At 43.0% G+C, this 57,671-nt stretch carries 43 protein-coding genes and 1 pseudogene (2 of these 44 running past the window's edge); 21 read left to right on the top strand and 23 right to left on the bottom strand.

The genetic code is table 11. The features are described 5' to 3' along the window. The 4 genes in view from HMPREF9009_RS23070 to HMPREF9009_RS23055 are tightly spaced (at most 31 nt apart) and all read left to right on the top strand, a layout consistent with a single transcriptional unit that may run on beyond the window. Window positions 1-200, top strand: the 3' portion of a protein-coding gene (locus HMPREF9009_RS23070; protein ID WP_004300890.1) for an acyl-CoA carboxylase subunit beta. 1,354 nt of this gene lie to the left of the window's left edge; the window shows 200 of its 1,554 coding nt (coding positions 1,355-1,554); its start codon lies off the left edge, out of view; the stop codon is at window positions 198-200. 31 nt (window positions 201-231) lie between these two features. Beyond that, a complete protein-coding gene (locus HMPREF9009_RS23065) occupies window positions 232-1,152 on the top strand; it encodes an OadG family transporter subunit (RefSeq protein ID WP_004314216.1) in 921 nt (306 codons plus the stop codon). A gap of 24 nt (window positions 1,153-1,176) precedes the next feature. After that, entirely contained in the window at window positions 1,177-1,608 is a 432-nt protein-coding gene (locus HMPREF9009_RS23060) for an acetyl-CoA carboxylase biotin carboxyl carrier protein (protein ID WP_004300895.1), read from the top strand. Window position 1,609: 1 nt separating this feature from the next. After that, a complete protein-coding gene (locus HMPREF9009_RS23055; RefSeq protein WP_049703493.1) occupies window positions 1,610-2,770 on the top strand; it encodes a sodium ion-translocating decarboxylase subunit beta in 1,161 nt (386 codons plus the stop codon). A gap of 186 nt (window positions 2,771-2,956) precedes the next feature. On the opposite strand, the gene HMPREF9009_RS23050 is transcribed toward HMPREF9009_RS23055, so the two are convergent. Then, complete coding sequence (locus HMPREF9009_RS23050; protein WP_004311395.1) at window positions 2,957-3,961, bottom strand: class II fructose-bisphosphate aldolase; 1,005 nt, start codon at window positions 3,959-3,961, stop codon at window positions 2,957-2,959. Window positions 3,962-4,394: 433 nt separating this feature from the next. On the opposite strand from HMPREF9009_RS23050, the gene HMPREF9009_RS23045 reads away from it, so the two are divergent. Further along, the gene (locus tag HMPREF9009_RS23045; protein ID WP_004300906.1) at window positions 4,395-4,649 is read left to right on the top strand and encodes a type B 50S ribosomal protein L31; all 255 of its coding nucleotides are present in this window, start codon (window positions 4,395-4,397) and stop codon (window positions 4,647-4,649) included. Between the two features lie 80 nt (window positions 4,650-4,729). On the opposite strand, the gene HMPREF9009_RS23040 is transcribed toward HMPREF9009_RS23045, so the two are convergent. Beyond that, window positions 4,730-5,944 carry an ATP-binding protein gene (locus HMPREF9009_RS23040; protein ID WP_004300908.1) on the bottom strand — a complete coding sequence of 405 codons (1,215 nt, stop codon included), beginning with the start codon at window positions 5,942-5,944 and terminating at the stop codon, window positions 4,730-4,732. 193 nt (window positions 5,945-6,137) lie between these two features. Between HMPREF9009_RS23040 and HMPREF9009_RS23035 the strand changes: the two genes are divergently transcribed. From HMPREF9009_RS23035 to HMPREF9009_RS23010, 6 genes are all read left to right on the top strand, one after another. Further along, window positions 6,138-6,545, top strand: coding sequence for a hypothetical protein (locus tag HMPREF9009_RS23035; RefSeq protein ID WP_004300910.1), 408 nt, complete (start codon window positions 6,138-6,140; stop codon window positions 6,543-6,545). 731 nt (window positions 6,546-7,276) lie between these two features. After that, window positions 7,277-7,708 carry a hypothetical protein gene (locus HMPREF9009_RS23030; RefSeq protein WP_049703492.1) on the top strand — a complete coding sequence of 144 codons (432 nt, stop codon included), beginning with the start codon at window positions 7,277-7,279 and terminating at the stop codon, window positions 7,706-7,708. A gap of 1,003 nt (window positions 7,709-8,711) precedes the next feature. Continuing rightward, window positions 8,712-9,767 carry an efflux RND transporter periplasmic adaptor subunit gene (locus tag HMPREF9009_RS23025; protein WP_004304417.1) on the top strand — a complete coding sequence of 352 codons (1,056 nt, stop codon included), beginning with the start codon at window positions 8,712-8,714 and terminating at the stop codon, window positions 9,765-9,767. A 44-nt stretch (window positions 9,768-9,811) separates the two neighbouring features. Next, window positions 9,812-10,792 (top strand): IS982-like element IS1187 family transposase, encoded by a 981-nt coding sequence (locus HMPREF9009_RS23020; protein ID WP_032536584.1) that lies wholly within the window; start codon window positions 9,812-9,814, stop codon window positions 10,790-10,792. Window positions 10,793-10,868: 76 nt separating this feature from the next. Beyond that, window positions 10,869-13,901 (top strand): efflux RND transporter permease subunit, encoded by a 3,033-nt coding sequence (locus HMPREF9009_RS23015; protein WP_008644861.1) that lies wholly within the window; start codon window positions 10,869-10,871, stop codon window positions 13,899-13,901. 48 nt (window positions 13,902-13,949) lie between these two features. Then, window positions 13,950-15,221, top strand: coding sequence for a TolC family protein (locus HMPREF9009_RS23010; RefSeq protein ID WP_049703491.1), 1,272 nt, complete (start codon window positions 13,950-13,952; stop codon window positions 15,219-15,221). Between the two features lie 107 nt (window positions 15,222-15,328). On the opposite strand, the gene HMPREF9009_RS23005 is transcribed toward HMPREF9009_RS23010, so the two are convergent. The 13 genes from HMPREF9009_RS23005 to HMPREF9009_RS22945 all read right to left on the bottom strand — a co-directional run bounded on the left by HMPREF9009_RS23005 (window position 15,329) and on the right by HMPREF9009_RS22945 (window position 27,099). After that, window positions 15,329-15,670 (bottom strand): hypothetical protein, encoded by a 342-nt coding sequence (locus tag HMPREF9009_RS23005; RefSeq protein ID WP_008025994.1) that lies wholly within the window; start codon window positions 15,668-15,670, stop codon window positions 15,329-15,331. Further along, window positions 15,660-15,923, bottom strand: coding sequence for a hypothetical protein (locus HMPREF9009_RS23000; RefSeq protein ID WP_049703533.1), 264 nt, complete (start codon window positions 15,921-15,923; stop codon window positions 15,660-15,662). The genes HMPREF9009_RS23005 and HMPREF9009_RS23000 overlap by 11 nt, the downstream gene beginning before the upstream one ends. 131 nt (window positions 15,924-16,054) lie before the next feature. Then, window positions 16,055-17,290, bottom strand: coding sequence for a sodium ion-translocating decarboxylase subunit beta (locus HMPREF9009_RS22995; RefSeq protein ID WP_004300937.1), 1,236 nt, complete (start codon window positions 17,288-17,290; stop codon window positions 16,055-16,057). Beyond that, on the bottom strand, window positions 17,290-19,125 hold the full coding sequence (locus HMPREF9009_RS22990) for a biotin/lipoyl-containing protein (RefSeq protein ID WP_004314195.1): 1,836 nt from the start codon (window positions 19,123-19,125) through the stop codon (window positions 17,290-17,292). The genes HMPREF9009_RS22995 and HMPREF9009_RS22990 overlap by 1 nt, the downstream gene beginning before the upstream one ends. Before the next feature lie 26 nt (window positions 19,126-19,151). Further along, window positions 19,152-19,412, bottom strand: coding sequence for an OadG family protein (locus tag HMPREF9009_RS22985; RefSeq protein ID WP_004300941.1), 261 nt, complete (start codon window positions 19,410-19,412; stop codon window positions 19,152-19,154). 237 nt (window positions 19,413-19,649) lie between these two features. Next, window positions 19,650-20,585 (bottom strand): ISAon1 family transposase, encoded by a 936-nt coding sequence (locus tag HMPREF9009_RS22980; protein WP_008025715.1) that lies wholly within the window; start codon window positions 20,583-20,585, stop codon window positions 19,650-19,652. Between the two features lie 40 nt (window positions 20,586-20,625). Then, window positions 20,626-20,997, bottom strand: a complete 372-nt coding sequence (locus tag HMPREF9009_RS22975; RefSeq protein ID WP_008640050.1) for an ISAon1 family transposase N-terminal region protein — start codon at window positions 20,995-20,997, stop codon at window positions 20,626-20,628. Window positions 20,998-21,847: 850 nt separating this feature from the next. Further along, entirely contained in the window at window positions 21,848-22,687 is an 840-nt protein-coding gene (locus HMPREF9009_RS22970) for a FecR family protein (RefSeq protein ID WP_049703490.1), read from the bottom strand. A gap of 8 nt (window positions 22,688-22,695) precedes the next feature. Beyond that, window positions 22,696-23,286, bottom strand: a complete 591-nt coding sequence (locus HMPREF9009_RS22965; protein WP_008651842.1) for an RNA polymerase sigma factor — start codon at window positions 23,284-23,286, stop codon at window positions 22,696-22,698. A 77-nt stretch (window positions 23,287-23,363) separates the two neighbouring features. Beyond that, a complete protein-coding gene (locus HMPREF9009_RS22960) occupies window positions 23,364-24,938 on the bottom strand; it encodes a peptide chain release factor 3 (protein ID WP_008651843.1) in 1,575 nt (524 codons plus the stop codon). 83 nt (window positions 24,939-25,021) lie between these two features. Next, complete coding sequence (rfbD, locus tag HMPREF9009_RS22955; protein ID WP_049703489.1) at window positions 25,022-25,888, bottom strand: dTDP-4-dehydrorhamnose reductase; 867 nt, start codon at window positions 25,886-25,888, stop codon at window positions 25,022-25,024. Next, complete coding sequence (locus HMPREF9009_RS22950) at window positions 25,889-26,434, bottom strand: DUF4924 family protein (protein ID WP_004314187.1); 546 nt, start codon at window positions 26,432-26,434, stop codon at window positions 25,889-25,891. It abuts the gene before it with no gap. 11 nt (window positions 26,435-26,445) lie between these two features. After that, the gene (locus tag HMPREF9009_RS22945; protein ID WP_004314184.1) at window positions 26,446-27,099 is read right to left on the bottom strand and encodes a LysE family translocator; all 654 of its coding nucleotides are present in this window, start codon (window positions 27,097-27,099) and stop codon (window positions 26,446-26,448) included. Between the two features lie 258 nt (window positions 27,100-27,357). On the opposite strand from HMPREF9009_RS22945, the gene purL reads away from it, so the two are divergent. From purL to HMPREF9009_RS22925, 4 genes and pseudogenes are all read left to right on the top strand, one after another. Then, window positions 27,358-31,062, top strand: coding sequence for a phosphoribosylformylglycinamidine synthase (gene purL, locus HMPREF9009_RS22940; RefSeq protein WP_049703488.1), 3,705 nt, complete (start codon window positions 27,358-27,360; stop codon window positions 31,060-31,062). Window positions 31,063-31,330: 268 nt separating this feature from the next. Beyond that, window positions 31,331-35,346: pseudogene (locus HMPREF9009_RS22935) on the top strand (two-component regulator propeller domain-containing protein). Then, entirely contained in the window at window positions 35,343-35,885 is a 543-nt protein-coding gene (locus HMPREF9009_RS22930; protein WP_004327029.1) for a chromate transporter, read from the top strand. The pseudogene HMPREF9009_RS22935 and the gene HMPREF9009_RS22930 overlap by 4 nt, the downstream one beginning before the upstream one ends. Window positions 35,886-36,003: 118 nt before the next feature. Then, window positions 36,004-36,552 (top strand): chromate transporter, encoded by a 549-nt coding sequence (locus HMPREF9009_RS22925; protein ID WP_022200064.1) that lies wholly within the window; start codon window positions 36,004-36,006, stop codon window positions 36,550-36,552. Between the two features lie 110 nt (window positions 36,553-36,662). On the opposite strand, the gene HMPREF9009_RS22920 is transcribed toward HMPREF9009_RS22925, so the two are convergent. Further along, a complete protein-coding gene (locus HMPREF9009_RS22920) occupies window positions 36,663-38,249 on the bottom strand; it encodes a glycoside hydrolase family 10-like protein (protein ID WP_198154763.1) in 1,587 nt (528 codons plus the stop codon). A gap of 16 nt (window positions 38,250-38,265) precedes the next feature. Here HMPREF9009_RS22920 and uvrA point away from each other — a divergent pair, with 16 nt between their 5' ends. Then, complete coding sequence (gene uvrA, locus HMPREF9009_RS22915) at window positions 38,266-41,037, top strand: excinuclease ABC subunit UvrA (protein WP_049703486.1); 2,772 nt, start codon at window positions 38,266-38,268, stop codon at window positions 41,035-41,037. A gap of 97 nt (window positions 41,038-41,134) precedes the next feature. On the opposite strand, the gene HMPREF9009_RS22910 is transcribed toward uvrA, so the two are convergent. From HMPREF9009_RS22910 to HMPREF9009_RS22900, 3 genes are read right to left on the bottom strand one after another with little or no spacing between them, the layout of a single operon-like run. Beyond that, entirely contained in the window at window positions 41,135-41,620 is a 486-nt protein-coding gene (locus tag HMPREF9009_RS22910) for an outer membrane beta-barrel protein (protein WP_004300961.1), read from the bottom strand. A gap of 4 nt (window positions 41,621-41,624) precedes the next feature. Further along, complete coding sequence (locus HMPREF9009_RS22905) at window positions 41,625-41,855, bottom strand: hypothetical protein (RefSeq protein ID WP_004300962.1); 231 nt, start codon at window positions 41,853-41,855, stop codon at window positions 41,625-41,627. Beyond that, window positions 41,852-43,282 carry a carbon starvation CstA family protein gene (locus HMPREF9009_RS22900; RefSeq protein WP_049703485.1) on the bottom strand — a complete coding sequence of 477 codons (1,431 nt, stop codon included), beginning with the start codon at window positions 43,280-43,282 and terminating at the stop codon, window positions 41,852-41,854. Before HMPREF9009_RS22900 ends, HMPREF9009_RS22905 begins: the two co-directional genes overlap by 4 nt. 108 nt (window positions 43,283-43,390) lie before the next feature. Here HMPREF9009_RS22900 and HMPREF9009_RS22895 point away from each other — a divergent pair, with 108 nt between their 5' ends. From HMPREF9009_RS22895 to HMPREF9009_RS22885, 3 genes are all read left to right on the top strand, one after another. After that, window positions 43,391-44,857 (top strand): glycoside hydrolase family 10-like protein, encoded by a 1,467-nt coding sequence (locus tag HMPREF9009_RS22895; RefSeq protein WP_049703484.1) that lies wholly within the window; start codon window positions 43,391-43,393, stop codon window positions 44,855-44,857. A gap of 915 nt (window positions 44,858-45,772) precedes the next feature. Further along, window positions 45,773-46,774 (top strand): IS110 family transposase, encoded by a 1,002-nt coding sequence (locus HMPREF9009_RS22890; RefSeq protein ID WP_004297445.1) that lies wholly within the window; start codon window positions 45,773-45,775, stop codon window positions 46,772-46,774. 222 nt (window positions 46,775-46,996) lie between these two features. After that, a complete protein-coding gene (locus HMPREF9009_RS22885) occupies window positions 46,997-48,553 on the top strand; it encodes an ATP-binding protein (RefSeq protein ID WP_004300977.1) in 1,557 nt (518 codons plus the stop codon). Between the two features lie 10 nt (window positions 48,554-48,563). Here HMPREF9009_RS22885 and HMPREF9009_RS22880 read toward each other — a convergent pair whose 3' ends face one another. After that, window positions 48,564-49,766: a hypothetical protein gene (locus tag HMPREF9009_RS22880; protein ID WP_049703483.1), complete on the bottom strand. Its 1,203-nt coding sequence runs from the start codon at window positions 49,764-49,766 to the stop codon at window positions 48,564-48,566. Between the two features lie 162 nt (window positions 49,767-49,928). On the opposite strand from HMPREF9009_RS22880, the gene HMPREF9009_RS22875 reads away from it, so the two are divergent. Continuing rightward, window positions 49,929-51,107: an ATP-binding protein gene (locus tag HMPREF9009_RS22875; protein WP_004311727.1), complete on the top strand. Its 1,179-nt coding sequence runs from the start codon at window positions 49,929-49,931 to the stop codon at window positions 51,105-51,107. A 32-nt stretch (window positions 51,108-51,139) separates the two neighbouring features. Beyond that, window positions 51,140-54,688 carry a pyruvate:ferredoxin (flavodoxin) oxidoreductase gene (nifJ, locus tag HMPREF9009_RS22870; protein ID WP_049703482.1) on the top strand — a complete coding sequence of 1,183 codons (3,549 nt, stop codon included), beginning with the start codon at window positions 51,140-51,142 and terminating at the stop codon, window positions 54,686-54,688. Between the two features lie 152 nt (window positions 54,689-54,840). Here nifJ and HMPREF9009_RS22865 read toward each other — a convergent pair whose 3' ends face one another. The 3 genes in view from HMPREF9009_RS22865 to HMPREF9009_RS22855 are tightly spaced (at most 20 nt apart) and all read right to left on the bottom strand, a layout consistent with a single transcriptional unit that may run on beyond the window. Then, window positions 54,841-55,707, bottom strand: a complete 867-nt coding sequence (locus HMPREF9009_RS22865; RefSeq protein ID WP_049703481.1) for a glycine betaine ABC transporter substrate-binding protein — start codon at window positions 55,705-55,707, stop codon at window positions 54,841-54,843. Between the two features lie 20 nt (window positions 55,708-55,727). Next, window positions 55,728-56,552, bottom strand: a complete 825-nt coding sequence (locus HMPREF9009_RS22860; protein ID WP_008025959.1) for an ABC transporter permease — start codon at window positions 56,550-56,552, stop codon at window positions 55,728-55,730. Further along, a protein-coding gene (locus HMPREF9009_RS22855) for a quaternary amine ABC transporter ATP-binding protein (protein ID WP_049703480.1) crosses the window boundary here: on the bottom strand, window positions 56,549-57,671 show its 3' portion. The gene runs 104 nt beyond the window's last position; the window shows 1,123 of its 1,227 coding nt (coding positions 105-1,227); the start codon falls outside the window, past its right edge; it ends in the stop codon at window positions 56,549-56,551. Before HMPREF9009_RS22855 ends, HMPREF9009_RS22860 begins: the two co-directional genes overlap by 4 nt.

The raw sequence follows: 57,671 nt of genomic DNA, 5'->3' as shown, positions 1-57,671 counted from the left end.
ACCCTGCTCAATTCCTTGCAGAGAAAGAAGCAGAATACACGAAACTGTTCGCCAATCCTTACAATGCAGCTAAATATGGCTACATCGACGATGTAATTGAACCGCGCAACACACGTTTCCGTGTTATCCGTGCTTTGCAGCAGTTGCAGACTAAGAAATTGAGCAATCCGGCTAAGAAGCATGGTAATATTCCGTTGTAATCCTACTTTTCACATTAAAACAAGAACGATTATGAACAAAACCAAAATCGGAATATTCCTTTCTTTGCTGTTGCTGATTGGTCTGACTTCTTGTGGAGAGCAAAAGTCGAACAATAAGCTGGTGCTAAACGAAATCCTGATAGACAATCAGAGTAATTTTCAGGACGATTACGGATTGCACAGCGCATGGATTGAAATATTCAATAAATCATTCGGTAGCGCCGACCTGGCAGCTTGCTTGCTGAAAGTAAGCAGCCAACCGGGCGATACAGTTACTTATTTTATCCCGAAAGGTGATATACTTACCTTAGTGAAACCACGCCAACATGCACTATTCTGGGCAGATGGCGAACCTAACCGTGGTACTTTCCATACCAGCTTCAAGCTGAATCCGGAAACAGCTAACTGGGTGGGTCTGTTCGACTCCGGCAAAAAGTTGCTCGACCAGATTGTAGTGCCTGCAGGCGCTCTCGGTCCCAACCAATCATACGCTCGTGTAAGCGACGGGGCAGCTGAATGGGAAGTAAAAAGTGGAAGCGGTGACAAATACGTGACTCCGAGCACCAACAACAAGACTCTTGACAGCAATTCCAAGATGGAAAAGTTTGAAGAACACGATGCTGATGGCGTTGGAATGTCCATTTCTGCCATGAGCGTAGTATTCTGCGGATTGATTCTTCTCTTTATTGCTTTTAAGATTGTAGGAAAAGTAGCTGTTAATTTGAGCAAGCGCAACGCTATGAAATCTAAAGGCATTGACAAGCATGAAGCTAAGGAACTGTCACAGGCTCCGGGCGAAGTATACGCTGCTATTTCTATGGCATTACACGAAATGCAGGATGAGGTGCACGACGTAGAAGAAACGGTACTGACCATCACCCGCGTAAAACGCAGCTACTCACCATGGAGTTCGAAGATTTACACTTTGCGTGAAACTCCTCCCAGAAAGTAAGTCACCTTTTAAAAAGTAAAAACGATGAAAGAATATAAATATAAAATCAACGGTAACTCATATAAAGTAACCATCGGAGATATTGAAGACAACATCGCTCATGTAGAAGTGAACGGTACACACTATAAAGTAGAAATGGAGAAACAGCCGAAGCCTGTTGCGAAACCCGTGACAGTACGCCCGATGCCTAATGCTCCTGCTGCTCCTACTCAAGTAGTGAAACCGACCGCTCCGTCTACCGGAAAATCAGGAGTAAAATCTCCGCTGCCGGGTGTGATCCTCGACATCAAAGTGAATGTAGGCGATACTGTAAAGAAAGGACAGACCATTATCATATTGGAAGCCATGAAGATGGAAAACAATATCAATGCGGATAAGGACGGTAAGATTACTGCCATCAACGTCAACAAGGGAGACTCTGTTCTTGAAGGTAATGACCTCGTAATTATTGAATAATATGGGAGACTTTATAAACTTTTTAGGAAATAACCTGGCCGACTTCTGGACATACACAGGCTTTGCCAATGCTACGGTAGGGCATGTAGTCATGATTCTCGTTGGCTTGGTATTCATCTATTTGGCAATAGCCAAAGAGTTCGAACCGATGCTGCTGATTCCTATCGGTTTCGGTATATTGATCGGTAATATACCTTTTAATATGGATGCCGGGCTGAAAGTCGGTATTTATGAAGAAGGTTCTGTATTGAATATATTGTATCAGGGAGTGACCTCCGGCTGGTATCCGCCGCTCATCTTTTTGGGCATCGGTGCCATGACGGACTTCTCGGCACTTATCTCTAATCCAAAATTGATGCTGATTGGTGCAGCTGCACAGTTCGGTATCTTCGGTGCATATATGATCGCATTGGAAATGGGTTTCGACCCGATGCAAGCCGGTGCTATCGGTATCATTGGTGGAGCAGACGGCCCGACGGCCATCTTCCTTTCTTCCAAGCTAGCACCTAACCTGATGGGAGCCATTGCGGTGTCCGCCTACTCCTATATGGCGTTGGTTCCGGTGATACAGCCGCCTATCATGCGTCTGCTCACCACCAAGCACGAACGTGTCATCCGCATGAAACCGCCGCGTGCCGTTTCTCACACGGAGAAGGTGATTTTCCCGATCATCGGTTTGTTGCTGACTTGTTTCCTGGTTCCTTCCGGTCTGCCTTTGTTGGGTATGCTGTTCTTCGGTAACCTGTTGAAAGAAAGTGGTGTAACCCGCCGTTTGGCTAATACTGCCAGTGGTCCGTTGATTGATACAATCACTATCCTGTTGGGTCTGACAGTAGGTGCTTCTACGCAAGCTTCCGAATTCCTGACGCTTGACTCTATCAAGATCTTTGCTCTCGGTGCATTGTCATTTGTTATTGCAACTGCCTCCGGTGTCATCTTCGTTAAGATCTTCAATATCTTCCTGAAGAAGGGTAATAAGATCAATCCGTTGATCGGTAATGCAGGTGTTTCTGCTGTTCCCGACTCTGCACGTATCTCGCAAGTGATTGGTTTGGAATACGATTCGACCAACTATTTGCTGATGCACGCTATGGGTCCGAACGTTGCCGGAGTGATCGGTTCAGCTGTTGCTGCCGGTATCCTGCTTGGATTCTTGATGTAAGAAACATTATTATAATAGATAAGAACACCCGTGTTACATTCAGTTGTGACACGGGTGTTCTTTAATTACAGCCATAGTGTTATCTTCCCTCCGTTCAGAAACGATTAAACGTCATAAAAAAGGCTGCTACCAGTGTTCAAACCGGAGCAGCCTCTTTCTTTTATTTATGGAATAATCCGGAGATTATTACTGTGCCAATTTATTGTCAGAACCGAGCACGTTGATGATTTTGTGCTTGTACAGTTTTTCCATATTGTCACGAGCCGGGCCAAGATACTTACGTGGGTCGAATTCAGCCGGTTTTTCAGCGAATACCTTACGTACAGCAGCAGTCATAGCCAGACGAGAGTCAGAGTCGATGTTGATTTTGCAAACAGCAGACTTAGCAGCTTTACGCAATTCTTCTTCCGGAATGCCGATAGCAGCTTTCAGTGCACCACCATATTTGTTGATAGTTTCCACTTCTTCTTCCGGAACTGAAGATGATCCGTGAAGAACGATAGGGAATCCCGGAAGTTTTTCCATTACAGCGTCCAATACTTCGAAAGCCAATGGAGGAGGAACCATACGGCCAGTCTTCGGGTCGATGTGGCATTGTTCCGGAGTAAACTTGTAAGCACCGTGAGAAGTACCGATTGAGATAGCCAAAGAGTCGCAACCAGTGCGAGTAGCGAAGTCGATTACTTCTTCAGGGTCAGTATATGTGTGATGGTCGGAAGAAACTTCATCTTCTACACCAGCCAATACGCCAAGTTCACCTTCTACAGTTACGTCAAACTGGTGAGCGTATTCAACAACTTTCTTAGTCAATGCTACGTTTTCTTCGTAAGGAAGATGAGAACCGTCAATCATCACTGAAGAGAAACCTGAATCGATACAAGATTTGCAAGTTTCGAATGTATCTCCGTGGTCAAGATGAAGAACGATTTCCGGATGTGCGCAGCCTAATTCTTTAGCATATTCTACAGCACCCTGTGCCATGTAACGCAACAAAGTAGCGTTAGCATACTGACGAGCACCTTTAGAAACCTGAAGAATCACAGGAGATTTAGTTTCAACAGCAGCCTTGATGATAGCCTGCATTTGTTCCATATTGTTGAAGTTGAATGCTGGGATAGCATATCCACCTTTGATAGCCTTAGCAAACATTTCTCTTGTGTTTACCAATCCTAAATCTTTGTAATTTACCATTTTGTTTAAAGTTTATTGTTAGTGAATAAAAATTCTACGCAAAAGTAAGCATTATCCATCGAATAACGAACATCGGAAAGAAAAATATAGTAGAAAAAGGTTTAAATCAGACTGCAAAATTTAGCAGGAATACGAGTGTGACATTAGATTGTAATGTCCACCTTGCAAACTTTGGGATTTATGATTTCTGAATTCTGATTGATGCCTTCGGATTTATATCTCCTTATTTATACCTTATTTATACCTCATTTTTCATTCATTTAATCACCAAAATCTGCATAGCAAATCAGAAATCATAAATTAGAAATCAGAAATTTTAGAAAACCTTTTTCTATTTCACAGAAAAGCATTATCTTTGCGCTCTGAAAATGACCATTACACTATTTCTTACCAAAATAGTAACAGAATATAAATTAAAAAAACAGATACTGAAATGAAAAAAGGCCTTCATCCAGAATCATACCGTCCGGTAGTATTTAAAGATATGTCAAATGGTGACATGTTTTTGTCTAGATCAACTGTAGCAACTAAAGAAACCATCGAATTCGAAGGTGAAACTTATCCGTTGCTGAAGATTGAAATCTCAAACACTTCTCACCCGTTCTATACAGGTAAATCTACATTGGTAGATACTGCAGGTCGTGTTGACAAGTTCATGAGCCGTTACGGTGACCGTAAGAAGAAATAATTCGATCTTTCGTGAAAGATGAAAAAAGAGGAGATTCTCGCAGAGAATTTCCTCTTTTTCGTTTTCTATATTCCTTAACGTCAAGCATCATCCAACAAGAAATCGGCTATATGACGATGCCTGACACCCTCCACATTATCCTGCCACAAGCTGTCCATGCTAACTACATATTTAGGATAATGGTCGTTAATGGCGAGCAAAGGAGCAAACTCCCTCTCAACAGTGGCCTGTGAAGCTAACTGATACGTTACTTGCACATAAATCTTTTCTTCCCGACGGATGGCTACAAAATCCACTTCTTTATCATCCTGTTTGCCTACATACACTTCATAACCCCTTCTTTTCAACTCCAGACAGACCAGATTCTCCAACATACCTGCAATCAACCGGTCACGATAGCCCATCACGGAATAAATCAAAGAAAGGTCACTTACAAAATACTTTTCATTCGTCTGCAGAATTTCCTTTCCTTTAATATCATACCGGGGAATACGTTGAATGATAAAAGCACTTTCCAATGCATTCAGATAATTATAGATGGTATTCATATCCACCTTCCGTTGCTGACTTTTGAAGTAATCAGCTATATTTTTAGCGTTCAGCTTATTGCCTATATTATCGAAAACAAACTTCACTACCCGTTCGAGCAGCTCCACATTCCGGATATTGTGACGCTGCACCGTGTCACGAAGAATGACAGAAGAATAGATGTCGTAGACAATTTTATAGATAGCCTCATATCCATAATCGGCAGTATGTATGGCCGGAAATCCTCCCATACGGAGATATTTCTGAAATTCCTCCTTCCGGTTGAGCGTCGGATCATTGGCTTGCAAGTCATGGAAAGTCAGATATTCTCTAAAAGACAAGGTCATGACATGGAAAGCGACATACCGTCCCGTTAAATAAGTTGCCAGTTCGGACGATAACATACGTGAGTTGGAGCCGGTCACATAAATATCCGTATCCAAATCTACCAGAAGTGAGTTGACCACTTTTTCCCAACCGTCCACTTCCTGAATTTCATCCAAGAGAATATAATATTTACCCGCATCTCCCGCCTGCCCCCGAATATAAGCATACAAAGCCTTCGCCTCTTTCAGATCTATCCACTGAAAACTTTCAAAATTCAGATAGATGATACGTTCTTCACGAACTCCCCTCCTCAACAGTTCGTCACGAATCAGACGCAGCACTACCGACTTTCCACTGCGACGAATACCCGTTATCACTTTTACAAACGGCTTATCTATAAAAGGAACAATTTGTTCCATATACTGTTCACGATTAATCATATTCAAAAGTTTTTAGGGTTATAAGCACAAAGATATACTATTTTCGGAAAGTTTTTAGGGTTATAACCCTAAATAAATCCATAAATTCAGATTCTTTTAGGGTTATAAGCCGAAAAATAAATAAAAGAAATATGACTAAATCCGATTTATTACCAAATAAAGAAAGTACCTTTACCCGACTAATTAATAAAAAATGGAAATAACCGATTTAAAACAAATGACAAAGGAAGAAGTTTTCAATTTCATCAGACAACGCCTTTCTTTCAGTAAAGAGCTGCAAGAACAATTCAGGCATGTGAATAAAGACGATCTCGCAAAAGAACATCGCAGATTCGAAATGTCCGGAAATGAATCAAAGACAGGCCAATGCACGATTTTCAACACAGCGATTCTGAACGAGTTTGCCGATCTTGGCATCTATGATTATACTTCTTACCTTTTTCTCGACTTCCACAATGGCACTCCAACCGTTTATCTCAAATACTTCTCCGAAAATGAAAATTTAGAATATTCATTTACCGGATATACCACAACGGAAATCATCTTTGCAATTCTTGAACTGACTATCTTCTCCGGAAAGCCCAAAAGAAATCGCAGCTAAAAAAAGAATTGCACGGAAAGACAATGCGAGGTCAGAAGACTTTTATGGCTTTCATTTAGGCACGGATTACACGGATTTCGCGGCTTTTAGTCTAATGGAACCGTGAAATCCGTGTAATCCGTGCCTAAATAATATCAATCTTGGAGATGGTTTTACTTTTGACTCCCTCCTTTTTATCATTACATTATATTTGCCACCCACATAGCCTATTTACCATCTTTATACCATACTCTCTATTCTCATACCATATTTCCTGCATTTATTTCCTCTTTTCCATCCTATTCCGAAAAAAACATATATCTTTGTCATACGCTTTCTGCCCATCAGCGTGATGAAACAGGCAAAAGCGGTTTTTATTCCTTAATGGAGTAAATAACGTATTGTCTCTCAAACTTGAAAATTAGCAGTTCTTTGTAGAGAGAGATGATACAGCAGATACTCCACGTAGATGGTCGTATATCAACATATCGATTAGAGATGTGTTATATATAAACGTTTGGCGTGGGTGTCTGTTGTTATCATTGTCTTCTACAAGGGTGTTGCTAAGCCTCAAGTTTAGATAATGGTACAACAGCACTCACGCTTTATTGTATCCGGTCGGTTTCAACAATCCTTATACCCCAACCAATTCCCCAGCCGACCGAAATTACAAAAATCGTGGGTGTTCGTTGCACCTCTCCGGACAATACGTTATTTACTCCTTTTTTATAACACATTAAAACAAAAGCGATATGCCAAAATGGATTAGTGTAGAAAAAGCAGTGATTAAGTATCACATCGAAAAAGAAGCGATCCTGCTTTGGGTGGAAATGGGACAATTCCCTATGTTATACATAGACAATGTTCCGAACGTTGACGAAGAATGTATTCTGGAACTCTTTCGCCGAAGTAAAGCCGGCATTACAGCAGAATATATTGATACGCTGGAACAACTGTGCATAGACAAAACAATGGTCTGCGAGAAATACGCCCACATTATTCAATTGAAAGAAGAGGAAATTCAGCTGCAGAAGGAAATAAATACGTTGATAAACGAAATACAGGCAGCAATGAAGAGACAAAACGAACGAATCCGGGATTTGAAAAAAGCGATTGGAGAGAATAATAATGTTATACGTAGCGACAGTTGGATAAAAAGGCTGCGCAAAAGGTTTCAATGGTGAATAATTATCAGTGTACCAATTACCATGTGGGACATTATTGCACGGTTTTCACCACAGAGGATAAGGAGAACCCAGAGGCTATAATTATCTCTGAATTAGGACTCTGAAAACTCTATGTCCTGTGGTGAAATAGTCCATTTATATACTGATTTAAATTAAATGCTACATAGGGAAAAAATATCTATCATAAGTATCATTCATTTTAATAATCATTTCATTATCAAAAGAATAACTATGATAGATAGCTTTTTAAAAAGGTATCTATCATGCTTTTACCAGCAAAAACAGGTTATCTATCATCAACAAAATAGCCGAATAAAGGCCCTATATGCATAAGATAGCTTGTTTTTGTTGCAATGAACCTGTATAAATCCGATAATCATGGCTTGATAATCCAACTTTAACGGTGATAAGTTTATAGCCCACGCATGAAGGCTGTACAGCCCACGCTTGTAAACCATACAGCCTACAGATGCGGGCTGTACAGCCTACATACGTGGGCTATAGAAACATTACCGCTCCCAATAGATTATTAAGCTATCAAATACAGGTTGTCATCCTATAAAACGTGCATTCTTATGCCTTTAAATGGGTAATCTCACCTAATACTACACTAAAATAGACAAAGTATAGGCATGATAGATAGCTGTTTTTTGCAATAAAACTATGATAGATACCTTTTTTAAAAGTTATCCATCATAGTTATTCTTTTGATAATGAAATGATTATTAAAATGAATGATACTTATGATAGATATTTTTTCACTATGTAGTATTTAATTCAAATCCGTACGGTTTAGTTATGAATAATGCAATAACCTTCAAAAGAGTTGGACGGGAATTTTACCTTAGAAACGGTAAAGTTCCCGTTTTTTTGTGTTCCATATAAAGGTTAAGAGGCAGGATATGAAAAGATAGGAATATTGAACATAAATAAACAAGAGTTGTTTTAGTATATTATTCGCTATTTATCAACGCAAAACCTCTAAACATCAACGTGGTATATGAAAAAGAAATTTGGATTCGTCCTGGCGGCTGCAATCTTGCTGGCTGGCTGCGGACAGAAAAAAGAAACGACAACGACAACTGCACGTCCCGTAAAGACTACGATTGTCGAGTCAAGATCGATTATCAGAAAAGATTTCTCGGGAATCGTGGAAGCGGTGGAATATGTGAAGCTGGCTTTCCGGGTCAACGGACAAATCATCCAGCTTCCTGTCATCGAAGGACAGAAAGTGAAAAAAGGACAGCTCATCGCGGCTATCGACCCCAGAGACATCGCGTTGCAATATGCCGCCACGAAATCGGCATACGAAACGGCTTCGGCACAAGTGGAACGTAACAAACGGCTCCTCTCCCGGCAAGCGATCTCCGTACAGGAATATGAAATCAGCCTCGCCAACTTCCAGAAGGCGAAATCTGAATACGAACTGTCTGCCAACAATATGCGCGACACCAAGCTAACAGCTCCTTTCGACGGTTCTATCGAAAAACGACTGGTGGAAAACTATCAGCGTGTCAACTCCGGTGAGGGGATCGTGCAGCTTGTCAATACACACAATCTGCGTATCAAATTCACCATTCCGGATGCGTATCTTTATTTGTTGCGCGCCAAAGACCCGCGTTTCCTTGTAGAGTTCGACACATTTAAAGGACACGTGTTTCAAGCGAAACTGGAAGAGTATCTTGATATTTCTACAGATGGCACAGGAATTCCGGTCAGCATCACGATTGACGATCCGTCATTCGACCGCGATCTGTATGCTGTGAAACCCGGTTTCACGTGCAGCATCCGTTTCACGGCAGATGTAGGCCCGTTGGTGCAGGATAGCTGGACGATTGTACCGCTTAGTGCCGTATTCGGCGAAAGCGAAGGGAATAAAATGTATGTCTGGGTGGTAGAAGACAACAAAGTCCACAAACGGGAAGTAACCGTCAACGCCCCGACCGGAGAAGCACAAGCGCTCATCTCGGAAGGTTTGAAACCCGGTGAAAAAATCGTCATAGCAGGCGTATACCAACTAGTAGAAGGAGAATCTATCACAACTGTTGACAGGTGATAGTTGATAAAACCCGTTGGCGGAATTAATTTAAGTTGATAAATATGAGTAAAAAGTTGTACATGTCGCTGATTTTTAGTAACTTAGTGGTGATTAAAACATTAAGTTCAAACCATCGTATGTACAACCTTTATGCAAAATTCGTCAAAATACTTGAGATATGCAAGCAATTCTCTGAAAATCTCGTCAATGATTCGGGTAATGTTCCACGTCGTGGTCCTGTTCCCAAGTTTTCGGATTTGGAAGTGGTGGCGCTATCCCTGACGGCAGAGACCGAGAGCATTGATAGTGAGAAGTGGTTGTTCGACTATAAATTGCAAGAATACAAGGACAGCATTCCCAATCTCATATCAAGGAGACAGTTCAATGACCGCAGGAAGAAAACGTCAGGCCTGTGTGAGGAACTGCGCAAGCGGATTGCCATGGAAATGGATGGCGGAGAGGAACAATTCTTTGTTGACTCCAAGCCGATAGAGGTCTGTAGGGTTGCAAGAGGAAAACGTTGCAAGATGGGGCGTGCCGGCAATTTCTCGCAAGCTCCCGACTTCGGCTTCTGTGCTTCGCAGAACACGTATTATTTTGGTTATAAGTTACACGCTCTCTGTGGGTTAAGTGGAGTTATCCATTCCTATGATCTGTCAAAGGCAAGTGTGGCTGACCTCCATTATATGAAGGATGTAAAACATACTTATCACGACTGTAGCATCTATGGTGACAAAGGGTATATTGGAGCTGACGTACAGCTTGACTTGTTCGAAACCGCACACATAAGACTGGAGTGTCCGTATCGGCTCAACCAAAAGGATTGGAAACCGACATTCATTCCGTTTGCAAAGGCAAGAAAGAGGATTGAGACAATATTCTCACAACTTACAGACCAGTTCTTGGTCATCAGGAACTACGCGAAAATAACGAATGGTTTGTTTGCCAGAATCATTGGCAAAATTAGTGCACTTACCATTCTGCAATACGTAAACTTCATTAACGACAAGCCCATTGGCAGAATTAAGTATGCACTAAATTAATTCCGCCAACAGGTTTGATAAATGATTAAGTATCATTTATCCGCTGTCATTCATCAATTATCAACGATCATTTATTATGAGTTTAGCCAAATATTCATTAGATAATACGAAAATCATCTATTTCTTTCTTGCTGTATTGCTGATTGGGGGAATCACTTCCTTCGGCAAGCTGGGTAAGAAAGAGGATGCTCCTTTCGTCATAAAGTCGGCGGTTATTATGACCCGCTATCCGGGTGCCGAACCGGCAGAAGTGGAGCGGTTGATTACCGAGCCTATCTCTCGTGAGATTCAAAGTATGAGCGGTGTGTACAAGATAAAATCGGAATCGATGTACGGGCTCTCAAAAATCACATTCGAGTTGCAACCTTCCTTGTCGGCAAGCTCCATTCCGCAGAAGTGGGATGAGTTGCGACGGAAGGTGCTAAATATACAGCCACAGTTGCCGAGCGGTGCTTCCGCACCGACGGTTTCCGATGATTTCGGCGACGTGTTCGGTATCTATTACGGTCTGACGGCGGACGACGGTTACACATACGAAGAGATGCGCAACTGGGCGGAACGGATCAAGACGCAGGTAGTGACGGCGGACGGGGTGATGAAAGTCGCCCTATTCGGGACGCAGACGGAGGTGGTCAATATTTTTATTTCCACCAATAAGCTCGTAGGTATGGGCATCGACCCGAAACAACTTGCCAGTCTGTTGCAATCGCAGAACCAGATTATCAATACCGGAGAAATCCGTGCCGGCGAGCAACAGCTACGGGTGACTGCCAACGGTATGTATACCACCGTAGACGATATCCGCAACCAAGTGATTACCACCAAAGCCGGACAGGTGAAACTGGGCGATATCGCCGTCATCGAAAAAGGGTACATGGACCCTCCATCCAACATCATGCACGTGAACGGCAAACGTGCCATCGGCATCGGCGTCTCCACCGACCCGCAACGGGACGTGGTGCAGACGGGCAAGAACGTGAAAGCCAAACTGGACGAATTGTTGCCACTGATGCCTGTGGGACTGGAACTGCAAAGCCTGTATCTGGAGAACGAAATTGCCAACGAAGCCAACAACGGATTTATCATCAATCTGATCGAATCGATTCTGATTGTTATTGTGATTATCATGTTGGTGATGGGTTTGCGCGCAGGTGTACTGATCGGCTCATCACTGATTTTCTCTATTGGCGGCACATTGCTTATCATGTCTTTCTTCGGTGTCGGACTGAACCGTACTTCATTGGCGGGATTTATCATCGCCATGGGGATGCTGGTGGATAACGCCATCGTAGTAACGGACAACGCACAGATTGCCATCGCCCGCGGAGTAGACCGGCGGAAAGCGCTGATAGACGGCGCAACCGGTCCGCAATGGGGATTGCTTGGGGCTACGTTCATCGCTATCTGTTCGTTCCTCCCGCTCTACCTTGCTCCTTCTGCCGTGGCGGAAATCGTGAAACCGCTTTTTGTGGTGCTTGCCATCTCACTGGGATTGAGCTGGGTGCTTGCGCTGACGCAGACTACTGTTTTCGGTAATTTCATCCTGAAAGCGAAAGCAAAGGACGGCACGAAAGACCCGTATGACAAACCGTTCTATCACAAATTCGCCTCCATCCTCCGCACGCTGATTCGCAGGAAAACATTGACACTGGGTTCGATGGTAGTGCTTTTTATTGCTTCGCTGGTTATCATGGGGACGATGCCGCAAAACTTCTTCCCTTCTCTCGATAAGCCTTATTTCCGGGCGGACGTGTTTTATCCCGACGGGTATAGCATCAATGATGTAGTGAAAGAGATGAAATCCGTGGAAGAGCATCTGGCAAAGCAGCCGGAAGTGAAGAAAGTATCGATCACCTTCGGCAGCACGCCGTTAAGGTATTACCTGGCTTCTACTTCGGTAGGTCCGAAACCGAATTTTGCCAATGTATTGGTTGAATTGACGGACAGTAAATATACGAAAGAGTATGAAGAAGATTTCGACGCGTACATGAAGGCGAATTATCCGAATGCGATTACCCGTACCAGTCTGTTCAAACTGTCGCCTGCGGTGGATGCCGCTATCGAAATCGGGTTTATCGGTCCGAATGTAGACACGCTTGTGGCGCTCACCAACCAGGCTTTGGAGATTATGCACCGGAATCCGGATTTAATCAATGTGCGCAATTCGTGGGGAAATAAAGTTCCTGTATGGAAGCCTGTATATAGTCCCGAACGGGCGCAACCGTTAGGGGTATCGCGTCAGGGAATGGCACAAAGTATCCAGATCGGAACCACAGGTATGACGCTTGGAGAGTACCGGCAGGGCGATCAGGTGCTTCCTATCTTATTGAAGGATAACACGGTGGATTCGTTCCGCATCAACGACCTGCGCACGTTGCCCGTGTTCGGCACGGGGAATGAGACGACCAGTCTGGAACAGGTGGTATCGGAATTTGATTTCCAATATCGTTTCTCGAATGTGAAGGATTACAACCGGCAAATGGTGATGATGGCGCAATGCGATCCGCGTCGCGGAGTGAATGCGATTGCTGCTTTCAATGAGGTTTGGCCGCTGGTGCAGAAAGAGATTAAAGTGCCGGAGGGGTATACGATGAAGTATTTCGGGGAACAGGAAAGTCAGGTGGAGTCTAACGAGGCGTTAGCCAAGAATTTACCGTTGACGTTCTTCCTGATGTTCGTCACGCTGTTGTTCCTGTTCAGGACGTATCGTAAGCCGACAGTGATCTTGTTGATGTTACCGCTTATTTTTATCGGTATCGTTTTGGGATTGGTATTGCTAGGCAAGTCGTTCGACTTCTTCTCCATCCTTGGTTTGCTCGGACTGATTGGGATGAATATCAAAAATGCGATTGTACTGGTGGAACAGATTGATCTGGAGGCAAAGACGGGCAAAAAGCCGTTGGATGCTGTTGTCAGTGCTACAACGAGTCGTATTGTCCCCGTAGCAATGGCGTCCGGCACGACCATTCTGGGTATGTTGCCATTGTTGTTCGACGCGATGTTCGGCGGTATGGCGGCTACGATTATGGGAGGTCTGTTGGTGGCTTCGGCACTGACATTGTTTGTTCTTCCGGTAGCTTATTGCGCCATTCAGAGAATCAAAGGCTAATTGCCTTCTCTTATATGAAACTTGAATTTATTGTATAGATTGAATAAAATGAAAACTCAACTTATAACTCTGTCTCTGCTGCTCCTTGGCCTCACAGCCGGAGCACAGCAGCCCTATCTTAGCCGGGAAGCTTACCGGGATAAAGTGGAAGCTTACAGTCAAATTCTGAAGCAACAGAAACTAAAGACGATGGCAAGTACGGAAGCACGGAAGATTGCTCACACGGGATTCTTGCCAAAAATTGATGTCAATGCGGACGGGACCCTCAACATGAGCGACCTTAATGCATGGAACGAACCGGTAGGCGAATACCGCAACCACACCTATCAAGGTGTATTTATCGTCTCGCAACCGTTGTACACGGGCGGGGCACTCAACGCCCAGCACAAGATTGCCAAAGCGGACGAAAGGCTGAATCAACTAAATGAGGAGCTTACCATCGACCAGATTCATTATCAGAGCGATGCAGTTTACTGGAATGCTTCTGCTTCACAGGCTATGTTGCAGGCGGCGGACAAGTATCAAAGTATTGTGAAGCAACAGTATGACATCATTCAGGATCGTTTTAACGACGGGATGATTAGTCGCACGGACTTATTAATGATTTCCACCCGGCTGAAAGAAGCGGAATTGCAATATATCAAGGCGCGTCAGAATTATACCCTGGCGCTGCAAAAGCTGAATATCCTGATGGGAGAAGAGCCGAACAATCCCGTAGACAGTCTGTACACGATTGACACGGCTTCCGCTCCGGTGCAGATCCTTTCTCTGGAGAATGTACTGCAACGTCGCGCGGATTACGAAAGTACGGAGGTGAATATCATGAAAAGTCAGGCGCAACGCAAAGCGGCTCTTAGCCAGTTCAACCCGCAATTGAATATGTATTTCAGCGGTGGATGGGCTACAGCTACACCTAACCTCGGTTATGATGTTTCTTTCAATCCCATCGTCGGCATTAACCTGAATATACCGATCTTCCGTTGGGGAGCCCGGTTTAAAACAAACCGTCAGCAGAAAGCGTATATCGGCATACAGAAACTGCAACAAAGTTATGTGACGGATAATATCAACGAGGAACTTTCTGCCGCCCTGACCAAACTGACGGAAACGGAATATCAAGTGAAAACCGCCAAAGAGACTATGAGTCTGGCTAATGAAAATCTTGATTTGGTTTCTTTCTCGTATAATGAGGGAAAGGCAAATATGGTGGATGTACTCTCCGCACAATTGTCATGGACACAGGCGCACACCAATCTGATTAATGCGTATCTGTCGGAAAAGATGGCGGTAGCGGAATACAGAAAGGTTATCAGTGAATAAATTTAGAAACAAAAGAAACTTGTTCACAAAGTCTTAGTCTTATAAAAGAAATCGTCCTGTTATCACGTAACCGTGAAACAGGACGATTTCTTTTTATATCATAAGGACTACAAAATACCGTTTTGCTTCAGGATATCTTCTATTTCCTTATCTGTCAAACTTTCACATTCGGACTTGTCGTAGATAGTAAGCAACTTTATTTCCGAATCTATCTCTGTCAGAATCACCGTATAGGTTATCACTCGCGCACCTCCGCTCTTTCCTTTATTCTTCGAAGTAATGGCCATGCGAACCTTACGAAGATTATTACCCAAGCTGACTCCTTGTTCAGGATTCGCTTTCAGAGATTCCAATAAATTGGCATAATCCAACTTCAGAGATTTGTAATGTTTGCTCAATTTCTTCAATTCTCTCGCAAAACGAGGAGAATACGTTATATCACAACTCATCCAGCAAATCCTCCGCTGGCTTAAAATCCAGCTTACCTTCCAGATTCAACTTCAATTCCTTGCACGCCTCATCAAGGCTTTCCAGAATTTCGGTCTTTGTCCGATAAGGAGTTGCCTCTTCAGCAACCACCCTCACCTGTTCTTCTTCATGATTCAACATTGATCTTATCTTTTTCAGGATAGCTATATCATCCACATCCAGAATCTGACGAATCAGTGCATTCTTTTCCGCCTCTAATGACATTGTGCTCATACGCTTTCCGTTTTTACTGTTATACATTACTCACAAAGGTAGCGTTATCAAATGAGTCTGCCAAACTTGAATGTATAAAAAGTATTTCTCCATGAAGAAATAAGATCTTCAATGATGAAGATTCTCCTCGCTTACGCAAGGAAGGAAATCAGCACACCCGCAGCTACGGCAGAACCGATTACTCCGGAGATGTTGCTTGCCATGCAATACTGCAATACGTGATTCTTCGGATCGTATTTCAAAGCAATCTCATTGGCTACACGGCTCGCCATCGGAACGGCACTCAAACCAGTGGCGCCGATAAGCGGATTGATTTTCTTCTTCGAGAAGAGATTTACCAGTTTCACAAAGAAAATACCACCGGTTATAGAAAGTGCAAATGCAAGGAATCCACCGATCACAATACCGATTGTTGTCCAGTTGAGGAATGCTTCGGCTGTCATCGTTGCTCCTACGGACAGTCCGAGGAAGATGGTGGCAGCATTCATGATGCTATTGGAAGCGGCATCGAACAAGCGGAATGTGTTGGTTCCGATTTCTTTCACCAGGTTACCAAACATCAACATACCCACCAAAGGCACTGCACTTGGCACGAAGAGGGCAACAATAGTAGTTACCACGATCGGGAAGATAATCTTCAATACACGCAGGTTCTTGATTTCAGTCTTCGAAGGGTACTTCTTTTCCTGTTCTTTCATGTTGATGCTCAACTCTTTCTTCGTACAGAACAGCTTCACTACCAGCGGAATAATCACCGGAACGAGCGCCATGTACGAATAAGCGGCAATGGCAATCGGGCCCAGCAAATGCGGCGCCAGTTTGATGGTGGTAAAGATGGCTGTCGGACCATCCGCGCCACCGATAATGCCCAGAGAAGCGGCTTCCTGTGGGGTGAATCCCATCAGGATGGCTACCAGCAATACGGTAAAGATACCCAACTGTGCAGCTGCACCGAATATAGAAAGATGCAGGTTACGCAACATCGGCCCGAAGTCCGTCAGCGCACCGACACCCATAAAGATGATCGGAGGCAGGAAACCTGTTTTAATCAACATATAGTAGATGAAGTTCATGATTCCCAGTTCGTGGGCAATGTCATGCAAAGGCATTTCCCAGATGTTCTTCAACACTCCGTTTACCATCACCATACCATTTTCGTCGGCCTGAATCACGCCCATATCTCCTCCGGGGAAGTTGGCTAGCAACACACCGAAAGCGATGGGGACAAGCAGCAACGGCTCGTACTGTTTCTTAATACCCAAATAGAGCAGAACGAACGCGATGGCATACATTATCAGGAACTGCGGTTCGGCAATGATATTGCTGAACGCAGTCATGTCATATAAGTTCTCAAATATTTCGTTCATTATCCTATCTTCATTAATACGTCATCTTCTGAAACAGCATCTCCCGGGTTGACACAGATAGCAGTCACTGTACCGCCAAACTCTGCACGGATGGCATTGTAGGTCTTCATCGCTTCTACATAGCAGATTACATCACCTTCTTTCACAGTGTCACCTACTTGCAAAGGAGTTTCTTGCGCACCTTTCACTAAGAAGAACTTGCCTTCCAACGGAGAAAGTACTTCTTTACCCTCTCCTGCCGGAGCAGCGGCAGCACCCGCAGGAGCAGCAGGTAGTTCGGTATCACCGTATGCTACCGTCACACGATAGGCCTGTCCGTCCACTTGTACGGTCAGTGTCTTCGGTTTGGCATCTTCTTCCGGAGATTTATCTTTTTCGGCACGACGTTTGGCCACGTCTTCCAGGAAGTCTTCTTTTGCTTTGCCACTCTTGTAAGCCTCATATTGAGCCGGGTGCATAGCATATTCGAAGAGTTCTTCGTCGTCCTGTCCCACTTCCCATTTGTTCTCTTTCATCAGTTTGCGATATTTGTCGAGGGCATCAGGATAGTTATTCTGCGGATCACCTTCAAAGAACTTACGGCCTTCACGCTCTGCCTTTTCAATGATTTCGGGAGCAAGTTTGCCCGGCAGACGTCCGGCTTTACCCAGAATCATATCCCAGATATCATCGGCAATCATTCCCCAACGTTCTTTTCCTTTTTCCATAGCCATCACATTCATCATGGCGAGGTTCTTCACGTATTGACTGAACGGAGTCACCAATGGAGGATAACCGACACGAGGCCATACGTAAGCTACTTCATCAAAGAGCTTGATGAGCAACTGGTCTTGTGTCATAAACGGCAGATTGTGTTTTGCCTTATATTTATTGATTGATTCCAGATTGGATTCGAGGTCGGCCATCAAACTACCCATCATACCGCCGGGAAGTCCGGGAGCAATCAGCAAGGAGTTCATCAGACGGTTTTTCGGGCTGATATACAAGCCGAGGAAGTCGTCCATAAATTCCTGAATCATGCCGCGCACTTTCATGTAGGCTTCCATATTGATTTCGGGCACTTGATATCCGGCGTCTTTCAGCATCGCCTGCACACTAAGCAAGTCAGCGTGGCCTGTTCCCCAAGATAGCGGTTCCATGCCTACGTCGATGTAGTCGCAACCGGCTTCGCATACTTCGAGGATGCTTGCCATATTGAATCCGGGACCTGCATGACTGTGATACTGAACGGGGATTTCGGGATGTGCCGCCTTGATATTTGCTACGATCTTACCTAACGATACGGGACGACCGATACCTGCCATGTCTTTGATACAGATTTCGTCTGCTCCCAGTTTGATAAGTTCCAGCGCCATATTGGTGTAGTACTCTACGGTATGGATAGGCGAATGAGTGATGCAAAGCGAACATTGCGAAATCATGCCTGCTTCCTTTGCGTATGTGATGGAAGGAGCGATGTTACGCACGTCGTTCAATCCGCAGAACGTACGGGTAATGTCTGTTCCTTGTGCTTTCTTTACTTTGTAGAATAATTTGCGGACGTCTGCCGGAACGGGGCTCATACGGAGTCCGTTCAGTGCGCGGTCGAGCATGTGGGTTTGAATACCGGCTTCGTGGAACGGTTTTGTCCATTCGCGTACCGCTTTATTCGGGTTTTCACCAAACAATAAATTTACCTGTTCAAAACCTCCGCCGTTTGTTTCTACGCGGGCAAAACAGCCCATTTCAATGATGGCAGGAGCTACCTTTACGAGTTGGTCTACACGAGGTACGTATTTTCCGGCAGATTGCCACATATCTCGGAAAACCAAACTAAACTTTACTTCTCTTTTCATGTCTTTCAGTGATATTCTTTATAGATTTATAATTTTTCTACTTTTGTGATTTTTCCTTTACCTTGTGTCACCACATTTACAGCAGCTGTAATGGCGGCTAAGATGTTTCCCGGAACAGGGGCAGGACCTTGCGATGCTTCCCGCTTCACAGGAACCACTTCTTCAGGAGCATACTTGTTGACTAATGTAATCAACAACTTACCTAAATAAATCACAATCAGCAGAATAACAAACACGGTAGCCATTCCGACCACCATCAGCAGGATCGCTGTTTCGATATTTTCCATATAATAAACTATTAGTATTTTAAGTTGTTCGTCTAAAAAGCGTCCGAAAATACCAAATTTTTATTATAAAATAAATTAAGAAAGGAATATAATGTATAAAAACGTCATTTCTCTGATTGGAAAACTGGGGAAGTTTATGATTTATGATTTATAATTTATGATTTATGATTTAGCGTGCCATCCACATCTAAACGGCTCAGTTGTAATTCTTGGGGGATTAAGTTTAGTCAATTCCCTTCATGCATATACCTTTGCTAGCCTAAAAAGGAAGAAGCTCATATCCACTACTCCTCTAAATGATGCCCTAAATGCTTTGATTTTAGCATTAAATGCTTCCGCTGCTGCATTTGTACTCCTGTTCACAAAGAAGTTCAGAATCCTTTCATAATGATTCTCAATAGAGTTTGCTACTGTTGTGAATGTATCGTATCCATATTCTTCAATCTTATTATACCATAGTGCCAGCTTTGCTCTTGCTACATCCTTGTCATAGTTTGTGGAAAAGATCTTTCCCAACTCCAATGAGTAGTAATATACGTGCTTAATATCTTCAAACTGCTTGAAAAGTAATTCTGCCCTGATTTTCTGACTCTTGGTCCATTTATCAGGTGATTTAAATAATAAATATCTGCTTCTGGCCAATAATTGCCTGAGTGTATCTCCGTTTTCGAGTTCTTCTGCTTTATATACTTCCCCCTTCTCTTTTGCCGCTTTCATAGCTTTATTCTCCTCTTTTATCACTTGCCATCTATATGTAATGCGCAACTCTTGTACAGCTTCGTATACAAGTTTTTGTACATGAAACCTATCAATCACCTGCATGGCACGTGGAAAGCACGTTTTGGCAATCTTTTGCATGCTCCCTGCCATATCCAGTGTAATTTCTTTGACCTGATTACGCAGCTCCTGTGGCATCTTTGTAAGTACCGCAATGATATCATCGGTTTTAGTGCCCTGAATTACAGCTATAATAGAACCTTTCCTACCTCGCTTATCTCTATTTATTAAGATGGTATAAAGATCTCCCTTACTTAAAGCCGTTTCGTCAATACATAGGTGATAACCCATATTCTTTGGATAAAGGATATACTCTTGGGCATGTGCTCTCTGATCCCAATTCTGGAAGTCACTCAGGTGGTCTTTATATTGGCTTTGAAGCTGTTTGCCATCCATACAGTAATGCTCAGCTACACTTTGGCAGCTAACGGCGTGATTATCTAAGTAATTCTTTTAAAAAAGCACCGAACTCAGCGGTTATGCGAGTACCGGTGGCTACCAAACTCCAGTCACGACTATATGTCTGCCCAGTGGATGGATCTTCCCAGCGACGACGCTTGATACGTAAATAAACGGCTTTACCACGGATAGGGAAGTCCTGAACTTCAATCTCAGGGAGGAAACCTTTTGAGTGAAGATGGAGATCAGAGTACTCAGCAGGAATAGTGGCTTTCTCCTCTAAATAAAGAATAAAGCAAGTATCCTGAGAAACATGATTGACTAGGGTAAAGTAATCAAGGATTCCTGAAGGCAAGAACAAGCTTAAAGAAGCAACAGGATCAATCGTTTGGGAAGAGGATGTTTTCATGATGCAAAAATAAGAATTTTAACGCAATCCCCCAAGGTTTCAGACTGAGCCATCTAAACTAAATTCCCATTTATCTTATTTACTATCTGCTTCTATTGCACAACCCAAATAGTAAATGGTAAATAGTCCAATAGTAAATCGTCCTATCTATCGTTCCTACAAAAAAAATGTGAGAGAAAGCCCCTCAACTTTCTCTCACATTCTGATAAAACAATTATTAAATAAAAATACTCAATGATAGACCGGTTCAGCCCTTTTCTGGTTTCATACCCTCTTAACCTACTATTAAACTACCAGATAAAAAACCGGTCTTGTTAAACCTCTCATGGGCCATCACGGCTTTCATTCTTTTAATTAGCGTAGCAGTCTAGTTGAAAAACCCTTTTTTTAAGCCTACTAAATCTGTTTAATCGGAAAAAACAAGCCTCTAAAGCTCATATCACGTCCGATGAGGGAATCTTTCCGGCTTACATTTGTGGCAGGAATAATTCATCTGCCGCTGTCTATTGTTTGCTTTGAGCCCTAGTTTGCATTTCTTTTAAAACATTGTTTGTTTTGGGTTAAATTTAAATTTTATAAAAAGCATCTATTGTTTGTTTTGAGTTTAGTTTGTAATTCTCTATAAAACATCTATTGTTTGTTCTGAATCCCGGCCTTATTTCTGCCGGATAATTTCTAATTTCTTCTACAACATTTAATCTTCTAATCAATTCTACCGTTTTCTTCAAATATCATTAAATAGCTCTTATATTAGAAAGAGAAGCATCCGTTGTTTTTTTACCAAGAAAAAATGAAGAAAATTTGAAGAAAAACAAAAAAGCCTCTTCTGACTATTCAGAAGAGGCTTTTTTTATTTTAAAATAATTTCTTTCCCTCGAATTTGATAACTGATTCCACACGATCCAAAGACTTTTTCCAGTGTGGCGTTCAGGTCTTTCGTTAAGACCGTCCCGTTATAGGTCAGCCCCTCGCATTTCTCATGTCCGACGACTGTTACCTCAAATATATGCTCAATATCTGCCACTACATTTATCAGCGGGTCATCTTCATATCCCAACACTTCAGGGAACTCCGATTCTTCCGCCTTTTTTTCTACTGGCACAATCTTGGTTTCATCGCAACGCACACTTTCACCGGCAAGCAATGTACGCTTACCTACGGCAGTCTCAACTTTCACGCTTCCTTCCTCACAGTTTACGAACATCTTCTTTCCCTGCTGATCGACCAAGAATTTAGTACCGAGTACCGTCACGTCGCCGGCTTCAGTGCTGACGGTGAATGTCTTGCCTTTGGTTACATTGAAAGAGGCTTTGCCCAACAATTGCAACTTACGCTCCCAAAGCCATGTGATATGATTGTAAGTCAGACGTGAGTTTTCCATCACCTGCACACTACTGCCATCGGGCAATTCATAATTCATTGCAGTGTTATCCGTCACCACCTTTTCCTCTGCCAGGAAGTAACTGCCTACTCCCAAAAGAAGAACGACCGCAGCTGCCACTCCCCAAGAGAAGGAGAAGCTTTTTCCGACACTTTGTTTTCTTTTCCGGCTTAAGGTAATCTTATGGCTTTCTTCGCGCTGCAACTTTAATTTATCGCCTATTTCTTTCTTACGGGAAAATATTTCGCCCACTAGAGGAAGCTTACCTTCCTCCAGGTATTGTTCTAAAGATTCTGTCCACTTTTCCATATCTCACCTCAATTAAAAATCCACAAATTAGCTGCCACCAGTAACAAGAAAGATTTGCTCATGCGCTCCCGTAGACTGGATATAGCCATATGAGTAGTATTATAAACTGTACGCGAAGTGAGTCCCATCACCTGGGCTATTTCTTCCGGACTCATTTTCTTATAGTACTTAAGATACAATACCTCCCGCTGTTGCTTTGTCAAATTGTTCAGCTCTTTCTGCAAAACTTCCAGCTGTTCTTTTTCCAACTCTGAATGGATAATAGCAGTTTCAATATCGATCTCCAGATCAAACTGATATTCGTTTGTGCCTACTTCATCCAGTGATTTGAATGATCCACTATTCTCTTTTTTCAGCTCGTTCACTATCATGTGTCTCAACGAAACACATAAGTAAGCGGGTATGGATTGAGGGGCCGCGCAAGTTTCTCTTTTCTCAAAGATGTAAACAAACAACGACTGTATCGCCTCGGTTACCAAAGTCTCATCACCGGCTATCTTCATGCCATATCCATACAGTAAATCTGCATATTGCTCATAAAGCTGCCGGAATGCCTCTTCATCCCCTTGCTGAATTTTATCCCAGGATAGTGTCTTCATTTCTCTTCACTCATTTATATGAGATATGTTTTTCCTTTTTTTACCTGATTTTTTAGTTAAAATCGTACGAATATGTTCTAAAACTCACTTGTAAAGTGGAATTTGATGTGTTTAAAGTCTATTTGAGCCATCTGAAGTACATAACTGGAGTCCGCCAAAAACACATCGCGTCCTTCTCTATCCTTTGCCATGTACTGGTATTTACGTTTCTTGAAGGCTTCCAGCTCCGCCGGATCATCGCTTTCTACCCAGCAGGCCTTATAAAGGCTTACCGGTTCCCAGCGACAGGATGCATTGTATTCATTCAACAAACGATACTGAATGACCTCAAATTGCAACTGTCCTACCGTACCAATAATCTTACGGCCATTGAATTGATTGACAAACAGCTGTGCCACACCTTCATCCATCAACTGGTCAATACCTTTTGCCAATTGTTTCTGTTTCATCGGATCGGCATTCTCGATATACTTGAACATCTCCGGCGAGAAGCTCGGCAATCCGCGGAAATGAAGCAGTTCACCCTCTGTCAATGTATCGCCAATCTTAAAGGTACCATTATCCGGCAGACCGATAATATCTCCTGCATAGGCTTCGTCAATCGTCGTTTTGCGCTGTGCCATAAACTGGGTAGGCGATGAAAAACGCACTGTTTTTCCATGACGGACGTGTGTATATGGAGCATTGCGGACAAACTTACCGGAGCAAATCTTACAGAATGCCACACAAGAACGATGGTTGGGATCAATGTTGGCGGTTATCTTAAAGATGAATCCGGAAAATTTCGGTTCGTCAGGTTTCACTTCACGCTCTTCTGCCTGTACAGGACGAGGGCTGGGAGCTATCTCTACGAAACAGTTCAGCAACTCTTGCACACCGAAGTTGTTCAGCGCTGATCCAAAGAATACAGGCGCACAGTCTCCTGCCAAATAGGATTCAGAATCAAATTCCGGATAAACACCCTCAATCAGTTCCAAATCGCCACGCAGTTTGTCTGCCAACGACTTGCCAATCTGCTGATCCAGTTCTTCCGAATGAATATCGACTGCCACTTTCTCTGTTACCATCTGTTTGGATGGCTGATACAAGTCCAGTTTCTGTTCATAGATATTGTATACCCCTTTAAAACGTGCTCCCTGCTCTATCGGCCAGGACAAGGGACGAACCTGAATCATCAGTTCTTCTTCAAGTTCATCAAGCAAATCGAACGGATCTTTTCCTTCACGGTCCATTTTGTTGACGAAGATTATTACCGGAGTCTTTCTCATACGGCACACCTCCATCAGTTTACGTGTCTGCGTTTCCACACCTTTCGCACCGTCTACAACGATGATAACACTGTCTACAGCTGTCAGTGTGCGGTATGTATCTTCGGCAAAGTCCTGGTGACCGGGAGTATCGAGAATGTTAATCTTATAGTCCCGATAGTCGAATTCCATCACGGAAGTCGTTACCGAAATACCACGTTGTTTCTCGATTTCCATCCAGTCGGACGTAGCCGTCTTTTTAATCTTATTACTCTTTACTGCGCCAGCTACCTGTATCTGACCTCCGAAAAGCAATAACTTTTCCGTCAAAGATGTCTTACCAGCATCCGGATGTGCAATAATGGCGAACGTCCGCCGTCTCAAAATTTCTGTATTATCTGCCATATATTAATATGAATGAAGAATGATGAATGATGAATGATGAAAGAAGAATTGTTACGCTATCTATAAAGCCGCATCGAAATTCTTCATTCTTCATTTTTCATTCCTAATTTTATCAAGCATTGTTTGAGCCTCTCCTCCCAATGAGGAATCTCTATATCGAACGTTGTTTTTATTTTTGTTTTATCAAGCACGGAATATGCCGGGCGGTTTGCTTTCGCGGGATATTCGGCTGTATGCAAAGGTTTCACTTTGCAGGTGGTTATTCCTGCCAGACGATGAATAGCTACCGTGAAATCATACCAGGAACAAACTCCCTCATTACTGAAATGGTAGATACCGCGAACGATACCTTTATTAATAATAGTATAGATAGCCCGTGCCAGGTCATTGGCATACGTCGGAGTTCCGATCTGGTCGAAAACAACTCCCAGGCTGTCACGCTCTTTTCCAAGACGAAGCATCGTCTTTACGAAATTATTGCCAAAAGTAGAATAGAGCCATGCGGTACGGATAACGACTGCTTGCTCGCAGTGATTCATTACCTCCTTTTCTCCTTCCAGTTTAGTGGTGCCGTATACAGAATCCGGGCAAGGATCGCAGTCTTCTGTGTATGGAGTATGCGCAGTACCGTCAAATACATAATCAGTAGATACTTGTATCATGGCAGCACCATTGACTTGGGCCGCACTTGCCAGTTGTTTCGGTGCTTCACAATTCAATTTGTATGCTAATTCTTGATTATCTTCAGCTTTATCTACAGCTGTATAAGCAGCACAATTAACAACAAGCTCAATCTGCTTCTCTGCCATATAAGTCCACACAGCTTGCTTGTCGCAGATGTCGAGTTCCTGCACATCTGTGAAATAATACGTATGTTGCGGGTTCTCTTTCGCAAGCACCTGCATCTCATTGCCAAGCTGACCGTTGGCACCCGTTACTAAAATTCTCATTTATTCATCCAGTTTTAATTCACCTTTACGGTCTTTATCATAATAATTTGCCAACATAGAAAGGAAACTAGTGATAGCTTCCACTGCCTTCGCAGTGCCTTCGCTGATAGGCTTCTTTTGAAGACGAAGCAGAAGTACTCCATACAACGCTTCAAAACAGGTATCCAGTTCGGGTTCATCTTTCTTGCCGTTTTTATTCCGTAATTCTACGATAAACGGTAATGCCTTGAAATAAGCAGCACTGTAAAAAGGAAATTTAGGAGAAGAGGACAATGCGTTGTGCAACTCTGTCAGATTGATAATCACGTTCTTATTAATCTGCAGATGACCCTTTTCCCGTACTCCTTCCTCGCCCATCATTGTAATCAGGTTGGTATACCATTCTCGCATGGCAGGCCGCTGATCTTCCGGATAGCGGGCAATTACATTTGCCTCCATCTCTTCCGGTTCACAATGATTGGCACGGATCAAGTCTTCCTCTTGCCACATATATATAAGGTATTCGGCAATATTCTTCTCTTTCAGTTGTTGTGCTATCTGATTCATTATGTTATCTCTTAATAAAGTGACTCTCCCAACAAAGTATAAATCAATCCGGCAACAGATACCAGCATTACGATACTTCCTACAACACGATTCAGTATCCAGATACCACGTAAATTGAATTTAGTGCGCACCTTATTCACAAAATAAGTGATACCCAACCACCAAGTCAATGCTCCTATAGCAATTGCAAGATATCCCGTGATCTCTTCAAACACCAGGACTCCCGGCTGCACAAAGGCAAAGCGGGCAAAAAGTCCGATAAACAGGAAGATTATCAAGGGGTTGGATAGAGTGACGAAAAAGGCGGTAATAAAATTATGGAAATAAGAACCTTTGCTGGACGAAGCCGGACGAATGGATTGCACCGGATTGCTACGAAAGGTATATATACCAAAAAGGAGTAGCATGACACTCCCCAATAACTGCAAATAGAAAATATTCTTATTGATATAATCGAACACAAAACTCATCCCATAACCGGTGAGCAAAGCGTATGCTATATCGCTCAACGAGGCTCCCAGCCCTGTTACGAATCCGTACCAACGCCCTTTATTCAGAGTCCTCTGGATGCATAATACGCCCACCGGACCGAGGGGTGCGGACACAACAACGCCAATAATAAAGCCTTTCACTAATATATCGAATATTGTCTCTATCTGAATCATGTCGCAAATATCGCACTTTTTTGTGATATGGGGATAGTATATTAACGTTTTTTCCACACAAGAATCACTATATATAGCGATAATAAGTAAAACGTACATCAAAAATAAACATATTAAATAAGGTATAGGAATTTATTCTCTATTTTTTTCCTACCACCAACGAAATTGATTATCTTTGCGCCACAGAAAAAGAGAAGAGTTTCTCCTGCAGGAACTTCAATCGTAAAATCGTAAATCGTAAAATCGTAAATATACAACATGATTCTTTTTTTCAGAACCCCTTCCAAGAGCGTGATTGCCGTAGAGAGCAACCATCAGCTCACCCCTGACGAAAGTAATAAACTCTGCTGGCTTTTTGGCGAAGCCGTGATGGAAAGTGAAGAAAACCTGAAAGGCTGTTTCGTTGGCCCACGCCGCGAAATGATCACTCCCTGGAGTACAAACGCAGTAGAAATCACCCAAAACATGGGGCTCGAAGGCATCAGCCGCATCGAGGAGTACTTCCCTGTTAAGGACGAAAACGCAGACTACGACCCGATGCTCCAACGCATGTACAAAGGACTCGACCAAAACGTATTCACGACAAACCGTCAGCCGGAACCGATCATCTACATCGAAGATCTCGAAGTGTACAACGAAAAAGAAGGTCTGGCTCTTTCTAAAGAAGAAATGGACTATCTGAAGAAAGTAGAAAATGATCTCGGACGAAAACTGACTGACTCCGAAGTATTTGGTTTCGCACAAATCAACTCCGAACACTGCCGCCACAAAATCTTCGGCGGAACGTTCATCATCGACGGTGTAGAACAGGAGTCTTCTCTGTTCCAGATGATTAAAAAGACGACACAGGAAAATCCGAATAAAATCATCTCTGCTTATAAAGATAATGTAGCCTTTGCCGAAGGTCCGGTTGTTGAACAGTTTGCTCCGGCAGATCATTCAAAACCTGATTTCTTCCAGGTAAAGGACATCAAGAGTGTAATCTCACTGAAAGCGGAAACACATAATTTCCCTACTACTGTAGAACCGTTCAACGGTGCTTCTACCGGTACCGGAGGTGAAATCCGCGACCGTATGGGTGGTGGTAAAGGCTCATGGCCGATTGCAGGTACTGCTGTCTACATGACTTCTTATCCGCGCACCGATGAAGGACGTGAATGGGAAGAAATTCTTCCGGTACGCAAATGGTTGTACCAGACTCCGGAACAGATTCTTATCAAAGCATCCAACGGTGCTTCCGACTTCGGTAACAAGTTCGGTCAGCCGCTGATCTGCGGTTCAGTACTGACTTTCGAACATACAGAAAACAAAGAAGTTTATGGGTACGACAAAGTAATCATGCTTGCCGGCGGTGTGGGTTACGGTACACAACGTGACTGCCTGAAAGGCACACCTGAAGCAGGAAACAAAGTGGTGGTAATCGGTGGTGACAACTATCGTATCGGATTGGGTGGCGGTTCTGTATCTTCTGTAGATACCGGCCGTTACAGCAGTGGTATCGAGTTGAATGCCGTACAACGTGCTAATGCTGAAATGCAGAAACGTGCCAACAACGTAGTACGTGCTCTTTGTGAAGAAGAGGTGAATCCGGTGGTTTCTATCCACGACCACGGCTCTGCCGGACACGTAAACTGTCTATCCGAACTAGTGGAAGAATGTGGTGGTTTAATCGATATGAGCAAATTGCCTATCGGCGACAAGACTTTGTCGGCAAAAGAAATCATTGCCAACGAAAGCCAGGAACGTATGGGGCTATTGATTAAAGAAGAAGCCATCGAACATGTACGCAAGATTGCCGAACGCGAACGCGCTCCGATGTACGTAGTCGGTGAAACAACCGGCGATCATCGTTTCGCCTTCCAACAGGCTGACGGTGTACGTCCGTTTGACCTTGCTGTAGAGCAAATGTTCGGTTCTTCTCCCAAGACATATATGGTAGACAAAACCGTGGAACGTCATTACGAAATGCCGAAATACGAATTGTCTAAATTACATGAATATCTGACGAATGTATTGCAGCTTGAAGCTGTTGCCTGCAAAGACTGGTTGACAAATAAGGTAGACCGCTCGGTAACAGGTAAAGTGGCACGCCAGCAATGTCAGGGCGAACTTCAGTTGCCGTTGAGTGACTGCGGTGTCGTTGCACTTGACTACCGTGGCGAAAAAGGAATCGCGACTTCTATCGGACATGCTCCGCAAGCAGCATTGGCTGATCCGGCTGCCGGTTCTATCCTTTCCGTATCTGAAGCACTGACCAATCTTGTTTGGGCTCCGATGGCGGAAGGTATGGACAGTATTTCTCTATCTGCCAACTGGATGTGGCCTTGCCGTTCTCAAGAAGGTGAAGATGCCCGTCTGTACACGGCTGTAAAAGCATTGAGCGACTTCTGCTGCGCACTGCAAATCAATGTGCCTACCGGAAAAGACTCTTTGTCAATGACACAAAAGTATCCGAACGGTGAGAAAGTGATTTCTCCGGGAACTGTGATTGTTTCTGCCGGCGGTGAAGTTTCCGACGTGAAGAAAGTGGTATCTCCGGTATTGGTTAACAATGAAAAGACTACACTTTATCATATTGACTTCAGCTTCGACGAACTGAAATTAGGTGGTTCGGCTTTCGCACAATCTTTGGGTAAAGTGGGTGACGAAGTACCTTGCGTACAGGATGCCGAATATTTCCGTGACGCTTTCCTTGCCGTACAGGAACTTGTAAACAAAGGATTGATCCTTGCAGGACACGATATATCTGCCGGTGGTTTAATCACTACATTGCTCGAAATGTGCTTCTCTAATGTAGAAGGCGGTTTGGAAATCAGCCTCGACAAGATGAAGGAAGAAGATATCGTTAAGATTCTGTTCGCGGAAAACCCGGGTATCGTTATCCAGATCAGCGACAAGCACAAGGATGAAGTGAAGAAGATTCTGGAAGATGCAGGCGTAGGCTATATGAAGTTGGGTAAACCGACTGACGAACGCCACATTTTGGTATCTAAAGACGGTGCTACTTACCAATTCGGTATCGATTATATGCGTGATGTCTGGTATTCTTCTTCTTACCTGCTCGACCGCAAACAATCTATGAACGGTTGCGCAAAAGCACGTTTCGAAAACTATAAGATGCAACCTGTTGAATTCGCTTTCATGCCGGAATTCAAAGGTAAGCTTTCTCAATACGGTATCACTCCGGATCGTCGTACCCCAAGCGGTATCCGTGCAGCTATCATCCGCGAGAAGGGTACAAACGGTGAGCGCGAAATGGCTTACTCACTCTATTTGGCAGGTTTCGACGTAAAAGACGTTACAATGACCGACCTCATCAGCGGACGCGAAACACTGGAAGACATAAACATGATTGTTTACTGCGGTGGTTTCTCTAACTCTGACGTACTGGGCTCTGCTAAAGGATGGGCAGGCGCATTCTTGTTCAATCCGAAAGCTAAGGAAGCATTGGATAAATACTATGCACGCGAAGATACATTGTCATTAGGTGTCTGCAACGGTTGCCAGCTGATGATGGAACTCGGTCTTATCAACCCGGAACTGAAGAAGAAAGGCAAGATGTTGCATAACAATTCGCACAAGTTCGAATCACGCTTCCTCGGCCTTACTATCCCGACCAACCGCAGTGTGATGTTCGGCTCTTTGAGCGGAAGCAAACTGGGTATCTGGGTAGCTCACGGAGAAGGAAAATTCTCTTTGCCGTATGACGAAGACAAATACAATGTAGTAGCGAAGTATAGCTATGATGAATATCCGGGCAACCCGAACGGTTCCGATTATTCTATCGCAGCATTGGCTAGTGCAGACGGACGCCATCTGGCTATCATGCCTCACTTGGAACGTTCTATCTTCCCATGGCAAAACGGTTGTTATCCGGCAGACCGCAAGAACAGCGATCAAGTTACTCCATGGATAGAAGCATTTGTCAACGCTCGCAAATGGGTGGAAGCAAAAATGAAATAAATCATTTCCATATTTTACAGAGGCTGGTACTTTAAATAGTGCCAGCCTCTTATTTTACGGAACTTTCCATTCTACCGGAAGACTTCTGATAGATACCAAAATACCGAAAACAAACAGTATATACAAATAGTTATAAAATAGTCTATTTTCTTCATTTTTGGAGCGCTGTTATCTTTCATCAAAATTTTGTAATATCAAAAAATCTTCTTAATTTTGTCAAACTTTCCCCCTCATAAAAGATTCAATAACCCTTAAAAGTCCTATTTGTATGAAAAAATGGCTTTTTCTAATCTTATTGTTTCCTCTAATTTGTGTCGCGCAGACGTATCGATATCTCGGAGTGGAGGATGGGTTAAGTAACCGGCGGGTTTACTGCATTCAAAAAGATAAAACCGGATACATGTGGTTCCTCACGCACGAAGGTATTGATCGATACAATGGAAAAGAGTTTAAACGATATAAGTTAATGGATGGTGACGCAGAAGTGAACTCTCTGTTAAATCTAAACTGGCTTTATATTGATCAGGAAGGAGTCTTATGGGAAATCGGGAAAAAAGGAAAAGTATTCCGGTATGACCAGATTCACGACTGCTTCAGTCTTGTATATAAATTACCGATGGAAAGTTTCAGCGAACAGCCGGACCCGGTCACTTATGCCTGGCTCGACCAGAACAAACACATCTGGCTATGCAATAAAGATACTATCTTTCTCTATAATACGGACACCAAACAAGTCACCCATATAAAGAATGATATAAGTGAAGAAATCACTGATATTGAACAAATAGACGAATCGCATTTCTTCATCGGTACGGAAATGGGGATTCATTATGCCCAATTAGAAAACAACGCATTGAAACTTATCAATTGCGATAAGTTGGAGAGCGTGAAAGCCCAAGTAAGCGATTTACACTTCGACAAAAAGATTCGGAAACTATTCATCGGCACTTTCTTGCGGGGAATTATGGTTTATGATATGAATACCAAATCCGTCATACGACCGGATTATAACCTGAAAGATATCAGTATCACACGGTTCAAGCCGCTAAATGACAAAGAGTTATTAATAGCTACCGATGGCGGAGGAGTACACAAAATAAATATGGATACTTATCAAATAGTACCCGAAATTGTGGCTGATTATAACAGTAATTGTGGCATGAACGGTAACAGTATCAATGACATTTTTGTGGATGATGAAGAACGGATATGGCTGGCTAATTATCCCATCGGAATCACGATACAAAACAACCGTTATACGAGCTACAAATGGATTAAGCACTCCATCGGTAACAAACAGTCTTTAATCAACGATCAAGTAAATGCCATTATTGAAGACAGAGAGGGAGATTTATGGTTTGCAACGAACAATGGCATCAGTTTTTTTAATTCAAAGACCGGACAATGGCGATCGGTGCTTAGTGCTTTTGAAGAGTCGCAAGGTAATAAAAGCCATATCTTTCTTACTATATGCGAAGTGGCTCCCGGAATTATCTGGGCAGGCGGGTACTCTTCCGGTGCTTACCAGATAGATAAGAAAACGTTCAGTGTCAGCTATTTCATGCCGCCTTTGTACATTCATACAAACAAGCGACCGGATAAATATATACGTGATATTCGTACAGATATGCAGGGTTATATCTGGTCGGGAGGATTCTACAACCTCAAGCGTATTAATCTGAAGACGCAGGAAGTACGGTTTTATGATGGATTAAATTCCATTACCGCCATCGTTGAGAAAGATGAAAAAAGTATGTGGATCGGTAGTGCCACCGGCCTATGTCTTTTAGATAAAGAATCCGGAAAATTCGAGCGCATAAAACTTCCGGTAGAGTCGAACTATATCTATTCCCTGTACCAAGCAAAAAACGGTTCATTGTATATAGGTACCAGCGGGTCGGGACTATTGATTTACGATATTAATAAAAAACTGTTCACTCATTACCACACGGAAAACTGTGCTTTGATATCCAATAATATCTATACCATATTATCGGATGCGGACAAAGATATAATCATGAGTACAGAAAGCGGATTGACAAGTTTTTATCCCAATGAGAAAAAATTCTATAACTGGACCAAAGATATGGGATTGATGACCACCCATTTCAATGCGCTATCAGGTACGTTACGGAAAAACAATAAATTCATTTTAGGCAGTTCTGACGGAGCAGTGGAATTTGACAAGGATATGAAATTGCCCAGAAGTTATTCTTCTAAAATGATTTTCAGCGATTTCAAGCTTTTTTATCAAACAATCTATCCGGGTGATGAGGATTCTCCGTTGAAAGCAAGCATCAATGATACAAAGGTACTAAAGTTAAAATACAATCAAAACAGATTCTCTTTGCAGGTTTCTTCCATCAACTATGACTATCCTTCCAATATTCTTTACTCTTGGAGGCTAGAAGGTTTCTATGATAAATGGAGCAAACCCGGAACAGAGAACACGATTCGTTACACCAATCTTGCCCCGGGCAAATATACGCTAAGGGTACGTGCCATCTCCAATGAAGACAAACGCATCATGCTTGAAGAAAGAAGTATGGATATTATCATAGCCCAACCTTTCTGGCTGACATTCTGGGCCATGCTGGTTTATACAGCTATCCTTTGTCTCATTGCCATCGTCCTATTGCGTATACTGATTTTGAGGAAGCAACGCAAAGTCTCCGATGAGAAAATACACTTCTTTATCAATACGGCACATGATATCCGTACCCCATTGACGCTTATCAAAGCACCTTTGGAAGAACTACGCGAGAAAGAGGAGTTGAGTAAAGAAGGTATTTCGAACATGAATACGGCATTACGAAACGTAAATGCCCTATTACGTCTTACCACCAATCTTATCAACTTTGAAAGAGCGGACGTATATTCTTCCGAATTATATATTTCAGAGCATGAGCTAAACACGTTTATGAATGAAATATTCAACGCGTTCCAGCAGTACGCCAACATCAAACATATCAACTTCACTTATGAAAGTAATTTCAGGTATATGAACGTATGGTTTGATAAAGAAAAGATGGAATCTATCTTTAAGAACATCATTTCGAACGCACTGAAATATACTCCGGAAAATGGAAATGTACAGGTTTTCGTTTCAGAAACATCTGACTCATGGAGCGTGGAAGTCAGAGACACAGGAATCGGCATCCCGGCCAATGAACAAAAGAAATTGTTCAAACTTCATTTCCGTGGCAGCAATGCTATTAATTCCAAAGTAACAGGAAGTGGTATCGGACTGATGCTTGTATGGAAGCTAGTCCGCCTGCATAAAGGAAAGATTAATCTGTCAAGCATCGAAAACCAGGGATCGGTTATCAAAATAACATTCCCTAAAGACAGCAAGCGCTTCCGGAAAGCACATCTGGCAACTCCGAGCAAACAGCGTATAGAAAATACGATTGATAACGTTCCGCCTCCATCACCTGAAATTTACGAAAATGCACAAAAGAAAGAGAACATTAATCATCGTCGCATCTTGATTGTGGAAGATAATGATGAGTTGCGCAACTATCTGTCGCAAACGTTATCCGAGGAGTATTTCGTACAGGTTTGCTCCAATGGAAAAGAAGCATTGACGATTATTCCCGAGTACAAACCAGAGCTGGTTATTTCAGACATTATGATGCCTGAAATGCGGGGGGATGAATTATGCCAAGCTATCAAGAATAATATCGAAACCTCCCACATTCCTGTTATCCTGCTGACTGCTTTGAATAATGAGAAAGATATTCTCTCGGGACTTCAGATTGGTGCGGATGAATACGTTGTGAAGCCATTCAATATTGGTATATTGAAAGCTAATGTTGCCAATCTGCTGGCTAACCGTGCACTATTGCGCAGCAAATTCGCAAATTTAGATCTGAATGATGAGGAAAATGATGAAGACTGCATCAACTGTTCGCAAGACATTGACTGGAAATTCATTGCAAACGTCAAAAAGAACGTGGAAGATAACATTGACAATCCGGCTCTCACAGTAGATGTATTATGCAGCCTGATGGGAATGAGCCGCACGAGTTTCTATAATAAATTAAGAGCATTGACCGATCAGGCACCGGGAGATTATATTATATCCGGTTGATTCGTCTGAAACGTGCCGTACAACTATTAAAAGAAGACACACATACCATAACAGAAATTGCAGAAATGACAGGATTCAGTGATGCCAAGTACTTCCGCGAAGTATTTAAGAAGCATTATAATGTAAGTCCCAGTCAATATGGCAAAGAGAAAAAAGCAGTTAGTAAGGAAGGAGGAGAAAAGAAAGAATGAACATTTATCTCGAAGCATTTGGAATCTTTTTTAAAATAGGCGCCTTTACCATTGGAGGAGGGTATGCAATGGTGCCACTGATTGAAAATGAAATTGTCACCAAACGGAAATGGATTGCGCAGGAAGATTTTATCGATCTGCTGGCTATCTCCCAATCCGCACCGGGAATTTTGGCAGTCAATATTTCTATCTTCATAGGATATAAGCTGCGTGGAATCCGGGGAAGTATTATCACGGCATTGGGAACAATCTTGCCATCTTTCATTATTATATTGGCTATCGCCCTGTTCTTTCATAGTTTCAAAGACAATCCGATCGTGGAACGCATCTTTAAGGGAATCCGCCCGGCAGTGGTAGCACTCATTGCCGCACCGACTTTTACTATGGGGCGATCGGCCAAAATCAACCGCTATAATCTGTGGATTCCGGTTGTTTCGGCATTATTAATCTGGCTGTTGGGCTTCTCCCCTATCTGGATTATTATTGCGGCCGGTGTAGGAGGTTTCCTATGGGGGAAATTTAGAAAAGTTGAGAGTTGAGAATGGAGAGTTGAGAAGGCACGGATTAACGCTGTTGTTTTACAGATTCATAATTCTAAAAGCCGTGAAATCCGTGGAATCCGTGCCTAAAATTATTATATAATAAATTATTAATCACATGATTTACCTACAGTTATTCTATACATTTTTCAAGATCGGGCTCTTTGGCTTCGGTGGCGGTTATGCCATGCTTTCCATGATTCAGGGCGAGGTCGTGACTCGCTACGGATGGGTAAGTTCACAGGAGTTTACTGATATTGTCGCAATCAGCCAAATGACACCAGGACCTATTGGTATTAATGCAGCTACTTATGTAGGGTTTACTTCTACGGGTAGCGTTTGGGGTTCCGTCATTGCGACATTCGCTGTGGTCCTTCCCTCTTTTATTTTGATGCTGACCATCAGTAAGTTCTTCCTGAAATACCAGAAACACCCTGTAGTAGAATCTATTTTCAATGGATTACGCCCGGCAGTAGTCGGATTACTCGCTTCCGCCGCATTGGTACTAATGAATGTAGAAAACTTCGGTTCGCCTACTGAAGATACTTACTCATTCGTTATCAGTATCATTATCTTCCTGATTGCTTTCATCGGAACGAGAAAATATAAAGCCAATCCGATATTAATGATTATCGCTTGCGGCATTGCGGGGTTGCTGCTCTATTAATAGCAAGCGGCTGAACAGTAAACAAAAAAACAGTAAACAAAAAACGGTGAATAAACTGCGTTATCATTCTGCAGAGTGTTCACCGTTTTATCGTTGTTTATTCTATACCTTTACAGTTTTAACTTCTTACTTACGGATTTCGATTCATTATGTAAACGATCTAAAGCTGTCACTACATAACGGCATTTTGTTTTTCCTGTTTCATAAGGAAGTCTATAGAATGGATTGCGCGTGATAGCTACAATATGAGAAGGATCGTCCAAATTCACCTTTTCTTTACTGTCAAAACGATAGACTACATATTGAACTGCCTTATCCATCTCTGTATCAGCTTTCGGAGCTGTCCAAAAAAGGATATAGCCATCTTCCGTCCATACCTTTTTCATTTTACGTACCTTGCCCGGAGCTTTATCATCCATAAAATCAAAGACTGGAATCAAAGCAGGATATTTATGATATTCACTGATTAAAGCATCACGATATCTACCCTGATTCTCAACAACAGCTGCTGCATACCATTGACAGCTTCCTCCGATTGTTTGGTAAGCACGTTGCAAAGCCATCTTACGGGGAAGCTGATTGATAGAAGGATTCTGCGGATCGGCAAACTGAACAGTCTTTGGCACTGACTGGCCGATAAATAACGGCCGGTTTTCCGAATGAGTAGCCCACCATTTCACCAATGTCTCATAGTCGGCAGCCTTGTGACCAATCTCCCAATAAATTTGCGGAATATTATAATCAATCCATCCTTCACGTGCCCAAAGAAGCACATCGGCATAAAGATCATCATAGTTCTGCAAACCATTGGTGTTACTTCCCAACGGATCGCTTTTCTGATTACGATAAATACCGAACGGACTAATACCGAACTTCACCCATGGCTTGATGCCACGAATCGTTTCATGAAGCTTCTTTATCAACACATTCACATTACTACGACGCCAATCTGCCTTATTGGTGAAACCTCCACCGTAACGGGCGAAACTTGCATCATCCGGAAAATCCAACCCATTAACCGGATAAGGATAGAAATAATCATCCATGTGAATAGCATCTACATCATAACGAGACACAATATCGGTCACAATTTTGCAGATATGTTCACGGCTTTCGGGAAGTGCCGGATCGAAATATAGCTGATCGCCATAAGTAACAAACCATTCCGGATGCTGGTGATAAATATGTTCCGGCGCCAACTTGTTCTTTAATGAAGTCTTCACACGGTAAGGATTGATCCAGGCATGAAACTCCATATTCCGTTTCTGACATTCTTCAATCATAAACTGCATCGGGTCCCACATAGGAGAAGGCGTCTGCCCTTGCGTTCCTGTCAGGAAACGGCTCCACGGTTCATATTGGGAAGCGTATAATGCATCCGCTTCAGGGCGCACCTGAAAAATGATCGCATTAATTCCAGCTTCCTGAAGAGAATTCAACTGGCTAATCAATATTTGCTTCAGTCGCTCTGTGGGAATGCCACGAAACTGGCCGTTGACAGCCTGTATCCATGCTCCACGGAATTCACGTTTAGGATATTTATTGCCTGATGGCACCTGTGCCCTCACTCCTACCACCAGAAGAAGAGCTAAAAGTAAAAGATAGTTTTTCAGCTTCATAATATTCTTAAATCGTAATAATGTGACGCAAAGATAATACAAACTCCCGATAAATTCGCTAACTTTGCCGACTACCATAAAAAAGGAGTATTTTATGTCAGAAAACAACTATATTTCGATCAAAGGCGCACGAGTCAACAACCTAAAAAACATCGATGTAGATATTCCCCGCAACAAACTTGTTGTTATCACCGGATTGTCGGGTTCGGGAAAATCATCACTTGCTTTTGATACCCTTTATGCAGAGGGACAACGCCGCTACGTAGAAAGCTTAAGCAGCTACGCGCGTCAGTTCCTGGGGAGAATGAGCAAACCGGAGTGTGACTTTATCAAAGGAATTCCTCCCGCCATTGCCATCGAACAAAAAGTGAACAGCCGTAATCCCCGTTCCACCGTGGGCACCTCGACTGAAATTTACGAATATCTACGCCTGTTATATTCACGGGTGGGAAAAACGTATAGTCCCATCAGCGGGCAGGAAGTGAAGAAGCACTCCACAGAGGACATCGTCAACTGTATGCTTTCCTATCCGGAAGGCACAAGATATACGGTACTGACGCCTATCCGCCTGCGTGAAGACCGCACATTACAACAGCAACTGGAGATAGACCTGAAACAAGGATTCAACCGTATCGAAGTGAACGGTGAAATGAAACGAATCGATGAATATACGCCTGTGGCAGGTGATGAAGTCTATCTGCTGGTCGACCGTATGGCGGTTGCCACCAGCAAAGACGCCATCAGCCGACTGACAGATTCTGCCGAAACAGCCATGTATGAAGGCGACGGAACCTGTATGCTGCGTTTTTTTCTATCGGATGGAACTACGAAACTTCATACTTTCAGCACTAAATTCGAAGCGGACGGCATCATCTTTGAAGAACCGAACGACCAGATGTTTTCATTCAACTCGCCTATCGGCGCTTGTCCGGCGTGCGAAGGATTCGGCAAAGTAATCGGCATTGACGAGCACTTAGTCGTTCCGGATCGTTCATTATCGGTATATGAAGGAGCTATCGTATGCTGGCGTGGCGAAAAGATGGGTGAATGGAAAGAAGAATTAATTCATAATGCGGAGAAATTCGACTTCCCCATTTTCACTCCTTATTATGAGTTGACAGACGCGCAACGCAGGTTACTTTGGGAAGGCAACCAATATTTCCACGGCATCAATGATTTTTTCAAGATGCTGGAAGAAAATCAATATAAGATACAATACCGGGTGATGCTGGCGCGTTACCGGGGAAAGACGCTTTGCCCGAAATGCCACGGCACCCGCCTGAAACCGGAAGCCGGATATGTACGGGTGGGCGGAAAGAATATTTCCGAACTGGTGGATTTGCCCATCACAGAACTGAAGCAATTCTTCGACCATCTGGAACTGGATGAGCACGACAGCAATGTGTCCCGACGTATTCTGATTGAAATAAATAGCCGGATTCGCTTTTTAATCGATGTAGGTTTGGGCTATCTGACGTTGAACCGACTTAGTAATTCCTTATCGGGTGGAGAAAGCCAGCGTATCAATCTGGCAACCTCGCTGGGAAGTAGCCTTGTGGGCAGTCTTTATATTCTCGACGAGCCAAGCATCGGACTGCATAGCCGTGATACAGACCGCCTGCTCCATGTGTTGCGTCAACTGCAACAATTAGGAAATACGGTAGTAGTGGTAGAGCACGATGAAGAGATTATCCGTGCAGCGGATTACATTATCGACATAGGTCCCAATGCCGGACGTCTGGGTGGAGAAGTTGTTTACCAGGGAGATATGAAGGATTTAAAGAAGGGAAGCAACAGCTATACGGTACGTTATCTTTTAGGAGAAGATGAAATACCTGTTCCGGAGCATCGCCGCCCGTGGAATAATTATATAGAATTGAAAGGCGCACGTGAGAATAATCTGAAAGGAGTAAACGTACGTATCCCTCTCAATGTAATGACAGTTGTTACGGGTGTTTCCGGTTCCGGGAAGAGTACATTGGTGAGAGATATTTTCTTCCGGGCATTGAAACGTGAATTAGACGAATGTAGCGACCGACCGGGAGAATTCTCTTCAATCGGAGGAAGTTTGCGTGACCTGCGGAATGTAGAATTTGTAGACCAGAACCCGATTGGCAAATCATCGCGCTCAAATCCGGTGACTTACATCAAGGCTTACGACGAAATCCGTAAACTATGGTCCGAACAACCTTTGGCGAAGCAAATGGGATATACCCCCGGATTCTTCAGTTTCAATAGCGAAGGCGGACGTTGCGAAGAGTGTAAAGGAGAAGGAACCATTACTGTAGAAATGCAATTTATGGCAGACTTGGTATTGGAGTGTGAATCTTGTCATGGAAAACGCTTCAAATCCGACACGCTGGAAGTGAAATTCAACGATAAAAGTATCTACGATGTATTGGAGATGACCGTCAACCAAGCGATTGAGTTCTTCAACGAACATGGACAGAAGAAAATTGTGAAGAAGTTGCTTCCTTTGCAGGATGTAGGACTGGGATATATCAAATTAGGACAGGCTTCTTCTACCCTTTCCGGTGGTGAAAACCAACGTGTCAAACTCGCATTTTATTTAAGTCAGGAGAAAGCTGACCCAACGATGTTTATCTTTGACGAACCGACTACAGGATTACACTTTCATGATATCCGCAAACTGCTGGATGCTTTCGACGCATTGATTCGCCGGGGACACAGCATCGTTATCATCGAGCATAACATGGACGTCATCAAATGTGCCGATTATGTAATCGATCTCGGACCGGAAGGTGGAGATAAAGGCGGAAATATCGTAGCAGTGGGTACCCCGGAAGAAGTTGCTGCCTGCGGAGCAAGCTATACAGGGCAGTTTCTGAAAGAAAAACTAGGATAAGCAATCGTCAAAACTATAATAATACATTTATGTAATTAAGCCCTTGCAGAAGTTCTATATCTGCAAGGGCTTAATATATGAAAAAAATCAATCTCTCTTACAAGTAGAAACCGAATCCAATCTTCACACCGAAACGTGACATATCTCCATCATTGAAACGCCATTTATAATAAACGGCAGGTTCAATGGTTACCGTACGCGAAAGAAAGTAAGCGTATCCGGCTTCGATACCCAGTCCCCAGTCTGTCTGATGTTTTCCACCACTCCAACGGAAGCGGTTCCAGTCGAGTCCACCACCCAGATAGATACCGGTTTTATTGAAGTAGAAGCGTACTCCTGTGCCCAGTGTATACTCATCTACCGGTTTCGACCAGTCGGCTCCGGCATTTACCATCAAGGCAATACCCTCGGCAAAGAATGTACCGACCTGTGCACCAACTCCAAACTTTGCTTTATCGTTTTTACTATACGAAAAGTCCAACCCCGACAATGAAGGATTAATAATCGTAGTTCCTTTCTCAAATTGCGCTTGTGCAGTAAAAGAGACTGCCAATAAGCAAAGAGCCAAAGCTAATTTCTTCATAAACTTACTTTTTTAAGTGAATAGATTGTTCGTCTTTTTTGCGGCGTTCGCGCATTTGTTCCTTTTTCCGAAGCACCAGCCAAAGAAGGAGGACGATGACATAAGAAACTGCCACCGTAATTATTTTCTCTGTCAGGCTGACTTCCGTATTACGAGGCAACAAATAAGCCGCTGTTACAGATACATAAATAAGGAATGCAAGCGCCACTCCTGTTGATTTTCTTATTTTCTTCATTCTGATAATTTTCTTGTTTTTTGCTTATTTATCCAGATATAGAACCAAACAGTCGCAACCATTACACACGCTATACCAACGCCATAGGAGACTGTATGCGAAAGTCCTAATCCTTCAGGAGCAATACATATATAAGTAGAACATACACATGTCATAAACAGTGCCGGTACCAAAGTAATGATATAAGGTTTCTTGGATACCGCCAGAAAAACTGTTATAGCCCACAAGGTAAACACAGCCAATGTCTGATTTGCCCAGGCAAAATAACGCCATATCATATTAAATCCGTTTGCATCACGCAAACTATACAAAAGCAAACCAATAGCTAGTACAAACATCGGAATACAAATGTACAAACGACGGCGCATACTTTTTTGTTCCATCCCCAGGAAGTCTGCCACAATCAGACGTGCCGAACGGAAAGCCGTATCACCCGAAGTTATCGGAGCGGCAATCACCCCCAAAATAGCGAGTACTCCGCCGATTGCCCCTAACCATTCTTTTGTGATGGCATCAACGATAACAGAAGCATTGCTTTCTTCCATTCCGTTTTCATGGAAAAAATAAGTAGCGGCAGCAGCCCAAATAAGAGCAACAATGCCCTCGGTAATCATTGCACCGTAAAATACCGGACGTCCATGCCGTTCCGAAGTCATACAACGGGCCATCAATGGGCTTTGCGTAGCATGGAAACCTGAAATGGCACCACAAGCAATACTCACAAACATAATCGGGAAGATAGGAAGTTCGCTCGCTTCCGGGTTAGTATTTTGCAATCCGTCCCATAACTCCGGCAAAGCCGGATGGTTAACGTAGAGCATCACCAAAATGCCTACTGCCATAAACAACAAGGCAACCGCAAACAACGGGTAGATTTTACCAATTATTTTATCAACAGGCAGCAAAGTAGCCAGAATATAATATGCAAATACAACGATAATCCAAAACGTAGCATCCAAACTTTCCGGTGTCAGTTTAGCCAACAATCCGGCAGGACCTGCAACAAAAACCGAACCCACCAGAATCATTAAAATGACAGTGAATCCTCTCATCACCTGCTTGGTAGTCAGTCCCAAATAACGCCCTATTATTTCCGGCAGGCTTTCACCTCCATTACGCAAAGAAAGCATTCCGGCAAAATAATCATGCACTGCCCCCGCAAAAATACTTCCCAGCACAATCCACAAGTATGAAGAGCTACCAAATTTCGCTCCCATGATTGCTCCGAAAATAGGACCTAATCCGGCAATATTGAGAAATTGAATCATGAAAATCTTCCAGGTGGGCAATGGAATATAGTCCACTCCATCCGCCTTGGTAAGAGCCGGTGTTTTACGGTCGTCAGGACCAAAGACGCGTTCTATCAGGCGTCCATACGTAAAATAGCCTACTATCAACGCCAGCAGGCATAGAGTAAATGTAATCATAGCGTGTCGTTTTTTAACTTGGCAAATGTAACATAATCTCACGAAACAGCCCAACAATACCGACACTTTTACTAACTTTGCAGGGATTTAAAACAAAAAATAAAGGATATGCGCTATACTATTTTCATTCTTTCACTTTTGTTTCCTTTCCTCTCAATTGTTGCGCAACCCAAGCACGAAGTTCGTGCCGCATGGGTGACAGCGGTGTACGGACTGGATTGGCCTCGCACACGTGCGACAAACCCTCAAACAATCCGCAAGCAGAAAGAAGAGTTAATAGATATTCTTGATAAGTTAAAGGCTGCCAACTTCAACACTGTCCTATTTCAAACCCGTACTCGTGGAGATGTATTATATCCTTCAGCAATCGAACCTTTCAATTCGATCCTGACCGGAAAAACAGGAGGAAATCCAGGATATGATCCACTGGCTTTTGCCATTGAAGAATGTCATAAGCGAGGGATGGAATGTCATGCCTGGATGGTAACTATCCCACTAGGGAATAAGAAGCATGTTGCTTCGCTCGGCAGTCAGTCTGTCACCAAGCGGATGAAAGAAATATGCGTTCCTTACAAGCGCGAATATTTCCTCAATCCGGGACATCCGGCAACGAAGGAGTATTTGATGAAACTGGTGCGGGAAGTCGTTAGCGGTTATGACGTGGACGGAGTGCATTTCGACTATCTGCGTTATCCAGAGAATGCTCCTCTTTTTCCTGATAAATATGATTTCCGCCGATATAATAAAGGACGCACCCTAGATCAGTGGCGCCGGGATAATATCTCCGAAATTGTACGTTATATATATAAAGGTGTAAAAGCTATGAAGCCTTGGGTGAAAGTAAGTACCTGCCCGGTAGGTAAATACCGTGATACTTCTCGTTACCCCTCCCGTGGATGGAATGCTTTCTTTACCGTTTATCAGGACCCGCAAGGTTGGATGGGAGAAGGTATTATGGATCAGATTTATCCGATGATGTATTTCCAGGGAAACAATTTCTACCCTTTCGCCCTCGACTGGCAGGAACAGAGCAACGGACGGCAGGTGATTCCGGGACTCGGCATTTATTTTCTCCATCCCGATGAAGGTAAATGGACACGCGACGAAATAGATCGTCAGATGAACTTTATCCGCAAGCAGAAAATGGCGGGTGAAGGGCATTACCGGGTGAAATACCTGATGGAGAATACACAGGGTATTTATGATGAATTATCCGAGAATTTTTATGCATACCCTGCTTTACAGCCTCCGATGCCATGGTTAGATAATGTTGCGCCAACTGCTCCTTCTGCACTGAAAACTACCCACATCGATAATGGATATACCGAATTAACCTGGCAGGCTGCTACTGATAACGATCAGCGCAACAAGCCCATGTATGTTATTTATGCTTCTAATGATTATCCGGTAGATATCAACCGACCAGAAAATATCGTTGCACAAAATATTCGAGAGACGAGTTACGTATATGCCCCTATCCTGCCTTGGAATGCAAAAAAGCACTTTGCAGTGACGGCTATTGACCGCTATGGAAATGAAAGTACAGCAACACAGGAGCAAACGGTCCAACAATAAACCAAGTATTTAGAATCGACTTATTTGTTTCAAAACTGTTTCAAAAATGAATGAAACGGTGCAGAAATGAATGAAAGTTTTTCCTACTATAAAGTTGAAAACATAAAAACATCTGCCACCTGCAACCAAACGCGTGTAATACACTAGTTAATAAATAGTTAGAACGTGGCAGATACCTGCGGCAGATAGGTTGCAGATAAAGTATCTGCAACACGTTATATAATCAAAGAAAAAGCCTTGATTCCTTGATGCAAAGCTATGGGATAATTGGGATCACTCTATGGAGAAATGATAGTGTCTCTACGGGGAAACGACAGTATCCTTACGTAGAAACTGTAGTGTCCTGCCTTAGAAACTCTCGTTTCCTGCCGTGGAAACTGTAATTTCTAATGCCGGAAACGACAGTTCCCCGCCTGGAAACGGGAAGTTAATGTATACAATAAACTTTTGCACTCATGGAGAATTAGTTTATGTAAGGTTTATACTGTGTTGCAGATACTTTATCTGCAACCTATCTGTCGCAGGTATCTGCAACGCTCCAACTACTTATTAACTACTGTATTACATGCGTTTGGTTGCAGGTGGCAGATGTTTTCATGTTTTTTCAACTTTATAGAGGAGGATTACGCATTAAAATTAGGGTCACAACCGTAAGTCATAAAACAAATTCACCTCTGTGTCCTCCTTTAGATTTGCACTGTGAAAAATAAAGGTTGAAATATTACCTTTGTGGTTAAAACAAGTTAACCAAGGAAAGTAGGTGACCCATTGTGTCCTCTAGGCAGAAGCCCTATCCACGGAATTAGTCCTTCTTTCCTTATCAGTTGAACAGATCCAATTAGAATTTTAGGTCGTTGGCCTATTAAAGGATATAGTTTGTTCAACCTATGGTTAACCCTTTAATAGTGCAAAAATATGGAAAAGAAATGGTTTATTGGCATTGACATCTCAAAAAAAACTTTGGATGTTGTTATTTACGTTCCTACAAAGAAACATGCGGACGAAACAAATTATGAACGCTTCTTAAACAAAGAAGAGGGCTACAAATCTCTTCTTTGTTGGTTGAAAAAGAAAAACATGGCAAAGAAAAGGCTGGTCATTAGTATGGAAAATACGGGTATTTACAGTTTTGACTTATGCCTTTTTCTAGAAGCAGCATCCATCGATTACTGTTCTTTCAATCCTCTTCATTTAAAACGTTCCTTAGGCTTGGTACGTGGGAAAAATGACCGTGTAGATGCCGAAAGAATAGCCTATTTTGCTTATCTTCATCGGGATGAACTATCTTACTCTAAGCTGTCAGGGAGTTCAATTATCCGTTTGCGTGACTTTGCTGCAGAGAGAAAACGTTTTGTAAAGCAGCAAGCTGAATACAAAGGTTTTCTCACTGATAGAAAAGATTGTGAAATGACTTCTACCATTGAGCGCGCTGCCCATATGGTAAAGATACTGGATGAAGAAATTGCAAGTGTTGAAGAAGAAATGCTGCAAATTATCAATTCAGACCCATCTATTCTCCGAAATTATGAGCTCTTAAACAGTATTAAAGGCATTGGGACGATCAATGCGATGAATACAATCATACATACTAATAATTTTCAGGCATTTGAAACGGCACGTCAATATGCATGTTATTTAGGTATTGCTCCTTTTGAGCATTCTTCGGGAACAAGTATTAAAGGTAAAACAAGGGTTTATCCCACGGGAGCAAAACTATTGAAAGCGGATCTTTCACAAGCTGCTAATTCAGCGATTGTATGGGATAAGGAAATGAAAGAGTATTATGAAAGGAAAAGGAAGGAAGGGAAAGCTTATGGAGTAGTGCTAAATGCAGTCAAGTTTAAACTAGTAGGAAGAATGTTTGCTGTGGTCAAAAGGGGAACACCCTTTGTGGAGTTAATGACTTACAAAAAGTAAACGGACTGAAATAGCCCGTTTAACTTCTTTAACTGTTTTTTATAGGCCTATTATTTGCATAGGTCTTAGAATTCCGTGTCCTCTGTGGTGAAAACCGTGCAAGAATGAGCTAAATGATAATTTTCCAGTTAAACAAAATTATAACGCCCGTTCTTTGAGATATTGAAAACGAAATATTACGAAAATAATGATTATCTTTGAACCACTAAAAGGAAAATAACAATGAATGACCTGCTTCGTAAACTCCCTATCGGGATACAGACCTTTGAGAAACTTCGTAAGGGCGATTATCTATATGTAGATAAAACAGAGCTTGTATGGAAAATAGCTTATACATCTACTCCATACTTCCTGAGCCGTCCACGCCGTTTTGGTAAAAGTCTTCTTCTCTCTACCTTTGAAGCCTACTTTGAAGGAAAGAAAGAACTCTTCGAAGGGCTTGCCATTGAAAAACTGGAAACGAAATGGGAAAAGCATCCTGTGCTGCATCTGGATTTAAATGCCGAGAAGTACGATTCCCCAGAAAGACTTTATGATATCCTCAGCCGTCAACTCACCTTATGGGAAATCCAATATGGCAAAGGAATAGACGAGAACACTCTTTCCGGTCGTTTCTCCGGCGTCATCCGTCGTGCCTACGAACAAACCGGTAGCAGCGTCGTAGTTCTGGTAGACGAATACGACAAACCTCTGTTGCAAGCTTTAGGTAATGATGTCTTACTGGATGAATACCGTAAAACCCTGAAAGCCTTTTACGGAGTATTGAAAAGTGCCGACCGCTACCTGCGTTTCGTCTTCCTCACAGGAGTGACGAAATTCTCACAAGTAAGTGTATTCAGTGACCTCAACCAGTTGCAGGACATCACTTTATGGCCCGATTACGGAACCCTTTGCGGCATCACTCTTCAAGAATTATTGGATACCTTCCAACCGGAAATCAAGATACTTGCAGCCAATAATTCCATTTCTTATGATGACGCGGTACAACGAATGACACGTCTCTACGATGGCTATCATTTTTGCATTAATTCAGTAGGTATCTTCAACCCGTTCAGTGTACTGAATGTCCTGAAATCAAAAGTGTTCGACAATTACTGGTTCCAGACCGGCACACCGACTTTCCTCGTCGAGATGCTGCAAGAAACCGAATACGACCTGCGTACTTTGCTTGACGGGATCGAAGCACCGTCTTCCATGTTCTCCGAATATCGTGTAGATTCCAATAATCCGATTCCGTTAATTTACCAAAGTGGCTATCTGACGATAAAAGATTTCGATAGGGAATTTGGTAACTATCTATTGCAATTTCCTAATGATGAAGTCCGCTACGGCTTCATTAATTTCCTGGTTCCATTTTACACCGGAGTGAGAAACAGTGACCAAGGATTTTACATCGGCAAGTTTGTACAAGAACTTCGTTCGGGAGACTACGATGCCTTTCTCACCCGCCTGCAAGCCTTCTTTGCCGATTTCAACTACGAATTGAACGAGCAGACAGAGCGTCACTACCAAGTGGTTTTCTATATTGTCTTCAAACTTATGGGACAGTTCACCGATGCCGAAGTACGCAGCGCCCGCGGTCGTGCAGATGCCGTAGTGAAAACACCTAAATATATCTATGTCTTCGAATTCAAGCTGCATGACACGGCAGAAGCGGCATTGAAGCAGATCGACGATAAAGGCTATCTGATACCGTATCAGGCAGACGGACGTGAAGTGATAAAGATCGGGGTAGAGTTCAGTGCGGAAAAACGCAATATCAGTCGCTGGCTGGTGTGAACAGATAAAGTTAAATATTATCAGGAGTTACCCATATCCACGCCCGATAACAACTTCTCCTATGAACAGGAACCAAAGGTAAATAACCGGAGTACACTCTACCTTCCCTGATTTTCAACGGATAAGTTGCGGACATTCGTTCATGTTCCTGCAAGGCTTCACCTTCCGAAGGATGATAATCAATCACAAAACGCCCTATTGAACCAGGATGTACATAACGGTCATATAAAAAACGCGCAACAACTCCCATATTCATGCGCAGATTAATTTCCACACAGGGATGAATCCGAAAAACCGGCTTTTCATTTTCCGGAAACCGACAAATCATCATATCAACTCCAAGATAACCTTTATAAACGGTTCCTACCAACGCAGAAAGCCTATATTTCAAGCAGTTCTCCAAATCCGTCAGAACCTTTGAAGGGACATATTGCGAAAGTTGTTTCCAGATTGCCTCATTAGAAAGCAAACGATTCCCTTCATACATCCCACTCTTTCCGGTATGGAAGAGGGAATATCCCATAAATGTCACTTCACCTGTACCATCGGAATAAAACTCCATGGCAAAATCCTCTACCTTATTATATATAGGTTCCGCAATGATTCCACCCTGCGAAGCAGCCACACGCGTACACCAACCGGAAATAAAAGGAGTAAATATGCCTTTACACCAGTTCAAGCCTTTACCGCTTCCCGAAAGCGGAGCTTTCAACAGGCAGCATTCCCGCTCTTCCACAAAAGTTTTCCATTCTTCCAGTGCCTTCAAATAATAAGATTCTCCGCAGAAATATTCATTCAGTTGTAATTCCGGAAGTAACGAGACGGCTTTAGAACGATGGGAGTATTCCCGCAAACCGTTTAATTGCTCCATAGAAGGAAGCAGGGCTTCGTCCACGCCCAGCCCTAAAAGCCGTTTCCGCAAAGCTACATCCCACCCCCAAGGACGAATATCCAAATCCGGTCCGACAGCAAGTTCCGGTTCAGTCATCAAATGAATCGAAACTCCCAGCAATTCCTGCATTTGCTTCAAATAATCCAGATTATAAGCGGAAGAAGCTAATACAGCACTCCCCTCCTCTGCATACCACATCGGAAGCAAAGCCAACTCGGAAGCCATACGTCTGGCCGAAGCTGGAGCCATATAATTAGTTTCACCGCTGGCCAACGCCAAGTCATGTTCCGGATTGAATATATAAAGAGCCTTTTTTGTCATTTCAAATGAATTCAAAACTTTATTCTGCAAATATATACAGGAAATAGTCAGGAATGACTACAATAAACAGAAAGTTGGAATTAAACACACAATTTTGCCATCTCTACTTTGCAAATCCTAAAAAAAGCAGTATATTTGCCACCCGAAAAACAAAGAACTGAAATGGAATCATTCTACCGCACACACGCCTACCTCGTTGAGCACACCAATGCCCCCGTTCGCCGCGATCTTATGGACGAGATCGACTGGAGCGACCGCCTGATTGGTATCAAAGGGACACGTGGCGTAGGAAAAACCACTTTCCTTCTCCAATACGCCAAAGAGAAATTCGGGAACGACCGTTCCTGTCTGTTCATCAACATGAACAACTTCTATTTCTCGGGCCACAGCATTGTAGACTTCGCCAACGAATTTCAGAAACGTGGCGGAAAAGTATTGTTGATCGACCAGGTGTTCAAACATCCGGAATGGAGCAAAGAGTTACGCATGTGTTACGACCGTTTTCCTAACCTGAAAATTGTCTTCACCGGCTCGTCCGTGATGCGACTGAAAGAAGAAAATCTTGAATTACGTGATATCGCCAAGAGCTATAACCTGCGTGGATTCTCTTTCCGTGAATTCCTAAACTTGCAAACAGGCATGAAATTCAGGGCATATAGCCTCGAAGAAATTCTTAGCACTCACGAACAGATTGCCAAAGGAGTACTCTCCAAAGTCCGTCCGTTGGATTATTTTCAGGATTATCTGCACCACGGATTCTATCCGTTCTTCCTTGAAAAACGTAACTTTTCGGAGAATCTGCTGAAAACGATGAACATGATGGTGGAAGTAGATATACTTCTCATCAAACAAATTGAACTGAAATATCTTTCAAAGATAAAAAAATTGCTATATTTGCTCGCTGTCGACGGGCCGAAAGCTCCAAATGTGAGCCAACTGGCAAGCGACATACAGACATCTCGCGCCACGGTGATGAACTATATCAAGTATCTGGCAGATGCGCGACTCATTAATCTGGTTTATCCGAAAGGGGAAGAATTCCCTAAAAAACCTTCAAAGATAATGATGCACAACTCCAACCTGATGTATTCCATCTATCCGGTGAAAGTGGAAGAGCAGGATGTGCTCGACACATTCTTTGCAAATTCTTTATGGAAAGACCATAAGGTACATAAAGGAGATAAAAACGTCTCTTTTATGGTAGACGAAGTAATGCCGTTCAAAATTTGCCAGGAAGGCGCAAAGATCAAGAACAATCCGAATGTAACATACGCGTTGCATAAGGCTGAAATAGGTCGGGGCAACCAGATACCTCTCTGGATGTTCGGCTTTTTATATTAAAAGATTTATTTACTTAAATATTTAATTTAGTTATGACTAAACAGAAGAAATTCATCACTTGTGATGGTAACCAGGCTGCAGCGCATATCTCGTATATGTTCTCTGAAGTAGCAGCTATCTACCCCATCACTCCTTCTTCGACTATGGCTGAGTACGTAGACGAATGGGCTGCCGCAGGACGTAAGAACATCTTCGGCGAAACAGTATTAGTACAGGAAATGCAATCTGAAGGTGGTGCTGCCGGTGCAGTTCACGGTTCTCTTCAGGCTGGTGCGTTGACTACTACTTACACTGCTTCCCAGGGTCTTCTCCTGATGATCCCTAACATGTACAAAATTGCCGGTGAGTTCTTGCCTTGCGTATTCCATGTATCTGCTCGTACATTGGCTTCTCACGCATTGTGTATCTTCGGTGACCACCAAGACGTAATGTCAGCTCGTCAGACTGGCTTTGCTATGTTGGCTGAAGGCTCTGTACAGGAAGTTATGGATTTGGCTGGTGTTGCTCACTTGGCTACCATCAAATCTCGCGTTCCGTTCATGAACTTCTTCGATGGTTTCCGTACATCTCACGAAATCCAAAAGATTGAAATGTTGGAAAATGATGATCTTGCTCCTCTGATCGACCAGGAAGCTTTGGCTGAATTCCGTGCCCGCGCACTGAACCCGATGAAACCGGTAGCTCGTGGTATGGCTGAAAATCCTGACCATTTCTTCCAACATCGTGAATCATGCAACAACTACTATGAAGCAGTTCCTGCTATCGTAGAAGAATACATGAATGAAATTTCTAAGATCACAGGTCGTAAATACGGTTTGTTCGATTACTATGGTGCAGAAGATGCAGAACGCGTAATTATCGCTATGGGTTCTGTAACAGAAGCTGCCCGCGAAGCTATCGACTACCTGGTAGCAAACGGCGAAAAAGTGGGTATGGTTGCCGTACACCTGTATCGTCCGTTCTCTGCTAAACACTTCTTGGCTGCTGTACCTAAGACTGCTAAAACTATCGCAGTTCTTGACCGTACTAAAGAACCGGGTGCTAACGGTGAACCTCTTTACCTTGACGTTAAAGACTGCTTCTACGGTGCAGAAAATGCTCCGGTTATCGTTGGCGGTCGCTACGGTTTGGGTTCAAAAGATACTACTCCTGCTCAAATTCTTTCAGTATTCGAAAACTTGGCTATGCCAATGCCGAAGAACCACTTCACTATCGGTATCGTAGACGACGTTACTTTCACTTCTCTTCCTCAAAAAGAAGAAATCGCTTTAGGCGGCGAAGGTATGTTCGAAGCTAAATTCTACGGTTTGGGTGCTGACGGTACAGTAGGTGCTAACAAGAACTCTGTAAAGATTATCGGTGACAACACTGACAAACACTGCCAGGCTTACTTCTCTTATGACTCTAAGAAGTCGGGTGGTTTCACTTGTTCTCACTTGCGTTTCGGTGATAATCCGATCCGTTCTACTTATTTGGTAAACACTCCGAACTTCGTTGCTTGTCACGTTCAGGCTTACCTGCACATGTACGATGTAACTCGTGGTTTGCGTAAGAACGGTTCTTTCCTGCTGAACACAATCTGGGAAGGTGAAGAACTGGCTAAGAACCTGCCTAACAAGGTTAAGAAATATTTCGCACAGAACAACATTTCTGTATACTATATCAACGCAACACAAATTGCACTGGAAATTGGTTTGGGTAACCGTACCAACACAATCCTTCAATCTGCATTCTTCCGTATCACAGGCGTTATTCCTGTAGAACAAGCTGTTGAGCAGATGAAGAAATTCATCGTTAAGTCTTACGGCAAGAAGGGTGAAGACGTTGTTAACAAGAACTATGCTGCCGTTGACCGTGGTGGTGAATACAAGACTTTGGCTGTTGATCCTGCTTGGGCTAACCTTCCGGATGACGCAAAAGCTGAAAACAACGATCCTGCATTCATCAACGAAGTAGTTCGTCCAATCAATGCACAAGACGGTGACTTGTTGCCGGTATCTGCATTCAAGGGTATCGAAGACGGTACTTGGTATCAAGGAACTGCTAAATACGAAAAACGTGGTGTAGCTGCATTCGTTCCTGAATGGAATGCTGAAAACTGTATCCAGTGTAACAAGTGTGCATACGTTTGTCCTCACGCTTCTATCCGTCCGTTCGTACTCGACGCTGAAGAGCAGAAGGGTGCTAAGTTCGAACAACTGAAAGCTGTAGGTAAAGCATTCGACGGTATGACATTCCGTATCCAGGTGGACGTTCTCGACTGTCTGGGTTGCGGTAACTGTGCTGACATCTGTCCGGGTAATCCGAAGAAGGGTGGCAAAGCATTGACAATGAAACACCTCGAAAGCCAATTGGCTCAAGCTGAAAACTGGACTTACTGTGCTGAAAACGTGAAGACTAAACAACATCTTGTTGATATCAAGGCTAACGTGAAGAACTCACAGTTCGCTACTCCGTTGTTTGAGTTCTCCGGCGCTTGCTCTGGTTGTGGTGAAACTCCATACGTGAAATTGATTTCTCAATTGTTCGGTGACCGTGAAATGGTTGCTAACGCTACTGGATGTTCTTCTATCTACTCTGGTTCTGTTCCTTCTACTCCGTATACTACAAACGAAAACGGACACGGTCCTGCTTGGGCTAACTCACTGTTCGAAGACTTCTGTGAATTCGGTTTGGGTATGGAATTGGCTAACGAAAAGATGCGTGCTCGTCTCGTGAAAGTGATGAACGAGGCTATTGCTGCTGATTGCACTCCTGCTGAAGTGAAAGAACTGTTCGCTGAATGGATCAACAATATGCTGGATGCGGACAAGACTAAGGAATTGGCTGCTAAGATCATTCCGGTTGTTGAAGCTAACAAGGATAAATGTAACCACTGCAAACAAATCGCTGAACTGCAACAATATCTTGTAAAACGCAGCCAGTGGATCATTGGTGGTGACGGTGCTTCTTACGATATCGGTTATGGTGGTCTTGACCATGTAATCGCTTCCGGTAAGGACGTTAACATCCTCGTTCTGGATACTGAAGTTTACTCTAACACAGGTGGTCAGTCTTCTAAAGCTACTCCGGTAGGTGCTATCGCTAAGTTCGCTGCTGCTGGTAAGCGCGTACGTAAGAAAGACCTCGGTCTGATGGCTACTACTTACGGTTATGTATATGTTGCACAGATCGCTATGGGTGCTGACCAAGCTCAAACTCTGAAAGCTATCCGTGAAGCTGAAGCATATCCGGGACCATCTTTGATTATCGCTTATGCTCCATGTATCAACCACGGTCTGAAAGCAGGTATGGGTAAGAGCCAGGAAGAAGAAGAAAAAGCTGTTAAGTGCGGTTACTGGCACTTGTGGCGTTACAACCCGGCTTTGGAAGAAGAAGGCAAGAACCCATTCCAATTGGATAGCAAAGAACCGAACTGGGAAGATTTCCAAGGTTTCTTGAAGGGTGAAGTTCGTTACGCTTCTGTAATGAAACAATATCCTACTGAAGCTGAAGAACTGTTCAAAGCTGCTGAAGAAAACGCTAAATGGCGTTACAACAGCTACAAACGTTTGGCTAGAGAAAACTGGGGTGCTGAATAATAGTAATACCCTATAAATATAAAACGGTAATCTTGTAGAAGATTACCGTTTTTTTATTGTATGAACTCTGTCTAACATAAACAGTACTCCCTTTTTCCCACTAGAGTTCATGTCTATTTTATATTTAAAATTAAGAATCACAATGCTCCAATCTATTTATTCTCTGACTTCGGAATCCAACTATCCACCAACTGCCGATGTTCATCCCTCCATTTGCGGGCTATTTCTTCTTCATCCATCCGGGCATCCTTCATAGCTGTCATAAAAGAGCTAAGTTCTTCTGTCGTTAGTTTGATGTTACCAAAGAATTCGGCAGCAAACGGATCTTTCTCACTGAATCCTTTCCATGCAATAGCATGTATTTCTTCCAAGTCTCCATATACTTTCTTCGGATCATCCAAGAATTTCAAGTCAAACTGGTCGAACATCCAATGTGGTGTCCACCCCGTGATGACAATCCATTCTCCTTTGTCCATCGCTTTTTTCAAAGAAGCCAGCATGGTGGAACTACTTGAAGTCATGAGGGTATACCCATCAAGTCCGTAAGCAGCAATGGCCTTATCGGTCGTCTTCATTATCCCTGCTCCTGCATCAATTCCTACTATTTCAGAAGAGAAACGGTCTTTATTAGCTTCCAGCTCACTAATAGACTGGATCGTAACATATTGAGGAACAACCAGTCCTACACGGGCTTCTCCATACACCTCACCCAGAAATTCGATGCTGTCTCCATACTGATCCATATAATCTTTCATCGTTATTGGTAACCAGGCATCCAGAAAGACATCAGATTTCTTTCCGGACATAGATACAAAGATGGGGGCAAGGTCAGCATTTTGCAGTTCAACCTCATATCCATGTTCTTCCAATACCACCTTAGCCAAATGACTCATGGCAATACCTTCCAACCAATTGGCATAGGCTATTTTTACTTTCTTTTTCTCTAAGTCTGAATTAGTACAGGAAGCCAGCAAAAGCATAGCTGACAATACTATTCCTACTATTTTATATATTCTCATACGTATTTTATCCTTTCCGTTTAGTTCTTATTTTTTCGTCCTGCCATTCCTTGTGTGATACGGTCTAAGATGATAGCTAAAATAACAACTGCGATACCACCTTCAAACCCAAGTCCGATTTTCATTTGGGTAATACCTTTCAATACAATTTCTCCCAGACCACCGGCAGCAATCATGGCAGCAATGACAACCATAGAAAGCGACATCATTATTGTCTGATTGACACCTGTCAGGATGGTTGGCAACGCCAAAGGAAGCTGCACTTTATACAATAACTGCCAACGGGTAGCCCCGAACGAACGGGAAGCTTCCACTACATTTTTAGGAACTTGCCGTATTCCCAATCCGGTAAGGCGGACCACAGGAGGCATAGCAAAGATAATGGTGGCAAACACTCCCGGCACTGCTCCCAATCCGAAAAACAAAACGGCAGGAATCAGATAAACAAAAGCAGGCATCGTCTGCATCAAGTCGAGAACAGGACGGAGTATTTTCTCTGCACGCGGACTGTTTGCCGTCCACACTCCTAAAGGTACACCAACAATCAGAGCCAGACAGGTAGATGAAAAAACGAGAGCCAGGGTTTGCATAGTAGCCTCCCAAAATCCCATTCCATAAATCAGTAATAATCCCAATGCGGTGAAAATTGCCGTACCACGTCCTGCCTTCATCCATGCGAGTGCAGCAAGCACTAGAATGGTTATATAAAAAGGTATTCCAAAAAGTACGTGTTGGAATCCTATAATAAAACTACCGATGCCTGCATTTATGGCATCAAAGAAAGTGGAAAAATGTACCATCATCCAATTGATAGCCATCTCTATATATTGTCCTATATTTATCATAAGTCTATTGCGTTTTGAATTATTTCGTTTATTTCTGCTTTATCTTTTCCGGTCACTTCGATGATTAAGGAGGAAAGCGGGATTGTTCCTAAAAACTCATGCGTCTCATCAATCACCCATACCGGCGAATTGCTCTTTGTCATTAAAGGAAGTATATCCTCCAACACTGTATCCTCCAATACAGAATGCACTTCGGTACGCACAATCGTTTCAATGGATTTTTCCTGTCTGCTACGTAACTTAAGCAGGTCGTTCAGACGTACTTCTCCGACCAGTTTATCATCGGCGTCTATGACAGGTAATACGGTGATATTCTTCGCACGCATCTTACGAATCAATACTTCAGGTCCCTCTTTCTTCAGACGGGCCACCAGTGGTTTGTCAATCATTAAAGAAGAAGCGGTGATAATTTTACTCCTGTCCACGTTTTCAACAAAACGGGCTACATAATCGTTAGCTGGTTCGGTCAGTATTTCTTCTGAAGTACCTACCTGCACCACCTCTCCGTCTTTCATAATAGCAATACGGTCGCCCAGTTTAATCGCTTCACTCAAGTCATGGGTAATAAAGACAATTGTTTTTTTCATCTTCGATTGCAAAGCCAACAGTTCATCCTGCATTTGCACACGAATTAGAGGATCGAGCGCAGAGAAAGCCTCATCCATTAGAAGTACTTCAGGATTATTAGCCAGAGCACGGGCCAGTCCGACACGCTGTTGCATTCCACCGGAAAGCTCGCCCACCATCTGATTTTCATATCCTTTCAATCCGACAAGCTTCATACTTTCCATCGCTTTCTTCTCACGTTCCTCTTTTTTCACTCCCTGAAGTTCGAGGCCGAACGCGATATTGCTCAATACGGAACGATGAGGTAACAGACCAAAATTCTGGAAAACCATCGCCAACTCTTTCCGGCGAACTTGCAATAACTCTTTTTCGGATATTTTAGATATATCTACTCCGTTTACAAGTACTTGTCCGGCAGTAGGACGTATCAGACGATTGATACAACGCAGTAATGTCGATTTTCCACTTCCCGAGAGTCCCATTATCACAAAAAACTCTCCTTCATTAATTGAAAGATTGGCATCTTTCACTCCTACCGTACAACCGGTATCT

This window comes from Bacteroides sp. 3_1_13 (assembly GCF_001185845.1).
Taxonomy (GTDB): Bacteria; Bacteroidota; Bacteroidia; order Bacteroidales; family Bacteroidaceae; genus Bacteroides; species Bacteroides xylanisolvens.
This window is presented reverse-complemented; position numbering and strand designations above follow the sequence as displayed.

Bases quoted from the DNA above. Each gene is read 5' to 3' on its own strand.
- HMPREF9009_RS23030 (WP_049703492.1), top strand. From the start codon at position 7,277: ATGCCAAAATGGATTAGTGTAGAAAAAGCAGTGATTAAGTATCACATC.
- HMPREF9009_RS23005 (WP_008025994.1), bottom strand. From the start codon at position 15,670: ATGAGTTGTGATATAACGTATTCTCCTCGTTTTGCGAGAGAATTGAAG.
- HMPREF9009_RS22970 (WP_049703490.1), bottom strand. From the start codon at position 22,687: ATGGAAAAGTGGACAGAATCTTTAGAACAATACCTGGAGGAAGGTAAG.
- HMPREF9009_RS23055 (WP_049703493.1), top strand. From the start codon at position 1,610: ATGGGAGACTTTATAAACTTTTTAGGAAATAACCTGGCCGACTTCTGG.
- HMPREF9009_RS23010 (WP_049703491.1), top strand. From the start codon at position 13,950: ATGAAAACTCAACTTATAACTCTGTCTCTGCTGCTCCTTGGCCTCACA.
- HMPREF9009_RS23000 (WP_049703533.1), bottom strand. From the start codon at position 15,923: ATGAGCACAATGTCATTAGAGGCGGAAAAGAATGCACTGATTCGTCAG.
- purL (WP_049703488.1), top strand. From the start codon at position 27,358: ATGATTCTTTTTTTCAGAACCCCTTCCAAGAGCGTGATTGCCGTAGAG.
- HMPREF9009_RS23020 (WP_032536584.1), top strand. From the start codon at position 9,812: ATGAGTAAAAAGTTGTACATGTCGCTGATTTTTAGTAACTTAGTGGTG.
- HMPREF9009_RS22960 (WP_008651843.1), bottom strand. From the start codon at position 24,938: ATGGCAGATAATACAGAAATTTTGAGACGGCGGACGTTCGCCATTATT.
- HMPREF9009_RS22995 (WP_004300937.1), bottom strand. From the start codon at position 17,290: ATGAACGAAATATTTGAGAACTTATATGACATGACTGCGTTCAGCAAT.
- HMPREF9009_RS22865 (WP_049703481.1), bottom strand. From the start codon at position 55,707: ATGAGAATATATAAAATAGTAGGAATAGTATTGTCAGCTATGCTTTTG.
- uvrA (WP_049703486.1), top strand. From the start codon at position 38,266: ATGTCAGAAAACAACTATATTTCGATCAAAGGCGCACGAGTCAACAAC.
- HMPREF9009_RS22890 (WP_004297445.1), top strand. From the start codon at position 45,773: ATGGAAAAGAAATGGTTTATTGGCATTGACATCTCAAAAAAAACTTTG.
- HMPREF9009_RS22925 (WP_022200064.1), top strand. From the start codon at position 36,004: ATGATTTACCTACAGTTATTCTATACATTTTTCAAGATCGGGCTCTTT.
- HMPREF9009_RS22880 (WP_049703483.1), bottom strand. From the start codon at position 49,766: ATGACAAAAAAGGCTCTTTATATATTCAATCCGGAACATGACTTGGCG.
- HMPREF9009_RS23025 (WP_004304417.1), top strand. From the start codon at position 8,712: ATGAAAAAGAAATTTGGATTCGTCCTGGCGGCTGCAATCTTGCTGGCT.
- HMPREF9009_RS23045 (WP_004300906.1), top strand. From the start codon at position 4,395: ATGAAAAAAGGCCTTCATCCAGAATCATACCGTCCGGTAGTATTTAAA.
- HMPREF9009_RS22990 (WP_004314195.1), bottom strand. From the start codon at position 19,125: ATGAAAAGAGAAGTAAAGTTTAGTTTGGTTTTCCGAGATATGTGGCAA.
- HMPREF9009_RS22895 (WP_049703484.1), top strand. From the start codon at position 43,391: ATGCGCTATACTATTTTCATTCTTTCACTTTTGTTTCCTTTCCTCTCA.
- HMPREF9009_RS23060 (WP_004300895.1), top strand. From the start codon at position 1,177: ATGAAAGAATATAAATATAAAATCAACGGTAACTCATATAAAGTAACC.
- HMPREF9009_RS23035 (WP_004300910.1), top strand. From the start codon at position 6,138: ATGGAAATAACCGATTTAAAACAAATGACAAAGGAAGAAGTTTTCAAT.
- rfbD (WP_049703489.1), bottom strand. From the start codon at position 25,888: ATGAGAATTTTAGTAACGGGTGCCAACGGTCAGCTTGGCAATGAGATG.
- HMPREF9009_RS22920 (WP_198154763.1), bottom strand. From the start codon at position 38,249: ATGGTAGTCGGCAAAGTTAGCGAATTTATCGGGAGTTTGTATTATCTT.
- HMPREF9009_RS23040 (WP_004300908.1), bottom strand. From the start codon at position 5,944: ATGATTAATCGTGAACAGTATATGGAACAAATTGTTCCTTTTATAGAT.
- HMPREF9009_RS23015 (WP_008644861.1), top strand. From the start codon at position 10,869: ATGAGTTTAGCCAAATATTCATTAGATAATACGAAAATCATCTATTTC.
- HMPREF9009_RS22985 (WP_004300941.1), bottom strand. From the start codon at position 19,412: ATGGAAAATATCGAAACAGCGATCCTGCTGATGGTGGTCGGAATGGCT.
- nifJ (WP_049703482.1), top strand. From the start codon at position 51,140: ATGACTAAACAGAAGAAATTCATCACTTGTGATGGTAACCAGGCTGCA.
- HMPREF9009_RS22975 (WP_008640050.1), bottom strand. From the start codon at position 20,997: ATGAAAACATCCTCTTCCCAAACGATTGATCCTGTTGCTTCTTTAAGC.
- HMPREF9009_RS22950 (WP_004314187.1), bottom strand. From the start codon at position 26,434: ATGAATCAGATAGCACAACAACTGAAAGAGAAGAATATTGCCGAATAC.
- HMPREF9009_RS23065 (WP_004314216.1), top strand. From the start codon at position 232: ATGAACAAAACCAAAATCGGAATATTCCTTTCTTTGCTGTTGCTGATT.
- HMPREF9009_RS22900 (WP_049703485.1), bottom strand. From the start codon at position 43,282: ATGATTACATTTACTCTATGCCTGCTGGCGTTGATAGTAGGCTATTTT.
- HMPREF9009_RS22930 (WP_004327029.1), top strand. From the start codon at position 35,343: ATGAACATTTATCTCGAAGCATTTGGAATCTTTTTTAAAATAGGCGCC.
- HMPREF9009_RS22860 (WP_008025959.1), bottom strand. From the start codon at position 56,552: ATGATAAATATAGGACAATATATAGAGATGGCTATCAATTGGATGATG.
- HMPREF9009_RS22875 (WP_004311727.1), top strand. From the start codon at position 49,929: ATGGAATCATTCTACCGCACACACGCCTACCTCGTTGAGCACACCAAT.
- HMPREF9009_RS22905 (WP_004300962.1), bottom strand. From the start codon at position 41,855: ATGAAGAAAATAAGAAAATCAACAGGAGTGGCGCTTGCATTCCTTATT.
- HMPREF9009_RS22910 (WP_004300961.1), bottom strand. From the start codon at position 41,620: ATGAAGAAATTAGCTTTGGCTCTTTGCTTATTGGCAGTCTCTTTTACT.
- HMPREF9009_RS22980 (WP_008025715.1), bottom strand. From the start codon at position 20,585: ATGGATGGCAAACAGCTTCAAAGCCAATATAAAGACCACCTGAGTGAC.
- HMPREF9009_RS23050 (WP_004311395.1), bottom strand. From the start codon at position 3,961: ATGGTAAATTACAAAGATTTAGGATTGGTAAACACAAGAGAAATGTTT.
- HMPREF9009_RS22945 (WP_004314184.1), bottom strand. From the start codon at position 27,099: ATGATTCAGATAGAGACAATATTCGATATATTAGTGAAAGGCTTTATT.
- HMPREF9009_RS22885 (WP_004300977.1), top strand. From the start codon at position 46,997: ATGAATGACCTGCTTCGTAAACTCCCTATCGGGATACAGACCTTTGAG.
- HMPREF9009_RS22965 (WP_008651842.1), bottom strand. From the start codon at position 23,286: ATGAAGACACTATCCTGGGATAAAATTCAGCAAGGGGATGAAGAGGCA.